A 56319-nucleotide genomic window follows, 5' to 3' on the forward strand; every position below is an offset into this window, starting at 1 on the left:
ACCATGGGGCCGACCATGGGGCCGACCATGGGGCCGACCATGGGGCCGACCATGGGGCCGACCATGGGGCCGACCATGGGGCCGACCATGGGGCCGACCATGGGGCCGGTTGCCGGAGGCGCACGGTGGTTGGGTGATGTATTTGCAGTGTGGGGGCCGGCACGATGATCCTCCCGAGTGGCTGCGGCCTGGGTCTGTGCCTGACATGCCCTTAGCAGGCCGTACACGGGCTCCCTTTGAGTTGGTGTTGTCCGCTGTCTATTCGGATGCGTCTCCGTAGGACTCCTGAGAGTCGGGGCTCGTATGCCCGTTTTTGGCCTCGACCGCCTTAGCTAAGTTGCCCAGGTGAGTGCCTCGAGTTCCAGACTGCGTCGCATTGACGGTTCCATGACGATCCCCACCGTCTGAGGAGCCGTGGACACGGCACCGAGGTCAATCACGACCGAGATCGCGAAAAGGCCAGACAGCGTGGGGTAAGGGATGCCGCCTATCAGCCGGGCGGGTGTGGTTCGGGGCATCACCACATCTCTTGCGTGATCTCTTGCGGCTACTCCTGCGACATCTCTTGCTGCATCTCTTGCGCGAGGGTGGAAGCCCGGCCTGGGGTGCGTGCAGGTCAGCCTCGTCTTTCGCTCGTGGTCGGGACGCCGACATCCCCTCTAGAGACACTTTTCGCTGGCAGGTGGGGGGGGGTGAGTGAAGGAGGTGGCGGGCGCGGGCGGGTAGTGGCTGTCGGCTTGGCGGCGGGGGCAGGTCTGCTGCTGATTGGTGTCCACCGGGGCGCGATCGGAAGACCAGCCCGTTCAGATCGCTGCTGACGTGGCCGAGGTCGAGTTTCGACAGGCCGTATTGGGCTCAGAGTCGGCTGCCGAGAACAGATCACCGGTTCGGTCAGACTCGGACACTCTGTCCGGGCTCGCTCTTGCTCAGTGCCTCACGCTCGCCGTGGGGCTGTTGGAGGCCGAGATCGCCTAATAGCTCCCCGCCGCGTCGGTACCGTGATAGACGCCCCTACTCAGCAGCGGGAGGCAACACCCCATGCGTGGTCTTGGAGATCACCTCAGCATCGGCGAACGCATTGCGTTCTACCGGAAGCGCCGCGGCTATACGCAGGAGGTGCTGGCCGGCCTCGTCGGTCGTAACACTGACTGGCTCGCGAAGATTGAGACCGGGCGACGGAATCCGCCGCGTATCGACATGCTTGGGGAGTTGGCCCGCATCCTGCGCGTCCAGCTCGGGGACCTGCATGGGCAGACCGTCCTCATGGAGGATGAGCTACAGCAGGATGACGTCCCCGCTGTTCGTGACGCACTCATGAGCCCACGGCGCCTCTCACATCTGCTGTTTGGCCCCGACGCTGAGGCTCAACTCCCAACTCCGGCTCCCGTGGCCGTACGCGTGGAACAGGCGTGGAGCGACTACCAGGGCGGACGGCTCGGCACTGTCGTTGCTGCGCTTCCCGCATTGCTTCAGACGGCGCAGGAGTTGGAAGAGCGAGCAACCCGGCACGGCGAAGAGCGCGGCGACTGCTGGGCAGTGTCGGCCCGTACGCACCATCTCGCGGCTACAACACTGGCGAAGATCGGGGAGTCGAACGACCCGCTCGTGCTGGCGTCCGCGGGGCGGTCTGGCACGCATGCCCTACTCGCTAACGGACGCTACGGCCACGCGGGTCCTTGCACCGCAATCGCGGCCGTCGGCTTGTCGCCTTCTTCGGCTGCCAGCTCTACGCCGCAATGAGGCCGGCGGAGGTGGTCGGGTCGCGAGAGAAGGACTGCTACTTGCCCGAGACTGGGGGAGCCTCACCCTTCGGGAAACCCGCCCGGTGTCCGGCAAAAGTTGGCCGATTCGGGGCAGCGCCACGACAAGCGGGGGCTCAAGTCGCGTTAAGCCAAGGCTGACCGGCCTGTGCCCATACCGCCGCTGTTGGTCGCGATGCTCCGTGAGCACGCCAAGGAATTTGGCACGGCCAAGGACGACAGGCTCTTCGCCAACGAGCGCGCTGGCGTGCTGGGGACTTCCAGCTACTGGAGGGTGTGGCAGGAAGCACGGCCCGTCGCGCTTCCGCCGGACAAGGTGGCTTCGCCGCTCGCTCGCAGGCCATACGACCTGCGGCACACCCGCATCACGAACTGGCTGAACGCCGGGGTCCCGGTGGCCGAAGTCGCCCGCCGCGCGGGCAACTCACCCGAGGTCATCCACCGCCGCTACGAGGGCTGCATTGACGGTCACGAGGAGCTGAACAACAGGAAGATCGAGAAGGCGATGGGATAGAGGGAAGAGACCTGAGGAGCTGATCATCCGTCAGCATTCACTCGGTATCGCTGCCTGGGCATACCATCTGACCAAATCAAAGCCGATCATGCGAGGGTGCCCGTGATGAGCAGCCAGGAAATGTTCGTAGGAAGGCAACCCATGTCGGGAGTTACATTGACTGATGAAGTTCTTGAGAGCCTTATCCGCATGCAAGTCGATGTGGACCCCGGTGACTTGTCTACGCTGCTGGATCTCGTGGCGCTCGGAATTACCGTCAACGCTTGGCGCAATAGCCCTGTTGAGGACTGGCATGCTGAGGGGCGACTGTCAGACGGTGACATGATGCGCCTCAACAGCCACACTACCCAAGCTGTACGACGGCGACTGGCAGGGTGGGCTATCGAATTCAACGTAAGTTCGGCCAGCAGTAGTTCTTTGGCGGCACCGGACGTGGAATCCGTACGTGCCCTCTCCGCCTTGCTGATTCGGTGGCTAGTAAGGCCTGATCGCAAACTCCCTACTGGCATGACGCTCGGCGATCTCGCGCGCAGCAAGGCAGAAATGGAAGCGTACAAGGAACACGTGAGCCTGCAGCTCGACCTGCTCGTTAGGTCGGCGGAGACCCAGAGCGTTCGATTCGGATTGCTCTCTGTGGCCGCTCAGAGCCTCATGTTCTGCTCCTCATGGTGGTTGCACCCCACGTGGGCCGATCGTGTCGAGCGCTTTGTATCCATGCTCGACTGTCCAACTGATCCGTTCTGGGGGGAGGGCGGCAACCGACTCAAGAAGTTCGGTGCTGAACCGGCTTCGGTGCAAGATCGCAGCGGACTGCGATCATCGTTGCTCACGGCGCCGTGGGAGCTGGATGCCACTACTGCCAAGTGGGTCACGAACGCCGGCATCGGCGCCGTATGAGGGACTGATGTTGCCGCATGAGGGACTGACGTTACGACCGTGTACACGTGGAGCTTGCTCGGCTGGCTGGGAAGTCGGCCGAGCGGCCAGGGGCGCTTTGATCTTCTTGATGGCTGACCTCTGCCACGCCGGGTTTCTCCCCCAGATACCCGTTCGCCATATGGCGGGCGGCGACCGGGCCGTTGTGGCCTCACTCGCCACTCACTCGCGATCAGTGACAGACAACGACAAATAGTCGGACTCAGTGAGATTGAGTCCGACTCTTTGTTCATGGCATCCGCCCTGGTCAGCGCATGATCTGTGCTGGTCGTAGGCGAGTGCCCCCGGCAGGATTCGAACCTGCGCACACGGCTCCGGAGGGGGCTTGCCGCTGCGTCGTTCGTGCAGGTGAGAGCCCAGTTCGTGTGGATACGAGACCAACCCGTCCACGAATAGTCCATAAGTTTCCGTTCAGGCACCGACCTCTACCCCTGCGCCGCTACTCTTGCTCCCGTTGAGTAGGTCTTCAAACTCGTGAAGAGAATCCACAACAGCTTCCCAGCGACTCCAGGTGTCCCTGAGTGACAGCTGTTGGCTCAAGGGCGTGGGCAGGGCACTGAATGGCCAGCTGCTTGAAAGAGCCGAACGATGCGCGGCTTCTCCGCGGGCAGCTGCCAAACTCTGGAGGGCGGCGCAAAGCGTTCCGCATGCATCTCGGACTAGGTTGCTACTGAATCCCAATGGGATCAACAACCCGACCAGATCGCTATCGCTTATTCCGTGACTCGTTGCCACAGTGTGTTCGCTGTACCAAGTGCACAGCCTGGCTGTAAGAGTCATCTTGTTCAATAGGCGGGGGTCTACGGTATCCACATCGCCGGCCGATTCTGATGCGACTTTCTTACGACTTGCTTTGATTTCTTTTGCGTAGCGTTTCGCCTGTTCTGTTGTGGCATAGAAGTCGACGTAACTACCACCATCGAGTAGTTTGCCGATGTTTGATCTGAAATGAATACTAAGTGCATGCAAGCAGTTGTGCTGCAGTCGTTCGTTCGCGCCGGTGACGCAGTCACTAAGGAAACTTAAGCATCTCGCCTCGACGTATTCTTCAAGCTCGGAACTGCAGAGCACAAGAAAAGCGCGAGTCGGAATGGAGATCGCGGCGATATATTCGTCGGTGATCTCTTCGGGATCTGCGACGACAGTCCCAGATTTGTCCTTTATGCCTAAGTGATTAGCGACGGTGGACATAGAGTCTGCGAGGGCTCCCCAAGGGTCATCCGACGTCATTTGACATCCCAGAGACCGACGGAGGGAACTCGTGTGACAAGCCGCTGACGTCGCTGAGTTTCGCACCCCAGGCCGTGAAGCGCTTCCTTACGGCCCGTGGAGTTTTCGTCGTGCTAGAGACCGAATCGATAAAAAGCGGGTCGGTGTTGCATAGATCCTTGAACGCCTCGACGGTTAGCTCTGCATTTTGCAGCTGCCACTCACGGAGGGCTGGATCTGTCAGGTAGTGGATTTGAACATCGAACAAGGCTCGGTTAACTGAACGCTCGAACCTGTCATCCGTATACTTCCGGCAAGCTCGTTCGCCGAAAACTTCTTTTGCGGCAAATACGGCTACTTCCATTAGGTCCACTGCGGCTCTCGTTCGCTCTTCACCGCCCTGGTGCCATTTATCAGAGAGTGTCTCGGCTGTTTCGTCAAGAAACGTCTTCAAGTTTCCTTCGTAAACATGTTCCCCCGCGTTGAAAGCGATGAAGCGGAGCAGGAGCTCTGCATCAACCATTCGCCGGTCTGGCTTAGGCTTTCGCAAGAGCCATCGCAGTGCAGGGCTGGTCCCGGAATAATTATCAATGAACTCCATGAAGGGGCCTGGATAGAGTGCTTGACGGAGTTCCTGAGCTGAGAGCTTCAGGCTCCCCGAATTCAAACGATAGAAGATTGTGTACAAAAAATCTTGACTATGCCACTTTCGAAGAAGTACCGCTCGAATGGTGGCGTTCTCAAACCTGACTGCCTCAGCCGGGTATTTTTCTTCCATCTTCTCGTAGGTGAGTCCGTTGAGAGTTGCACTCTCCTTAAGGCCTGTCAGGCGCAGCTTCTCTTCCCTCCACTCGACGTCCCGCGGATCGTCTAGGTCAGCACAGAACTGACGAATGGAGAGGAGACGTTGCTTGCCATCGATGACCAAGAACTTCCCGGGCCTCTTCGAATCCTCGGCCAGGACGATCTGAGGTACGGGGAAACGCTGCACCAGCGACTCAATGTATTGAGACTTGGCGACACGAGTCCAAGCATCCCGACGCTGAAAACTCGGGTTGAGGTCGATGCGGCCCTTGCGCATCTGACTCACGACGGTTTCCACCGTCCAGTCAACAGTGGTGGTGGCGGCCTCGTCGTCCTCCCATGACAACAGGTCCCCTTCGTCTTCCGCAGACTTATCGTCGTCCCAGTCAGTGGAGTCGCTCATGTCGCGATCCTAGGGCGTGCTCACCTGCCAAAGCATCAGTTTGTAGTGACCGAGACTGCGGTTGCCTCGTGCTTGGTGACACTCTGGCCCGTACCAGACTTGGATGGCCGCCGTGCCCTCACGAGCCTGTCGGGTGGCCTGAGACGTCAGCGCTGGCGCCACCGTTCACGGTGCTTGCGCACACATTCCAGGTCGAGAACGTGCCGCGGGAGGGTGCGAAGACTGCCTTCCTCGACGCCTCCGCGGAGGATGGTCAGATCGTCGCTGATCACGATGGCACCGGCGTCGAGCATGACGTGGCAGTTCGGGCACAGGCAGAGCACGTCGCCGGTTACATCGGGTTCGTCGTCGGGGCTGCCGAGTGCCTGCATATGAGCGCCAACCCGCTCCGTCCGGTCGCTCTCGCGGCCAGGCTGATCGCCTCCGCCGAGTTGCTCGCCCATGTGGACAGCTACAGCGAGCGCTAACCCTCTGCCGCTGCGTTCGCACTTGGGGGCTTCGAGAGGACGACGACAGATGCGGGATGACGCCGTCCAGCGACACGATGCTGCTACCTGGTCGCTCTTGGAGAGCGACGATTGGTACGCCGCGCGGGACGCCACGACTGCGCTTCGTGACGCACTGCTCCGTGCTGGTCTGGAGAAGGATTTCCCTTACCTGCGTGCCGACTTGAACGCCTTCGGGCACGGCCTCGTCGAGCTGGGCCGGGCGTCGCCGGCCACTGCGGAGCGCTTGGCGGAGCTGCTGCGGCTGGCTCTGGCCGCAGTGTCACAGCGCCCTGAAGATCGCGGCGAGGGTGCCGCCGAACATGATGCGGGAAAGGGCTGACGTCATGACCGACCGACGGGGAGTCGTCGCCAAGCGCGCCGAGAACGTGATGCCCGGCGTGCCCTACGTCCGCGGCTGGCACAGGCTCCGTCGGAGCGCTGACACCCTGGCTTCTGAACTGATTGCCCTGGGCCTGGAGTCGGACTTCCCCGGCCTCACGGCCGACGTGAACGTCTCGGGGGACGGCCTGGTACGCCTCGGAATCGTCCGGCGCGAAGCGGCTCTGATACTGGCCGAGCTGATCATGTCGGGCCTCGCCGCGGAGATGCCAATGGAGACCGAGACATTACCGCAAAAGGCGAGGCGCGCCTGCCCTAGCAGGTCGGCTGTTTGACGGTTGCCGCAGAGACCCCGGTCGCTCGCGGTTCGAGCAGGCTCCCGAGACGGGCCGGCACGGCCGCACGTAGCTGCTCCCCGATGGCTGATGTGCGGAGCTCTCTGCCGCACGCTGTACGTCCTCCTCCCCGCTTGTCTGTCGCTCGGCCGGGACCGGCGCCCCAGCCCTGCAGCCCGGATGAAGCGGCAGACCAACACTCGAGATGAGGGCTGGTAGTCGTGCGGCGCGCAGGACAAGCCGTCAGTTTGGGAAGCTTGGTTCGTCTAGGTTCAGCTAGTGAGCTGAGCCGAATCGGAGCAGCGCCGACGCATAGACGACTGCTGGCTTGGGGCCCGACATTCCCCGCGCTTCCCCGCAGGATCTGCTGCGGCTGTCTCTGCCCTCGCCCATGCTCAGGGAGCTTCACATCGCAAGCTCACCTTTCGCTGAGAAGGCTGTCAGGAGCGTCCAATGCTTGGCTCGCCAGCCTGCGAAAGAGCTCGAAGTGGCGGTCGCCGGAGAGACGCCTGTACAGGAACTCACCGCTTGGCAAAGGAACGGGTGGAGGCGGAGGTACGCGCGGCGGCGAGACGAGGAGCGTGCTTACCCCCAACAAGCTCCGAGCCCAACTCGCGTAAAACGCTGCAGTTTCAGAGGCTGCCGACGCGACGTCTGGAGGACCCTCCACTGATACGAGTGCGACCGTCCTTTTCATGGGAAGTCGAAGGGTCTCTGCGTGGTCGAGTAGTTCCAGCAGCTGAGGTGTGGGTGTCTCGTGCTCTCGAAAGCAGGCTTGTGCTGCCTCAACGGCGTCCACATACTCTGTGGTTGCCGAGATGAAGGCTGCGTACGCCTCCCGGCGCCCCTGCCTTTTCCATTGCTCATGCTGGGCTCGACGCTGCGATTTACCTGTCAATCGTGCCGAACCCGTTGCCCCCAGAGCACCCATGGCTGCGCCAAGGACAGCACTAGTTGCGCCTATGAGAGCTACGTTCCCTGCGTCCATGAGCTCATTCTGGCGCATGACGGTCCACGGATCCATGGTGATCGACAGAGGCTGGAGCCGCTTCGCTGGACTGAGCGTGGCAGTACCTGCGTGCGTGACATCGAGCAGGGCGAAGATGCACCCCGAAGGAAGGCTTATAGACTGGTTTGTCACTCTGTTCACCCGGCGGGATTGGAACCTGCGACACCCGCCTCAGGAGTTCGATCTACACCCGTTCCCGGTTCCACCGTCGGCAGGTCCGGCGGTCGTGTGGGGGCGCTGCCGTATGCCGCCGTCCGGGCTCGTTGATGTCAGCCGTGGACGTCAGGGGTCGCCATGTGAGCAGCGACTTGGGCAGGCTTGAAGTCCACCCGCGGTCCAGCGCCGGCGCTTGGCATAATGAGCCGATGAATATAGGGGGAGCGGCATCAATTGCCGCTGTAGCAGCCATAATTGGGGCAGGGCTCGGCGCGTTCGGAGCCATACGTGCGGCCAGGAACACGGGGAACTCCCAGCGCCGCTTGCAGCATGAGCACTGGCAGCGGCAGGCTCGTGCTGATGCCTACGCCCGGTTCGCAAACGCAGCAGACGAACTTGTTCCCGCGATCTCCGCCCTCACCTCGACAGAGGACTCAGTACCGGCAAATCTGCTGGAGCGGGCCGCCGAGGCGCGTCGACTCATGTCGGCGCTCTCGAAGGCTGAGAGTGCCGTGGCTCTAGCCGGGCCCGGCGTCGTGGCCGCGGAAGCCCTATCAGTAGCACGGGCTTACGGGACCCTTCTGAGAAGCACCCTCACAAGGCATGGGCTGGAGCCAGCTAGGCGGAGCGACCCGCCATCGTCCCTACGTGCCCACTGGCCGAGCCTGAGCCTCTTCCGCGAGCTGGCGCGATCCGCCCTAGACGATCCAAATGGCGCCCTGGGCGGTAGCCGTCGCTAAGCAGATGGCTTCGCTTGGTTCATTCAGGTGTTGATCGGGATCTCATAGACGATCTCGCAGTGCGCGGCGGGCACGACGATGTCCGCCGTCTCCACGGGGCGTCCCTCGGCGCTGTAGTAAGTCCGCCGGATGTGGGTGATGAGCGCGGCCTTCTGGATGCCGAGCAAGGATGCTTCCTCGGCTGTCGCCTGTCTCGGCTCCGGCTGCTCGACGGCATGGCTGACGGTGATGCCGATCGCGGCCATGCGGTTCACCACGCCCTCCCCGGCGTGCGGCCCTCCCTCAGGCAGGACGACGAGAGTGCCAGCGGTGAGGTCGTACGGCTCCCAACTCGTCGACAGCTGTACGGGCCGGCCGTTCGCCAGGAACTCGTACACGGTCCGGACGCACAGTTCGCCCTCGGCGACGCCGAGCCGGGTCGCGATCTCCACTGGAGCCGGAACCTTGGCGTCGGTCCGGCTCTCCCAGTCGCCCTGTCTGCCCAGCGCCTTCATGTCCGCGCGGAACGGGGACCTTTGGGGCTGCTCGCGCGCCGATGAGCGCACCACCCGCACCCGCTTCCGGGGCTCGGCGACGTACGTGCCCGATCCGGCGCGGCCCTCCAGCACGCCCTGGGAGATAAGCAGTTCCTGAGCCCTGCGCACCACGTTCTCGCCCACGCCGCACTCCTGGCCGATCTGGGCGCGCGAGGGTAGGCGATTGCCCGGCTCCCACACGTGCTCCGCGATCCGGCGCCGGAGTTCGTCGGCGATGCGGAGATAGGGCGGCTGCTCAGACATATGGAAAATCTAGTCCACTAGCTCTAATCTAGTTAACTAGCTTCACTGGAAGTGATCGCCTGTGCCGGAGGCTGCCCTGTGCCCGAATCGGAAGTCAGCGCGGCGTGCATCGCCGCACGGCTGTCCACCCTCGGGCTTCCCACGCGAGTGGAGCAACACCGCCGTCACACGTCGGTCGAAGCGGAGGTGCCGGACGAACTCTCCGCCGAGTTATGGCGGGAGGTCCTGGACGTGGTGGCCGAGGCCGACCGGTTCGGGCTCCTCGCCACCAGCCTGAACGGCCGCACCCTCTGGGCGGTCGTACGCAGAACGGTCCCCACGACGGGCGATGTCGGGGGACCGGGCCATCAGCGATAGGAGCTGACCAGCGTGCTCAACCGTATCCGCCGCGCGGTATCCCTCACCAGGGCGCGTCACTTCACAAAGGGCAGGCACCGTCGCCCCTTAACGGCTGTCCACTCGCCAACCGCCCCCGCTGTTCCCGCGTCCGCTGACGCGTGGACGGTCCTCCTGGGTCGGACCTCTACTCACGCGGACCGCCGGCATTTGCTCGCGGCTGAAGACGTCGCACTCGTCCGCCCGTACGTGCTGGCCTGGGAGAAGCGCGTCCGCACGCGCTCGGTGGTCGTCGCTCCCCATCTGCCGATCAATGCGTGGTCGGCCCTTGCGGGGGTCCTCTGATGCCCTCGATGTCCTCAAGGCCGTCTCACCGACAACTCCGCATCGCGGACGCCTCGGCTGTTCCCTACCGCTCGACGGCCTGCCGCATCGGCACACACCCCGTCTGCGCAGAGTCCTCCCCGGCTCCGGCCCCGGTCGACCTCCCGGTCATCTACGAGGTGTGCGACTGCCCGTGCCACCCGGCGGTCGGCCGATTCCCTGCTGCAGAGGTGGAGCGATGAGCGCATGGGCCCCCGGCGGCGTACTGGTCGGCAACGTCGAGGTCACCGCAGCCACCGTGCAGCGTGGCGACGTCATCCAACTCGGCGGTCGAGCCTGCCGGGTGAGAGACCTCTTCCAGCTTCCGCAGGGGGCCAAGCAACTCGTCTTCGAGTCGGGCGAGCTGCTGACCATCCACGCGCGCACCCGGCTCCTCGCCGTGCGATCGCTGAGAAGGCGGTGACCGGGTCCGTGCCCTCTCGCCATCACGACATCGCCGACGACCTCCGGCAACAGATCACGACCGGCCGTATCCAGTCCGGTGAACGCCTACCGTCCGAAGCCGACTTGGCCGACCGATACAAGGTCAGCGCGCTGACGCTGCGGAGCGCTCTCGCCGTGCTGCAAGGGGAAGGTCTACTAGAGAAGATCCACGGCAAGGGCAATTTCGTCCGTCGCCCCCATCGCAAGATCGTGTACGTCGGAGGCTGGGGAACCCTTGACCCGTGGACTGCCGCCGAAGCGGCCCTGCGCGTCAGCGTTCGCACCGCCGCGGTTCAGGCGCACGGACAACTCACGGCCTTGCTCAACGTCCCTGTGGGAAGCCCTCTCGTCGAGTTCTCGTGCCTCAGCCTCGACGGAGCGTCACCGAACGGACTGGCCCGCATATACCTCCCGCGCGACCTGGCACCGGCTGGAGTGCTCGACGACGAATCCGCATACGGAGTAGCGGCGACGAGATTCGCCGCTCTTGGTCCTGCGCCGGCCACTGTCCGGGAAACGGTCTGTGCCCGCCTACCGACGCCGGACGAAGTATCAGCCCTTCGGATCGGCTCCACTCTGCCTGTCCTCGCCGTTACGCGCACCGCGACCGACTCCGCCGGGCGTGTGGTCGAAGCCGCGTTGCTGGCCTTCCCGGGCCACCGCATCGAGGCGGTCTTCACCACTCACCACATGATCGACGAGAGGCAGACGCAAGGATGACGGAACAAGACGAACTCCGGCTCCTCCCGTGGTCGGGCCCTGGCGGAAACCCCTGCTACCTGAGCACCGACGACCGGGACGGCTTCATGTCCCGCATGGCGGACAACATCGAAGCGGTCCAACTCGGCACGGCGGCCGAACTGCTGGAACGAGCCTCCGAAGCGCTCGACGACCAAGACACGGACCCGGAGGAAAAGCAACGGCTGGCGAAGGAACTGACCGGGGCCCTACGAGACGTCCTCCGCGTCGCGATCAGCCGCGGTCACTTGCTGGCGGCGAGCGAACCGCACCCAATCTGAAAAAGAGTACGCGCAACGGCGCCTGCCGATGACGCCTTCTACACGGGGAGGGGAACCCGAAGACCAAACCGGGCTCCCCTCCCCGTCGAGCTGGGCCGAGCCGGTGGAGACGCATCGCCCACCGAGGCAGAGACGAATCCTCTTGCGGCCGCCTGAACCTCAGCCGACGAAAGTCAGCCACGATGACGGGTGCGCCGACCGACCAGGCGCGCGTATGCCTCGCTGCACCCCTACTGGGCCTTAGCCACGCTGCCCTGGCAACGTCTGCCAGGGCGGCCGGCGGCAACGGAAGTGCTGGGACGAGACCTTCACGCGTCTGCTCTCTGTCGTTCTCAGCATCAGGCTGCATAGATGCCCCTGGTTTCACTAAGTGGGCCCCATGCCGCGCCATCTAGATATATCCTGGCCTGTTATGCCGCAATGACGGCGTCACCAGCCAAGCGGCTTGACTCCGATTGGATGCGGATACTTTCTGGCCTCGATAAGCCTGGCCGCAACGGCGGTCCATTGATCGGGTGCGATGCAACCTTCGCTTGTGTTCGAGAATGTGTTCGTATCTGACTTGGGGATCTTCAGGATTCGAACAAGTGAACGGAGTTCCCAGAAGGTGGACCTTTTCCGTCCTGCTGGTCTCGGTTCCGCTTGATCAACTTTATGAGTGTCGCTGTGTTGGGTGACTGGATTGACACGTCTTAACGTGCAGCCTTACCTTGTTCGCACTTGATCGTGTAGGGGGTTTCGAATGAACGATGATGTCGAGATTCTGGCCATGGGTTCCGTCGTTGCGGCACTGAACGGCCTTGAGGATGATGCAACGCGGGCTCGCGTGTTGAGGTGGGCCGCGGAACGCTATGGGATCTCCGTGCCCACGCTCAATTCGTCGACAAGTGTTAGCAGCGAAGCGACGAATGACGACAGCAGGACTAGGACCAAGGCTCCTGCTGTTCCTACCGATCCAGTATTTGACGACTTCGTTGATCTATTCGATGCGGTAGATCCAAAGACTGAATTGGATAAGGTCCTCACCGGCGCCTACTGGCTTCAAGCTGTGAATGCCCAGCCATCCTGGCAGTCAATGAAGGTTAACAACCTTCTCAAAGATACTGGTCATGGTATTCAGAATATCACGCAATCGCTGACCAAGGCTCAGAGGAAGTCGCCGGCTTTGGTTCGGCAGATGGCAAAGGGTAAGGCTGCTCAGTCCTGGAAGACGTATAAACTCACTACGTCCGGTGTCGCCTATGTCAGGGATAGGCTAGGTATCGCTGGCGCGGTTCCCGTGGTTTTGACTGACGACGAGGTGGAGTCGTGAGCGCCTCCTCGTCTTTTCTGGGAGGGCTCCCCGTTACTCTGCGGGACGAGCTAGTAAAGGCGCTGGAGAGTATTACGCGGAACTTCAGTGAGGGCAGGTGGGAGCCCTCTGAACTAAACGGAGGGAAGCTGTGTGAGATTGTTTACTCGATCATTCGTGGACATGCGGATGGCCAATTCCCTCTGCAATCGTCCAAGCCCAACAATATGGTGAGGGAATGTCAAAAGCTCGAGCAGGAAACCCAACTACCTCGCTCGCTCAGGATTCAAATCCCTCGGATGTTGATTGCCCTATACGAGATTAGAAATAATCGAGGCGTTGGCCATGTGGGGAGTGATGTTGATCCTAGTCATATGGATTCCGTTGCCGTTCTCCATATGAGCAAGTGGCTTGTCGCCGAACTCATCCGTGTTTTTCATGATGTCGATACGGCGACAGCCACCGAAGCTGTTGACGCGCTGGTCGAGCGCCAGCTAGAGGTCATCTGGGCGGTTAATGGGAAGAAGCGAGTTCTTTCTGAGAAGCTCAACCTCCACGACAAAACACTTTTGCTGCTTTATTCCGAGTCCTCTCCGGTTGCCGAGAAAGAACTATTGGCGTGGACCGAAGCCGCTAACGCTAGCGCTTACCGGCGAGATATTCTCAAGAAGTGCCACAAGGCGAGATTCATTGAATATGATGATGTGACGAGGACGGTGCGCATCTCGCCCAAGGGTGCTCGCTATGTCGAGGAAAACATCTCCCTTTCGGTGTCCTGACGATCAAGCCGATAGACCTGCCCGGTAAAGAAGGGCGCTGGCGTCGCGACCCTCGGGGCTTGCGTCAATGGCTGTGTAAAGCCGCGCAGTCGATCGTCCAGGCCGCGATGCATCTACCCCTCCTCTGGCCTCAAGCGGCTGATTGCCAGGAGCGCGGCACGGGCACCGGCCGGGCTGGAGCGGGGCGGAGACAGGAGCGCAGGCCCGGCCGGGGCCGGGCCGCGCGCGGGGAGCGGAGCGAGCCGCCTTGAACCAGTAGAGAAAGTTGTTACTCAGGCTTCGGCTGGGATGCGCCACAGAGGGGCGGCGTACTGCTCCGGTCGGCTGTTGAGTAGTAGTGCTCTGAGGTCTTGGCGCTGCTTGCCGCTGAGGCCGAGGGCTTCGGTGATCCTGCGGAACGTCGTGTGCGTGATGCCGTGGTTGCGGGCCTGGGCTTCGAACTGGTCGAGTTGGTGGAGCGTGGCTTCCGGGTCGAGCTTCTGTTCCGGCTGACTGTCGAGCCAATTGGCCTTGTTGCGCTCGTAGTCGATCTCCGAGTATCCGCAGACTTCGCGGCTGTGCTGCTCCGCCTCGGCAAGGGTCTCCGTTGCGAGGATGGCGCGTGCCAGCTCGTTGCGGTTGAGAGCGTCGTCCAGATCCGCCTCGTGGACGGTGGGGCCGTGGTCTGTGAGGGGGACCGGCAGGCCAGCGTCCCTGACTTCGCAGAGACCCCGGACCCCACGGGCCGTGGCCGCCAGCATCGCTGTCGCCTCGGACGGGTGCCACTCCAGGACCGAGCTGATCGGTTCGACGTGCTCGGCCGTGAGCGTCAGGGCTGTCGTGCCCATACGGTCGGCCAGAAGCTCGGCCGGGAGTTCTCCGTCCAGGCCCGGTCCGGCGATCAAGAGCCGCACAGGCGCGTTGACTTGGCAGGCTGCGGCCAGCGTCAGAGCGTCGCCGAGCGGGCTGCGCAGGGTGGGTTCGTCGCCCTTGGCGAGGATGTCCCCGCCCACGTCCAGGAGGTCGATGGACTCGGGGGCCAGATGCTCGATGAGTTCTTCGAGCTGGCGTGTGATGCCCTCGGCGCCGTGCATGGGGTCGATCAGGGCGAAGGTGTGGGGGAGCTCGGCTGCCAGGCGAGGGAGTGTTGAGCCTGCCGGGGCGATGGGCTTCGCGTCGGCCGGGACGGCCCAGACGCTTCGCGTGAGGGGGCGAAGGCCTGTGAAGTTCGCCGACCCTCGTGGTCCTGGCACTGGATCGATCAGGAGGCGGTCCCACGCGTACGTGAGGATCACCGCCGGACTGTCGCCGCCTCCGTAGAGGGCTGCGTCGAGCATTGCGGCGGCGACTGCGTCGCCCCCTCCTCCTGCTGCCACGATCAAGCGGGTCACCCTCGCAGCGTACGGGTTCCTCTGCTGGCCACTCACCCTATAGTGGCTACTGGTCATAGCCACTTAGGGAGGGGCTCCGATGCCGCAGATCGAAGAGACCCAGCCCAAGTACCTCCAGATCGCACACCACATTCGCGATCAGATTCTGCGAGGCGACTTGAGGCCTGGCGACGAGGTTCCGTCGGAGCGCCAACTGGCCGCGGACTGGAGCGTTTCACGCCCGACGGCGGCTCGGTCGCTGGAGGCGCTGAGTCATCAGGGCCTGGTGGAGAAGCGCCAGGGTTCGGGCACCTACGTGCGAGGCCTCGCGGTGAATCGGCGTGCTCGGGAGCTCTACGGTCGCGCCAAGCAGACCGGCAAGATCTACACGCCGGGCGAGTACGCGGTGATCACCTCCGCCGGCTGGCTGGAAGCCCCCGGCTATGTGGCCGATGCGCTGAGTCTGGCAGCCGGGGCCCGAGCTGTTCATCGGCGCCGGGTGACCAAGAACGAGTCCGGCCCCATCACGATCTCGACGTCGTGGTTCGGTGTCGATGTCGGCGAGCGGGCGCCCAAGCTCCTTGATCCTGAACGGATTCAGGAGGGGACGCTCATGTACGTCGAGAGCATGACGGGTCGCCAGGGAAGCTATGCGGAGGACCGGATGTGCGCCCGACTGGCGACCGAGGACGAGGCCGCTGACCTCGAACTTGAGCCCCAGGCAGCCGTCCTGATCGTCCATCACGTGGTCTATGACATGCAGGATCGGCCTTTGGAGTTCGCCGAGGCCACGTACCCGCCTGGGCGTTGGGCGTTCGAGCAGGGCTACCCGATCAGCTAGAAAGTCGCGGCTCTCTTCGCGAACCGCTTGTGGCTTCGAGTGGCTAATGCCACTATCCAGTAAGTGGCTAAGGCCACTTGACCGGAAGGGGCACGGACGTGAGCCAGGAGTGCGGGGAATTACGGCACGTCTCGCGGGAAGCGGTCTGCCGTGGATGCCGGGGGCGAGGGTGGAAGTACGTCAGCTCCCGCTCGGCCTTGGCGCTCTCCGCCACTGACGCTCGCGTCCGTGCTACGTCCAAGCGGCGCTGTCTCGACTGTGACGGCACCGGTAGGGAGTAGTGGCGCTCATGGCGGATGCGCGTGAAGAGTCCGAAGCCGCGGTTGCCGGATCGTCGCCGATCGGGGGCATGACCCTCTATCCCGTGCCCGAGTCAGTAGCTCGGGCAAGGCGATGGTTCCGGAAGTTCACCGCCCCGTACAACCTGGCCTGCTCGATCGACGACTGCGTACTGATGCTCTCCGAGTTGGTGACGAACGCGATTCTCTACGGGGAGGCCGAAGAGCCCTGGCGGGTCCGCGTTGAGTGGTCGCGCCTGGGAGAGTCCCTGCGGGTAGACGTCCATAACCCCGGCTTTCCGGCGGACGTGCGGCTGCGCAGCCCCAGGGTCAATGACGCGCACGGCAGGGGGCTTTGCCTGGTAAACGCACTGGCGGATTCGTGGGCGGCTGGCCCCAGTCGCTTCGGTGGAACCGTCGTGTGGTTCCAGATCGACGAAGCCTGGAAGCCGTGAGGTCGATCCGAACCTGCGGCGCTGGCGAGTCCGCGGGTGTTCAGTACCCGCTCACGTGAGTAGGCTGGTTGACAGGTTGACTTGGCGGATTCTCACTAGGCGGGGCTATGGCGTACGAGGTGGCTGCACCCAAGTATGTGCGGCTAGCGCAGACGCTCCAAGGGCGTATCGAGGACGGTACGTACCCGCCCGGGAGCCGGGTCCCGAGTGAAAATCAGCTGGTCCAAGCCTTCGGCATGTCCCGGCCCACTGTCGTCCGCGCGCTGGAGCTGCTGAAGCGGGATGGCTGGCTGGAGTCTCGGCAGGGGTTCGGCACTATCGTTCGCGGACGGCCGGAAGCCATCGAGCAGAAGGGTCAGCGGGGACGTGACGCGCTGGAGCGCGACGAATCCTCGGTTCAGGTTCGCCTTGTCCAGGTCGAGCAGGTTCCCGTGCCGCCGAGGGTCGCCTCCATCCTCGGGGTGCCCAAGAGGGCAAGCGTTCTGGTTCGGCGGCTGTTGGTGGAGCAGGACGGCGAGCCGGTTGAGCTCTCTTCGTCCTACTTCCCGGCCGGCCTGGTCGAAGGGACCGATCTTTCTGTCTCGTCTCCGCTGCGAGAGGGCCAGCGTGCGCACCTGGAAGCACGCAAGAAGCTGCGCTTCGATCACGTAACCGAACGTGTCTCGGCCCGACTGCCAAGCCAGGAAGAGGCTGACCTCTTGGCGATGCCTCAAGGGGAGCCGGTGCTCAGCGTGCTGGTCGTCGCGTGCGATGTTGCTGGGCAAGCCTTGCAGGTCACGGATGTTCTTCTGCCTGCCGATCGGCAGGAGCTCGAAGACACCTACCGCCTCGGCTGACCCGAACTAGCCGCAGGAATTGGCCTGTTGGCGTCTCGAAGACCCGGCCGGCAAGCCGCTGAAGCCACTTGACAAAAGTCAACCTGGCCTCCCTAACTTCAAACTTGCTAAGTCAACCTGTCAGGTCGTCTGGCAGGTGTCTACGAAGGAGAAGTTCTGTGCGTGCTATCCGAGTCGAGACCTCGTCCGCGACGATCCTGCTGACCGAGGCTCCTGAGCCCAAGGTCAAGGACCGGCAGACGGGCGAGATCGCCAAGGACGCGGTCAGTGGCGAGGCGCTGATGAAGGTCGGCGTCGTCTACATCGACGAGGGGGAGTCGTCGCTCATCGCGGTGACCGTCCCGGAGAGCGGGATCACGGACGGCCTGGCCGTCGGCGCCCCGGTCTCCCTGCCCGGCCTCGTCGCCCGTCCCTGGGAGAGCGTCTTCAGCGGGCAGGCCCGCCACGGCATCGCCTACCGTGCGGCCGCTGTCGTCCCGGGGGCTTTCCCTGTCGGACAGGAGAACTGATCTCGTGTCCGAGCTGATGACCATGGCCGAGCTGGGCGGACCCCTCGCCTTATTAGGCGGGGCGATCTACGCCCGGAAGGCGCATCCGGCGATCTACTGGGCCACGGTCGGGCTGCCCTCATCGGTGGCCCGACTGGTCGGCTCGTACAGCTCGACCATGGACGCGTGCGGGCTGACGGTTCAGCCGTCTCGTCTGCGGGCCCTGGCGGTGCGGGCCACCACCCGCCGCGAGGTTCGGCCGGTTCCTCCGCGCCGAGGGCTGATTCGTTTCACCTCCACGGGGCTGCGGGTCCGGCTTCGGCTCGCTCCCGGCCAGGAGCCGGCGGACGTGGCTGCCTCGTGTGAGCGGCTGCGGCACGCCTGGGGCGTTCACGCGGTCCACGTTCGCGAGATCAAGCCGGGCGTGGTCGAGCTGCGGTTGATCGGCTTCGACGTGCTGCGCAAGGTGAAGATGCCTCGCAGCGCGGGGCACGACCTCCTCGCCGTGCCGGTGGCTCTGCGGGAGGACGCGACTGTGTTCGTCCGCGACTACCGGGCCGTTCCTCATGAACTCGTCCTCGGTGCCACCCTGTCGGGGAAGTCGATGTTCCTCCGCAATCTGCTGACGGGGCTGGCCGCTCAACCGGTTGCCCTGGTCGGCATCGACTGCAAGCGAGGGGTCGAGCTGGCGCCCTTCGCTCCGCGACTGTCGGCGTTGGCCACCGACTCCGATGAAGCTGCCGAGCTGCTGCCCGTCCTCGTCCAGGAAATGGAGGACCGCTACGACCTGATCAAGGCACGCCAAGGTATCGCGCCCGGCACGCCCGACGAGGAGATCACCTCTGAAGTGTGGGGCCTGCCGGACGACGAACGGCCGCCGCCCATCGTGCTGTTCGTCGACGAGGTGGCCGAACTCTTCCTCGTGGCAAGCCGCAAGGACGAGGAGCGGCGCGACGAGATGGTGACCCAGCTGATCCGACTCGCCCAACTCGGACGGGCCGCGGGCATCTACCTGGAGATCTGCGGCCAGCGTTTCGGTGCGGAGCTGGGCAAGGGCGCGACCATGCTCCGCGCTCAACTCACCGGACGCGTCTGCCACCGCGTCAACGACGAGGCCTCGGCCAAGATGGCCCTTGGCGACATCGCCCCCGAAGCGGGGGGCGTCGCTGCCACCATTCCCGCTGAACGTCCGGGCCTGGCCGTGTCCGGCGACACGTCCGGCGGCTGGGGACGCATGCGCACTCCGCACCTGTCCCTCGGCGACGCTGCGGCGATCTGCCGCGAGACTGCCGAGCTCGCCCCCGATGTACCGGCCCTGAAGCCGTTCCGGCCGCACGTCTCGGCTTCGCCCGCGGTCGCCCCGAGCGCCGTGACGAACCCGCACCCGGCTACCGGCTGACCCACCAACCCACCGGTCGGCGCGACCGTCTCGCGCCAAGTCCCTACCCCCGCCATCCCCGAAACCGAACGAGAGGACGTGATCAGCGTGGCCGAGCGCTCCACACCGCGTGCCCTTCCGGTCCGCGTGGACGCCGTACTCGTTCAAGCGGTCATTGCTGCCGCGTTGTCCTTCGCCCACCTTCACGATCTGGCCGTCGCAGCGGGACAGGACGGCTGGAAGGCGTGGGCCTACCCGATCAGCGTCGATCTGCTGTTGGTGGCGGCCTGGAGGCGGCTGCGGACGGGGGAGTCCAAGGCGGCCGGGTGGTGCTGGTTCCTGGTCGCGCTCACCGCCAGCCTCGGCGCCAACGTCGCGACGGCCGGGCTCCTCGACCTCGACCACGTTCCTGCCTCGCTCCGCATCGTCGTGGCCGGTTGGCCGGCGGTCGCCTTCCTCGGCGGCACGCTGCTCGCGCACGGACCCGCCGATCCGGCCCCGGACCCGCGTGAAGAGCACGACGAGACGACGAACGAAGCGGCGCAACAGGGATCACTCCCTGCGTCCGCGCCTGCGTCCCGGCCCGCTGTACCTGCTTCGCGTCCCGCGCTTGCCGTTCCACCGACAGATCGGCTCCCGACCGCGCTCGTCGACCACGCCCGAAAGGTGGCTGCCGAGCACCACACCCGGACGGGCGCGCCCATCGACACCGACACCCTGCGAGCCCGCCTCGGCGTCCCAGCCCAGCTCGCCGAAGCCATTGCCGCTCAACTCACCTGAACCCAGGAGAACTTCCGCCCATGCGTCCGTCCACGCTCCGTGCGCTCAACCGCGCCGCCGAGCTGACCCGCCAGAACCGACTCACCGAAGCAATGCTCATCGCCGAACCCGTGATCCTCATCGCCGACGACATCGAGGGCGAGGAGATCAGGCGGTGGCTGCTCGACCACGTCGCCGACTTCACCGGCGAGAACCACCAGAACTCGAAGGAGCTGCCCTGATGCCCGCCAACCCCCGCTTCCGCCGGGTCGTCCGTATCGGCCCCGTCCAGGTCGCCACCTACTACGACGGCCGCGGCCGGGAGAAGCACACCGCCGCCTGCACGGCTCCGCGCTGCGGCTTCTCGACCGACTACGACAGCCGCGCCGCCGCCGAGCTGGCGGCCCGCACCCACGGCTGCTCGGCCCGCTGAGGAGATCACCGTGACCGTCAGCCTGCCTCTCGTCTTCGTCCTCGGCGTCATCGCCTGGGCCGCGATCAAGTTCCTCGGCGTCCGCATGTGGGTGGCCGTCGTGATCGCCCTGTTCGGCTTCCTGCTCTCTCAGACCTTCCTCGCCCCGGCCATCGAGTCCGGCACCCGCTCCGGGGTCGACGTCGTCGACGGCACCCATCACTGAAAGGAGAAACACCATGCTGCTCTGCCCGAAGATGCCCGATGCGGCTCCGCTACCGATCGCCCACAGGCCGGCCGCCCCTGCCGAGCACCACCGCGCTCCGGTGACCTGCTCCTGCGCTCACGCCCCGATGGAGTCCACCAGCCGCCCGATCGCGCCGTTCGTCAGCCGTGGGGCGGGTGCCGTTGCGGCGGTCCTCGTCGTCGGCATCGTGCTGACCGCACTCCTGGCCACGGTCGCCATCACGGCAGTCTCCGTCTCCATCGCGGCCCTGGTGCTGCGCTCCCTGCTCAACAGCGCCCACAAGCGCTGACCAGCCTGCCGGGGCGGCCTCGATACCGCCAAGCATCCCGCCGCCCCGGCAGGCGCGGACCTCCCGACCGAAACCGAAAGGACAGCTCCCATTACTACCGGACGCGTTCCGCCCCCAGTCAAAGAACTGGGCGCGCTCGTCTCCCTGGGTGGCATACCCACCCTCGTCAAACAACTCCGCGACATCGGTGGTTGTACACAGCCTGTGCGTCTGGACGGCCACCGCGTCGAGCACGCGGTCGACACACGTACCGGCGAGATCGGCCGGGTTCTCCACCGCCTCGACTCGGCCTCACTCCCGGCAGGCAACCTCCTCGTACGCTGCAACAACCGCCGCGCGACCCGCTGCCCGGCCTGCGCGGAGACCTACCGCCGGGACACCTTCCACCTGATCACCGCCGGACTGCGAGGCGGCAAAGGCACTCCCGCCACCGTCACCCGCCACCCGAAGGTGTTCGCCACCTTCACCGCTCCCAGTTTCGGCCCCGTCCACAACCGACCCACAGACCGACGCGGCACCGTCCGAGCCTGCCGCTGTGGACTCCTCCATGAGACCGACGCCGAACTGCTCGGCACGCCCCTGGACCCAGCGACGTACGACTACGAAGCTGCCGTCCTCTGGAACGCGCACGCCGGGATGCTCTGGCGACGCTTTTCCATCTACCTCCGCCGAGAGATGGCCAAGCGGGCCGGCCTCACCCAGAGGGACTTCGCGGACTTCGCCCGGGTCTCCTTCGCCAAGGTCGCCGAGTACCAGAAGCGCGGTGCCGTCCACTTCCACGCAGTCATCCGCATCGACGGTCCCGAGGGTGGCGACACCCCGCCTCCGGTCTGGGCTACTGCCGAGCTGCTCACTGACGCGATCGGCGCCGCTGCTGCCCGATCTCGTGTCGATGGCCCCGTCATCGACGGGCGCTCGCACGCGTTCGCCTTCGGCAGGCAAATCGACGTACGCGCGATTCGCTCCGCCGATTTCGACGGTGGGCAGGAGCTGACCGAGCGGGCGGTGGCTTCGTACATCGCGAAATACGCCACCAAGGGCGCGGAGACAGCCACGGGAGCTCTCGACCGCCCACTCAAGTTCCTCGCCGAACTGGCCCAGCTCGACATCAGCGACCACGCCCGCCAGCTCATCCGGACGGCCTGGACTCTCGGCGCTCGCAAGGAGTTAGAGGATCTCCGGCTTCGGGCTTGGGCTCACATGCTGGGCTTCCGCGGCCACTTCTCCACCAAGTCCCGCCGCTACTCGACCACCCTCGGCGCCCTCCGTGACGCTCGCGCCGAGTGGCGCCGTGCCCAAGCCTCCGCGACCAGCGAGGACGAGCCGGATACGACTCTCGTTCTTTCGCATTGGGTCTTCGCCGGAACCGGTCTGTCCGCCGCAGAAGCCTGGCTTTCTGCCTCGCTCGAACCCGCTCTCGGTACGGAAGGAGAACCGACGTGAACTCGCGGCGCGACGAACTGATGACCGTGCGCCAGGTCTTGGACGAGTTGGGTGGGGTCTCTCGCCGGACGTTCTACCGCTGGCGTGAGCTGGGGCATGGGCCAGCCGCATTCAAGCTGCCCAACGGGGAGCTCCGGGTGTGGCGGAGTGACTTCTCCACGTGGCTGCGAGATCTGGAGGCCGCGGCGTGAAGTCTCTCGACGTGAAGGTCTGGGCCGTTCGGAAGCGTGATACGAAGACGCCCTCGTACGGCGTTCGGTGGTCCGTGGCGGGCAACGTCTTCTCCGACTCGTTCCGAACGAAGGCACTCGCCGATCACTACCGCTCGAAGCTGATGCGGGCGATGCGCGACGGCGAGGAATTCGACCAGGCGTCCGGGCTTCCGGACTCGATGGAACCGAAGAAGTCGGCTGTGTCCTGGTACGACTTCGCCCTCCGGTACCTCGCCATGAAATGGCCGCACGCCGCTCCCAATACGCGCGACGGCATCAACGAATCGCTTACCAGCGTGACTGTGGAGCTCCTCGACGAGCGGGCTGGACGGCCGTCCGACCAAGCCATCCGTAAGGCGCTGCGCAACTGGGCTTTCGTCCTGCCGGGGCCCGACGACCGAGACGTCCCGGACGATGTGCGCAACGTCCTCCACTGGGTGTCGAAGGCGTCGCGACCGCTCGCCGATCTCGCCGAACCGGCTACGGCGCGTGCGGTGCTGGACTCACTGAAGCTCAAGCTCGAGGGCACGGCCGCGGCGGCCGAAACCGTGCGGCGGAAGCGGCGGACCCTCGTCAACGCTGCCAACTATGCCGTCGACCTGGGGGAACTGCGCGAAAACCCGATCACGGCCGTCCGCTGGCAGAAACCGAAGGTCTCCAACCAGGTCGACCCTCGCGTTGTCGCGAACCCCGAGCAGGCTCGGAATCTCCTGGCGGCCGTCTCCTACGTGGGCGGCTACCGGCGGGCCCGCGGTCGGCGCCTCGTGGGTCTCTTTGCTGCGATGTACTTCGGCGGTATCCGGCCGGCTGAAGCGGTCGGCCTTGTCGAGACGGACCTGAAACTTCCCGAACAGGGCTGGGGATCGGCGCTGCTCCACCGGACCCGTCCGTCGGTCGGCAAGCAGTGGACCGACTCGGGGGAGACCCACGACGACCGCGGTCTGAAGAACCGACCCGTTGAGGACGTCAGGCGGGTGCCTATCCCGCCCCACCTCGTCGCCGCACTCCGGGAACACCTGGCGACCTTCGGCACCGCGGACGACGGGCGACTCTTCTTCAGCGAAAAGGGCTCGGTAGTCCCGTCCTCGACCTACTACCGCGTGTGGCAGGAGGCCCGTCTCCTCGCGCTCCCGTCGGCTGTGGCCTCCTCGCCGCTCGCGAGTCGGCCGTACGACCTGCGGCACTCGGCGCTGTCCACATGGCTCAACGCGGGCGTCGATCCCACCGAGGTGGCCGAGCGAGCCGGCAACAGCGTCGAGGTCCTGCTGACCCGCTACGCGAAGTGCCTCGACGGACGGCAAGACGTCGCCAACCGGCGTATCGAGGATCTGCTTCGCGAGTACGAGTGACGGCATCCGACCCCGTCCGAGGCCCCTGGCGTAATGCCCAGGGGTCTCGTCGTTTCCCTGGCCCGTCAAGCGGGCGGGGTGCCCCTGGCCTGTTCGGATGCGAGCAGGCGTTCAAGACTCCTCCGCTCGCCATCGAGCGCGGCGAGCATCTGCGTGCGAGTGCGTTCGAAGTCGGGCTGGACCTCGACGCCGAGGTCATGGCGCAGAATGACCCGCAGCAGATACACCCAGTCGGACATTGGGCCGCTGAACCAAGCTTTGGCGCGGTTGTACGACCCGTCTGGGTCAGGACTGCTCGGCAGCTGCTTGACGACGGAATATCCGACTCCGAGCGCCCTGTTGAGGGTCGAGGCAACCTCGTGAACATCCTTCGGCAGCGCCATCTGCGCCGAAGAGTATTGCTCCAACCAAGCGTCCTTGGCGGTGTCGAGGACTGCTGGATCGATGCTTTCACCGCGCTCGGCTGCACGGACGGAGTCTCGGGCAGCGACCCGATAAGCGCGAGCCGTGGTGTTCAGACGGGCATAGAGATCCCGTCTGGCTTCCTGCGCTCGGTCGTGGCGGTCCTCCTCCCGTTCACGATCGGCGCGCTGGTTCTGCTCCCGGGTGACGCGCTGGCTGAGTACTGCCCCACCCAGAGTTCCGCCCAGCGTTCCTCCGACGCCGATGAGCGCGACGGCAAGCGTGGTCACATCCACGAGATCCCCCAACTCGTCCATTCATCCGGCCGCGGGCAGCGGCTGAAGACGGCACGACGGTCCCCAGCAACGCTCAGGCTCCCCACCCGCGGCACAGTCCAAGACCGGGACGACGATAACGAGGAGTGGGCCCGCTTGGCTCCAATGAGTCTCATCACCTGCGGGAATGCCCCAAGATCCCGTCCACGCCTCGTCCACAGACCCCGACATACGGCGGCTCTGGCTGCACATACGCGAAGACCCCGGCCTCAGCGTTTCCGCTGGTGACGGGGTCTTTGGGCACCTCATAAGGGGTGCCCCCGGCAGGATTCGAACCTGCGCACACGGCTCCGGAGGCCGTTGCTCTATCCCCTGAGCTACGGGGGCGTGTCGGGCGCTTTGTGCGGCGACGGGTAGAACCCTACCAGCTCTTTCCGGGGTGATCGCCACCGGTTTTGGGGGTCGGCCGGGTCGCGTCGCCCGGCGTGGGGGGAGGGGCGTCGCTCGCGGAGGGTGGTCGGGACCGCACGGGGTGGAAGTGGGGAAAACCCGGACGCGGCGGCTCGCCCGGACCTACTCTCGAGGTGTGCCAGGCGCGTCCGGCCGGGTGCTTGTTGTGGACGACAACAAGGTCATCCGGCAGCTGATCAGGGTCAACCTCGAACTGGAGGGTCTCGAGGTCGTGACCGCCGCTGACGGTGCCGAATGTCTGGACGTCGTCCACCAGGTTCGGCCCGATGTCGTTACCCTCGACGTCGTGATGCCCCGCCTCGACGGACTGCGCACCGCCGCCCGCCTCCGCGCCGACCCCCGTACGCGGAACCTCCCGCTCGCCATCGTCAGCGCCTGTACCCGGTACGAGGTCGAGAGTGGCCTCGATGTCGGGGTCGACGCCTTCCTCGCCAAGCCGTTCGAGCCCTCCGAACTCGTGCGGCTCGTCAAGCAGTTGGTGGAGCGGGGGCAGGCGGCCGGCGGTGACGCCGACGGGCTCGGTGGCGTCACCGGCGAAGACGTCGAACGTGCCGAGCGCGCCGGCCGGACAGGGCACTGACGGCCCGGATACCGATAGCCCCGGCCTCGGTATCCGTATGCACCCGGCTCAGGGCAGCGCGGTGCGGTGCGGTGCGGTGCGGTGGAAGGTTCAGGTCGGGGAGTAGGCCCATCCCGATGACCTCCTGCGCGTTGCACTCGACGAGCGTCGACGAGTTCACGCCCGCAATCTCAAACTCGGGGCGTCCCCATGAGTCCCTCCATGACCCCCTCGGTAAGTCCCCTCCTCATCGCGCCCTCGCCCGTTTCCCTCCTTCTCCTTACTCCTTCTCCTTCTCGCTCCCCTTAGCCGTCGCCGCGCCAATGGAGAACCGGGCCCGTGCCTGCCCCCTCGCGTCCCGCTACAGCCCCCGTCCACATCCCGGACGATCCCCCAAACCGGGTCGCATCCTCACCCCCCTTCTCCCCTAGGCTTGTCCCGTGACCCCCGTCGAGCTCTCCCGTACCGTGCTGCGCGCGGTGCGTCGTGCTGTCGACGTGGGGGAGCTGAGCGTTTCCGTGCCGGTCAGTGTGCGGGTGGGTCCGCCCGGGCCCGGCGGATGCGGGGACTACGCGACGAACGTCGCTCTGCGGCTCGCGGGGCCCGCCGGTCTGTCGGCGCTCGAAGTCGCCGAGATCCTGCGGCCGCACATCGGTGCCGATCCCGGTGTCGCCGGCGTGACCGTCACCGGGCCCGGCTTCCTCAACATCACCCTCGGGGGTGGAGCCGCCGCCGCTCTGGTGGACGAGGTGCTGACGCAGGGCGCCCGGCACGGGTTCGGCGACGCCCTCGCCGGGCAGGTCGTCGAGCTGCGTGTCCCCTATGACACCCGTGCCGAGGTCGTCGCCGACACCCTCGTACGGATCGTCGCCACCCAGGGTGGACGGGCCGAGGTGGGGCACGCCGAGCCGGTGAACCTGCGGCCCGTGCCCGCACCGGAGGATCCCGCCCCGCTCGGTGCCGACGCCGCCCGTTGGGCGCTGCTGTACCCCGCGTCCCGCGACCGGCCTCGGATCAGCGCCGATCACCTTCTCCAGCGCGAGAGCAACCCCCTCTTCCGGGTGCGTTACGCCCACGCCCGCAGCCGTGCTCTCCGCCGCAACGCCGCCGCCCTCGGCTTCAGCGCCCGCGTGGGCGGTGACGTGCCGCCCGGGGACGAGGTTCGCGGGGGTGGTGGCCCGTTCGGCGTTCTCGGTGGCTCGGCGCGCGAAGGAGTCGACCTCCTCTCCGCCCTCGCCGAGTACCCCCACGCCCTCCGGCTCGCCGCGACGCACCGGGCGCCCGACCGGGTGGCCCGGCACCTTGTCGGGGTCGCCGACGGTCTTCTGCTGTTCCAGCACCTCGTGCTGCCGCTCGGGGACGAGAAACCCTCGGCCGCCCACCGCGCCCGGCTGGCGCTCGCCGAAGCCGCCGGGACGGTGCTGGCCGGTGGCCTGTCCCTGCTCGGCATCAGCGCACCCGAATATCTCTGAAGCAGAAAGCCCTACCGACATGAGCCGTTCCGCACACCCCGCCGGGCCCCGTCACGCCGACGTCTTCACCGAGGGGCACTACAGCGCCCCGCCGGCCGACCTCAACGTCCTCGACCCGAAGGTGTGGTCGCACACCGTCCGTCGTACGGACGACGGGGTCGTGACCGTCGGCGGGCTCGAAGTCACCGCGCTGGCGGAGGAGTTCGGCACGCCGGCGTACTTCGTCGACGAGGCGGACTTCCGGGAGCGGGCGCGGGCGTGGCGTACCGCGTTCGGGCAGGACGCCGACGTGTTCTACGCGGGCAAGGCCTTCCTGTCGCGTGCCGTCGTGCGGTGGCTGCACGAGGAGGGGCTCAACCTGGACGTGTGCTCCGGGGGCGAGCTGGCGACCGCGCTGTCCGCCGGGATGCCCGCCGACCGCATCGCCTTCCACGGCAACAACAAGTCGACCGCGGAGATCCACGCGGCCGTCGAGGCCGGTGTCGGGCGGATCGTGCTCGACTCCTTCCAGGAGATCGTCCGGGTCGCGCACATCGCGCAGTCGCTGGGCAGGCGGCAGCGGGTGCAGATCCGGGTCACCGTCGGCGTCGAGGCGCACACGCACGAGTTCATCGCCACCGCGCACGAGGACCAGAAGTTCGGCATCGCGCTCGCCGACGGTCAGGCGGCCGAGGCGGTGCGGCGGGCGCTGACGCTCGACGGTCTCGAACTCGTCGGGATCCACTCGCACATCGGGTCGCAGATCTTCGACATGGCCGGCTTCGAGGTCGCCGCGCGGCGGGTCGTCGGACTGCTGGCCGCCGTCCGCGACGAGCACGGGGTGGAGCTGCCCGAGATCGACCTCGGCGGCGGTCTCGGCATCGCGTACACCAGTGACGACGACCCCCGGGAGCCGCACGAGATCGCCAAGGCGCTCGGTGAGATCGTCACCCGGGAGTGTGAGGCGGCGCGGCTCAGCACTCCGCGTATTTCTGTCGAGCCCGGGCGGGCCATCGTGGGGCCGACCGCGTTCACGCTGTACGAGGTCGGGACGATCAAGCCGCTCGAAGGGCTGCGGACGTACGTCTCCGTCGACGGCGGCATGTCCGACAACATCCGGACCGCGCTCTACGACGCCGAGTACAGCGTCGCGCTCGTCTCGCGCACCTCGGACGCCGAGCCGATGCTCGCGCGGGTCGTCGGCAAGCACTGCGAGAGCGGCGACATCGTCGTGAAGGACGCGTTCCTGCCCGCCGACCTGGCGCCGGGCGACCTCATCGCGGTGCCCGCGACCGGTGCGTACTGCCGGTCGATGGCTAGCAACTACAACCACGCGCTGCGCCCGCCGGTCGTCGCCGTGAAGGACGGCGCGGCGCGGGTGATCGTGCGCCGCGAGACGGAGGACGACCTGCTGCGTCTCGACGTCGGCTGACCGGATGAACCGGGTGGAAGATCTCCTGTCACCACCTACCAGAAAAATGAAATAGACGTCTCACGATCCGGACGAAGGGTAGAAACTCCCGTCCGGTGAGTGAGACTGGTCCAACCGAAGACGGTATGAGGAAACGAGGTCGGATGATGCGTACGCGTCCGCTGAAGGTGGCGCTGCTGGGCTGCGGGGTTGTCGGCTCAGAGGTGGCGCGCATCATGACGACGCACGCCGACGATCTCGCCGCCCGGATCGGTGCCCCCGTCGAGCTGGCGGGTGTGGCCGTCCGCCGCCCGTCCAAGGTGCGCGAGGGCATCGACCCCGCGCTGGTCACCACGGACGCGACCGCCCTCGTCAAACGGGGTGACATCGACGTGGTCGTCGAGGTCATCGGCGGTATCGAGCCCGCCCGGGCGCTCATCACCACCGCGTTCGAGCACGGCGCCTCCGTCGTCTCCGCGAACAAGGCGCTGCTCGCCCAGGACGGCGCGGCGCTGCACGCGGCCGCGGAGGAGAACGGCCGGGACCTCTACTACGAGGCCGCCGTCGCCGGTGCCATCCCGCTGATCCGCCCGCTGCGCGAGTCCCTCGCCGGCGACAAGATCAACCGCGTGATGGGCATCGTCAACGGCACGACCAACTTCATCCTCGACAAGATGGACTCGACCGGGGCCGGCTACCAGGAGGCCCTCGACGAGGCCACCGCCCTCGGGTATGCCGAGGCCGACCCGACCGCCGACGTCGAGGGCTTCGACGCCGCCGCCAAGGCCGCCATCCTCGCCGGGATCGCCTTCCACACGCGCGTGCGCCTCGACGACGTCTACCGCGAGGGCATGACGGAGGTCACCGCCTCCGACTTCGCCTCGGCGCGGGGGATGGGCTGCACCATCAAGCTGCTCGCCATCTGCGAGCGGGCCGCCGACGGCGGGTCCGTCACGGCACGCGTGCATCCCGCGATGATCCCGCTGACCCACCCGCTCGCCTCCGTGCGCGGCGCGTACAACGCCGTGTTCGTCGAGGCCGAGGCCGCCGGCCAGCTGATGTTCTACGGGCCGGGCGCGGGCGGTGCCCCGACGGCCTCCGCGGTCCTCGGCGACCTGGTGGCCGTCTGCCGCAACCGGCTCGGCGGTGCGACCGGGCCCGGCGACTCGGCGTACACCCAGCTGCCCGTCTCGCCCATGGGCGAGGTCGTGACGCGCTACCACATCAGCCTGGACGTGGCCGACAAGCCGGGTGTCCTCGCCCAGGTGGCCACCGTCTTCGCCGAGCACGGGGTGTCCATCGACACCGTGCGCCAGTCCGGCAAGGACGGCGAGGCCTCCCTCGTCGTCGTCACCCATCGTGCGTCCGACGCGTCCCTCGACGGGACCGTCGAGGCGTTGCGCGGCCTCGACACCGTGCGGGGCGTCGCCAGCATCATGCGGGTTGAAGGAGAGTAACCAGCAATGACCCACCAGTGGCGCGGAATCATCGAGGAGTACCGGGACCGGCTGCCGGTATCCGACAGCACGGCGGTCGTGTCGCTCCGCGAGGGGGGTACGCCGCTCGTGCCCGCGCAGGTGCTCTCCGAGCGCACCGGCTGCGAGGTCCACCTGAAGGTGGAGGGTGCTAACCCGACCGGGTCCTTCAAGGACCGCGGGATGACCATGGCGATCACGCGGGCGAAGGAGGAGGGCGCGAAGGCGGTCATCTGCGCCTCCACCGGCAACACGTCGGCGAGCGCCGCCGCCTACGCCGTGCGCGCCGGGATGGTCTGTGCCGTCCTCGTGCCGCAGGGCAAGATCGCGCTCGGCAAGATGGGCCAGGCCCTCGTGCACGGCGCCAAGATCCTCCAGGTCGACGGCAACTTCGACGACTGTCTGACGCTGGCCCGCTCGCTGTCCGACAACTACCCGGTGGCGCTGGTCAATTCGGTGAACCCGGTGCGTATCGAGGGCCAGAAGACGGCTGCCTTCGAGATCGTGGACATGCTCGGCGACGCGCCCGACATCCACGTCCTTCCGGTGGGCAACGCGGGCAACATCACCGCGTACTGGAAGGGGTACACCGAGTACGCCACGGACGGCATCGCCCGGCGCACCCCGCGCATGTGGGGGTTCCAGGCGTCCGGCTCCGCGCCCATCGTGCGCGGCGAGGTCGTCAAGGACCCGTCGACGATCGCCACCGCGATCCGGATCGGCAACCCGGCCTCGTGGAAGTTCGCGCTCGCCGCGCGGGACGAGTCGGGTGGTCTCATCGACGAGGTGACGGACCGTGAGATCCTCCGCGCCTACCGGCTGTTGGCCGCTCAGGAGGGTGTCTTCGTCGAGCCGGCGTCGGCCGCGTCCGTCGCCGGCCTGCTGAAGGCGGCCGAGCAGGGCAAGGTCGACCCGGGCCAGCGCATCGTCTGCACCGTCACGGGCAACGGTCTGAAGGACCCCGACTGGGCGGTCGCGGGTGCTCCGCAGCCGGTCACCGTCCCCGTGGACGCGGCGACGGCGGCGGAGCGGCTCGGTCTGGCCTAACGCGGGCGATCTCGTCTGGCGTAAAGCCGCCAGGCGTAAACCCGCCAGGTGGGGCCTGACGGCCCCGCCCACCACGCCCGACGGGGTGTGGCCCTCGGGGGAAGCAGGCGGAAAAGCGTCAGAAGCCGATGAAATCCGGCCGCTTCGAGGGCCGTTCCCACGGTGACTCGACGGGGGGTGCACAGGGGGCTTACGACACGCATCGTGCGCCTCCCGTGCGCCCTATGTCGCCACAGAACCTTCCTTCGATAGGCTGTACCGAACCCGCCCGCCGCATATGCCGCGGCGCCGTGACGTCCCTGCGGCCTCCGGGTCCTCGTGCCCGTCTGCCGCAGTTCCTTTCGCAGTTCATCGAAAACCTCGTACATCACGCAGCTCAAGGAGAGTCATCGAGCGATGGCCGGTCCAGCGTTCCGCGCCGCCGCCGTCCGGGTGCGCGTCCCCGCCACCAGTGCCAACCTCGGCCCGGGCTTCGACGCCTTCGGCCTGTCACTGGGGCTCTACGACGACGTGGTCGTCCGGGTGGCCGACTCCGGGTTGCACATCGACATCGCAGGTGAGGGCAGTGAGACGCTGCCGCGCGACGAGAGTCATCTCCTCGTGCGTTCCCTGCGCACCGCCTTCGACCTGCTGGGCGGTCAGCCGCGCGGTCTGGAGATCGTCTGCGCCAACCGCATCCCGCACGGCCGCGGTCTGGGCTCCTCCTCCGCCGCCATCTGCGCCGGCATCGTCGCCGCCCGCGCGGTGACGATAGGCGGGGAGACCCGGCTCGACGACACCGCGCTCCTCGAGCTCGCGACCGAGATCGAGGGACACCCCGACAACGTCGCGGCGTGTCTGCTCGGCGGTTTCACGCTCTCCTGGATGGAGTCGGGCGCCGCCCGGGCGATCAGGATGGAGCCCGCCGATTCCATCGTTCCGGTGGTTTTCGTACCGGGAAAGCCCGTGCTCACGGAGACCGCGCGGGGTCTGCTGCCGCGCACCGTGCCGCATGTCGACGCCGCCGCGAACGCGGGCCGTGCCGCACTGCTCGTCGAGGCACTGACGCGACGTCCCGAATTGCTGCTGCCCGCGACCGAGGACCGGCTGCACCAGGATTACCGGGCCCCCGCGATGCCCGAGAGCGCGGCGCTCGTGGACCGTCTGCGCGCCGACGGCATTCCCGCGGTGATCTCCGGAGCAGGCCCCACGGTGCTCGCTCTCGCGGACCGCGCCTCGGCCGACAAGGTCGCTGATCTCGCAGGTCAGGCGTGGGCGGCGAACCGATTGGACCTCGACGCGCAGGGGGCGTGCGTACTGCCGCTCGCACCTGTCGGCGTCGGTTGACGACGCACGGTTGCCGGATTTCGAGAGGGGGAATGTTTGTTGGATCCGGTAGTGTTAACCTCAAGTCTGCACCCGACCCCACCATGGCGAGGTGCTTCGCGTCCCCGTCCGGGACACCCATTCTTCCGGGAGCCTCCCAAACTGCTTTGTGCCTTGCATTGGGTGCTATGCGCTGAGCAGTGCTGAGCACGCTCCGGAACCGGCGTGACCATGCCGATGACACCGCAATTCAGTGCCTCGGCCCGGAAATCGTCATCACCAGATATGTCTTCCGCCGCTTTGGCGGACCACCGCCCCGGCACGGTCCACACAGCAAGGACCAAAGCCGGACAGCACAACCGGTCGCCGAGCCAGACAGGCCGACGTCCGCTCCAGGGAAGGACCCTTCGTGAGCGACACCACCGATCTGATGGGCGCACGTGTCGAGGAGACCGCTGCCGCGCCCGCCACGGACGCCTCCGCGCCTGCCACCGGTGCCGGCTCCAGGCGACGCCGCGGTACCGGCCTCGACGGCATGGTGCTGGCCGAGCTGCAGCAGGTCGCATCCGGCCTCGGGATCAAGGGCACGGCGCGCATGCGCAAGAGCCAGTTGATCGAGGTCATCAAGGAGGCGCAGGCGGGAGGCGGTGCTCCGGCCAAGGCGGCATCCGCCGACGCGGCCACCGAGACCAAGCCGAAGCGTCGCGCCACCTCGAAGGCGCGTACGGGTGACGAGGCCGACGCTCCGGCCGAGAAGAAGGCAGAGAAGGTCGCCGCCGAGAAGGCCGTGGCCCAGCAGCAGATCGAGATTCCCGGCCAGCCGGCCGGCGGCCCCGCCCGTTCGGGCGACACCGAGCGTGCGGGCGACGACGCCCCCGCCGAGCGCCGCCGTCGCCGTGCCACCGCCGAGGCGGGCAGCCCCGAGACGGTCGTCGCCGAGGCGAAGGGCGACACGCAGACCCAGGTCGACGCCGACGGCGCCGAGGGTCGTCGCGAGCGCCGTGACCGCCGTGACCGCGACCGGGGCGGCCGTGACCGCGACCGCCGCGGTGGCAAGGGTGACGAGCAGCAGAGTGGCCAGGGCGGGCAGGACCGTCAGCAGCAGGGCGGCGGACAGCGCCAGGAGCGCCAGGACCGTGACCGTCAGCAGCAGGGCGGCGGCCGTCAGGACCGGCAGGACCGTCAGGACCGCCAGCAGCCGCGTGACAACGGCCCGCGTGACAACGGCCCGCAGGACGACGACGACTTCGAGGGCGGACGCCGCGGCCGGCGCGGACGCTACCGCGACCGCCGTGGGCGTCGTGGACGCGACGAGATCGCCGAGCCGCAGGTCGCCGACGACGACGTGCTGATCCCCGTCGCGGGCATCCTCGACATCCTCGACAACTACGCGTTCATCCGGACGTCGGGCTACCTGCCCGGCCCCAACGACGTGTACGTCTCCCTCGCCCAGGTCCGCAAGAACGGTCTGCGCAAGGGTGACCACGTCACCGGTGCCGTCCGTCAGCCGAAGGACGGCGAGCGCCGCGAGAAGTTCAACGCGCTGGTCCGCCTCGACTCCGCGAACGGCATGGCGGCCGAATCCGGCCGCGGGCGCCCGGAGTTCAACAAGCTGACCCCGCTGTACCCGCAGGACCGCCTCCGCCTGGAGACGGACCCGGGCGTGCTGACGACGCGGATCATCGACCTCGTCGCGCCGATCGGCAAGGGACAGCGCGGTCTGATCGTGGCCCCGCCGAAGACCGGCAAGACCATGATCCTGCAGGCGATCGCCAACGCGATCACCGTCAACAACCCCGAGTGCCACCTGATGGTCGTCTTGGTCGACGAGCGTCCGGAAGAGGTCACCGACATGCAGCGGTCGGTGAAGGGCGAGGTCATCTCCTCGACCTTCGACCGTCCCGCCGAGGACCACACCACGGTCGCCGAGCTCGCCATCGAGCGTGCCAAGCGTCTGGTGGAGCTGGGCCACGACGTCGTCGTACTGCTCGACTCGATCACCCGTCTGGGCCGTGCGTACAACCTCGCCGCCCCGGCCTCCGGCCGCATCCTGTCCGGTGGTGTCGACTCGACCGCGCTCTACCCGCCGAAGCGCTTCTTCGGTGCGGCGCGCAACATCGAGGACGGCGGTTCGCTGACGATCCTGGCCACCGCGCTCGTCGACACCGGCTCGCGCATGGACGAGGTCATCTTCGAGGAGTTCAAGGGCACCGGCAACGCCGAGCTCAAGCTCGACCGCAAGCTCGCCGACAAGCGCATCTTCCCCGCGGTGGACGTCGACGCGTCCGGTACCCGTAAGGAAGAGATCCTGCTCGGCAGCGACGAGCTCGCCATCACCTGGAAGCTGCGCCGCGTGCTCCACGCGCTCGACCAGCAGCAGGCGATCGAGCTGCTGCTCGACAAGATGAAGCAGACGAAGTCGAACGCCGAGTTCCTGCTCCAGATCCAGAAGACCACGCCGTCGCCGGGCAACGGCAACGACTGAGGTCCTCCGGGCCAGTAGCACCAGGGCCGCCCCCGTCACGCGAGTGACGGGGGCGGCCCTTTGTGCTGATGGGGACACCTGTACGATCGCGCCCTTGAACGTCTGCTGAAGCAGATCTGAACTCTTGACTCTGAGGGGGGACTTGAGTGGACACACCCATGTCTGGAGGCGGTCGTCACAGACGCCGCATACGGATAGCCGTCCCGGTCGCCTCAGCCGGCCTCGCCGCCGCCGTCGCGGGCGCGCTCCTGATGTCGTCCGCGAACGCCGCGCCCAGCTCGACGCCGCCCACACCGACCGTGCGCCCTGCCGCCGCGGCAGTCTCCGGGCCGTCCCAGGCCGTCCTGAAGCAGCGTGTCGCAGACGCCGTCGCTGCCGCCGACAGGACGGCCCCAAGGCCCGGCAAGACCTCCCTGAGCGCCGGCACCACCGCGATCGACCCGAAGATCATCGGCGGTACCACGACCACGATCGCCACGGCCCCGTGGATGGCACAACTCTGGTACATCGACGACAAGGGCACCAGCAGCAAGGACGACGACCTCGGCTTCTTCTGCGGCGGTTCCGTCGTGTCGCCGACGAAGATCCTCACCGCCGCGCACTGCGTCAAGGACGAGAACGGCAAGAGCTACAACTGGCAGGCTCACGGATTCGTCATCACGGGCACTGCCCAGCTTCTCAGCGAGACCGGCGAGACCAACGGCGTTGTGACGGGCGTCGCGCGCCAGTGGAACCACCCGTCGTACAGCCCGACGGCGATCAACAACGACATCGCGGTGCTGACGCTGGACACCCCCGTCACCGCCAAGCCGATCCGCATGACGACGTCCGGCGACACCGCCTCCTACGCCTCCGGCACCAAGGCGACGCTCTACGGCTGGGGCCGCACCACCTCCACCACGCAGGACATCTCCGAGACGCTGAAGACGGCCACGCTGCCGATCAACTCGGACACCACCTGCAAGAGCGCCTACGGCAGCGAGTTCGTCGCGGGCCACATGGTCTGCGCGGGCACCAAGGCGACGGGCAAGGACGCCGGCACCACCACGGCCTGCAACGGCGACTCCGGCGGTCCGCTGATCGTCAACAGCCGCATCGTGGGCGTCGTCTCCTGGGGCGTCAAGGACTGCGTCGCGAAGGGCGCGTACAGCGTCTTCTCGAAGGTCAGCACCTACGTCGGCGCCGCCTGGCCGCACGTCGAGGACACCAACCTCAGCGGCGACAGCAAGGCCGACCTGTGGCTGCGCAGCGCCTCCAGCAAAAAGGGCTACCAGAAGGACTCCAAGGGCACCTCGCTCGCCACGCGCGTGTCCTGGGGCGACTGGGACGGCGTCAACGTCGTGCTCCAGACCGACCTGAACCGGGACGGCTACCAGGATCTCGTGGTCCGCGACAGCGCCTCCGGCGACGTCTACTGGTCCCACTTCCTGCCGGCGACCGGCAAGTCGTCCACGGACAAGGTCTTCAGCAGCTGGGGGACCCGCCTGCGCGTCATCGCGCCCGGCGACCTCACCGGCGACGGCCTGCCCGACATCCTCTCCGTCGACTCCGCCGGAAAGCTGTGGGAGTACCCCGGCAAGGGCAACGGCACCTTCTCCTCGCGGGTCGAGGTCGGAACCGGCTGGAGCCAGTACAACTCCGTACGCGGACATGGGGACTTCACCGGCGACGGCAAGGCCGACCTGATCGCGCGCAGCAAGTCCGGCTCGTACGTCTACCTCTACAAGGGGACCGGCAAGACCGGCAGCGGCGCCTTCTCCAGCCGCATCAAGGTGCGCACCTGGAGCAGCTACAACGCCTTCGACGCCGTCGGTGACGTGACCGGCGACGGCAAGGCCGACTTCCTGGCCCGCACCTCCGGCGGCACGCTCTACCTGTACCCGGGGACCGGAAAGGCCACCAGCGAGATCTTTGCCACAAGGGTCTCGCTCGGTACCGGTTTCGATCAGTACGACATCTTCGGCTGAAATCGCAGGTGAGCGGGTTTCGGCCCGATCTCCCCGGTGACGCTCTGTGCCCATCGAGCCACATTATGGGCACAGAGCGTTGTGCAACCCTTTCCCGAGTTTCCCCGTCTGACCGTACGGAGTGACCATGGAGCGGTACGCCTCGTCACGACCAGATGGGCCTGGCCCTGAAAGCAGGGGGTAACCGACCGCAAAGGGACTGAGGAGCACATGCCTGCCGAGAGCACACCGGAGCCCGAGATACCGGGAGAACCGGGCAAGAGCGCCCCGCGCCGGGGCACGAAGGGCCGCCGCCGCAAGGCGCGCAGCACACGGAGCAAGGCGCTGCTCATCACGGCCTGGAGCGCCGCGGGCATCGTGGTGCTCGGCGGCACTGGAGCCGGCTACCTGTACTTCAAGCTCAACGGCAACATCAAGAGCGTCGACATCAACCAGGCGCTCGGCAGTGACCGGCCCACGAAGGTCGACAACGGCTCCGAGAACATCCTGGTCCTCGGCTCGGACACCCGCGCCGGCGGCAACAAGAAGCTGGGCGGCGGCACCGACGACGGCAGCGCCCGCTCCGACACCGCGATGATCATCCACGTGTACAAGGGCCACAAGAAGGCCAGCGTGGTCTCCATCCCGCGCGACACCCTGGTCGACCGGCCGTCCTGCACCGACGCCCAGGGCACCGCCCACGACGCGGCCTCCGGCGTGATGTTCAACTCCGCCTACTCCACCGGCGGCGCCACCTGCGCGGTGAAGACCGTCGAGTCCGTCACCGGCATCCGCATGGACCACTACGTCGAGGTCGACTTCACCGGCTTCCAGAAGCTCATCGACGACCTCGGCGGCGTCAAGGTCACCACGACCAAGAGCATCAAGGACCCCGACAGCCACCTCAGGCTGACGGCCGGCACGCACACCCTCGACGGCGAGCAGGCGCTCGGTCTGGTGCGCACCCGGCACGGCGTCGGCGACGGCTCCGACCTCGGCCGCATCCAGCTCCAGCAGGCGTTCATCAAGGCCCTGGTCAACCAGGTCAAGCACCTCGGCGTGCTGTCCAGCCCGAAGAAGCTCTACGAGCTGGCCGACACCGCCACCAAGACGGTCACCACCGACTCGGACATCGGTTCGGTCACCGACCTCGCGTCCTTCGCCAACGGCCTCAAGGGCATCAGCTCGTCGCACATGAACATGGTGACGATGCCGGTCCAGTACGACAGCGCCGACGCCAACCGCGTCCTGGTCGACAAGGACAAGGCGGCGCAGGTCTGGAAGGCGCTCAAGAACGACCAGCCGATCCCGAAGTCGGCCACCGAGGGCACCGCCACCGGCTCCGCGAAGGGCGTCGTCAGCTCCGGCTGACCCCGCACGGGACGCCGTCCGGCCCCGGCCCGCCCCTGGTCACGCGCGCACGGGGCCCGCTCGCGGGCGCCCGGGGAATAGATCATCGCGTCCCCCGGTTTTGGGGGATACGGCCAGTGCTGGCAGACTGGTACGTCGGCCCCGGTTCACGCACCCGCATCCCGCGGCGGCGACCCGGAGCCCTCCCGAAACTAGGAGACACCTTGAAGCGCGACACCCACCCCGAGTACGTCGAGACGCAGGTCAGCTGCACCTGTGGCGCGTCGTTCACCACCCGGAGCACCATCGACTCCGGCACCATCCGTGCCGAGGTCTGCTCCGAGTGCCACCCGTTCTACACGGGCAAGCAGAAGATCCTCGACACCGGTGGCCGCGTGGCCCGCTTCGAGGCCCGCTTCGGCAAGGCTGCCGCTGCCAACAAGTAGCGAGCCCACAGCGCCGGTCTTCGGCGTCCCCGGCACGGGGGCGCCGGGACCGGCGCTTTGCGGTGCAGCCCTTTCCCCGGGTTCCGGCCACGCCGGAAACAGGGGCCCCATGCCGTACCCCACGTCCCCGAGCCCATGACGGGGACAGTCCATTGGAGCCGGAGATGTTCGAGGCGGTCGAGGAACTGATCGGTGAGCACGCCGATCTGGAGAAGAAGCTCGCTGACCCGTCGGTCCACGCCGACCAGGCCAACGCGCGCAAGCTCAACAAGCGCTACGCCGAGCTGACCCCGATCGTCGCGACGTACCGCTCCTGGAAGCAGACCGGGGACGACATCGGCACGGCGAAGGAGTTCGCCGCCGCCGACCCCGACTTCGCCGCCGAGGTCAAGGACCTGGAGAAGCAGCGCGAGGAGCTCACCGAGAAGCTCCGCCTGCTGCTGGTCCCGCGCGACCCGAGCGACGACAAGGACGTCATCCTGGAGATCAAGGCGGGCGCCGGCGGCGACGAGTCCGCCCTGTTCGCCGGTGACCTCCTGCGCATGTACCTGCGCTACGCCGAGCGCATCGGCTGGAAGACCGAGATCATCGACTCCACCGAGTCCGAGCTCGGCGGCTACAAGGACGTCCAGGTCGCCGTGAAGACCAAGGGCGGCCAGGGTGCCACCGAGCCCGGCCAGGGCGTCTGGGCCCGCCTCAAGTACGAGGGCGGCGTGCACCGCGTGCAGCGCGTGCCCTCCACCGAGTCGCAGGGCCGCATCCACACCTCCGCCGCCGGCGTGCTCGTCACGCCCGAGGCCGAGGAGGTCGACGTCGAGATCCACGCGAACGACCTGCGGATCGACGTCTACCGCTCCTCCGGTCCCGGCGGCCAGTCCGTCAACACCACCGACTCCGCCGTGCGCATCACGCACATTCCCACCGGAGTCGTCGCTTCCTGCCAGAACGAGAAGAGCCAGCTGCAGAACAAGGAGCAGGCGATGCGTATCCTGCGCTCCAGGCTCCTCGCGGCGGCCCAGGAAGAAGCGGAACGGGAGGCCGCGGACGTCCGCCGCAGCCAGGTCCGCACCGTCGACCGCTCCGAGAAGATCCGTACGTACAACTTCCCGGAGAATCGCATCTCGGACCACCGCGTCGGCTTCAAGGCGTACAACTTGGACCAGGTCCTGGACGGCGACCTCGACGCGATGATCCAGGCCTGCGTCGACGCGGACTCGGCAGCCAAGCTCGCCGCCGCGTAAGCAGCCCACGACAACAGCTCAGCCCCGGAGGACCAGCGTGCAGCAACATTTTGGGGGTCGACCCCCGAACTCCCGCAGCGTGCTGCTCGCGGAAGTCGCCCAGGCCACCCAGCGGCTGGCCGACGCCGGCGTGCCCTCGCCGCGCAACGACGCGGAGGAGCTCGCCGCCTTCGTGCACGGTGTGAAGCGGGGCGAGCTGCACACCGTCAAGGACTCCGACTTCGACGCCCGCTACTGGGAGGTGATCGCGCGCCGCGAGGCGCGCGAACCGCTCCAGCACATCACCGGGCGCGCCTACTTCCGCTACCTCGAACTCCAGGTGGGCCCCGGTGTGTTCGTGCCCCGGCCGGAGACCGAGTCGGTCGTCGGCTGGGCCATAGACGCCGTCCGCGCGATGGACGTCGTCGAACCGCTGATCGTCGACCTGTGCACCGGATCGGGCGCCATCGCGCTCGCGCTCGCGCAGGAGGTCCCGCGCTCCCGTGTGCACGCCGTGGAGCTGTCCGAGGACGCCCTCAGGTGGACGCGCAAGAACGTCGAGGGGTCCAGGGTCGACCTGCGCCAGGGAGACGCCCTGGAGGCCTTCCCGGACCTCGACGGCCAGGTCGACCTGGTGATCTCCAACCCTCCGTACATCCCGCTCACCGAGTGGGAGTACGTGCAGCCGGAGGCCCGCGACCACGACCCCGAACTCGCCCTGTTCTCGGGGGAGGACGGACTCGACCTCATCCGCGGCATCGAGCGCACCGCGCACCGGCTGCTGCGTCCCGGCGGCGTCGTCGTCGTCGAGCACGCCGACACCCAGGGCGGACAGGTTCCGTGGATCTTCACCGAGGAGCGGGGCTGGGCCGACGCGGCCGACCACCCCGACCTCAACAACCGGCCCCGCTTCGCGACCGCCCGCAAGGCGATGCCGTGAGCCCGGCCCACCGCGTCCCGGCGCCCGGCGACAGGGCACGCGCACGCATCGTGTTCCCCCCGTTTCCCCAGCAGCAGTACGTGTACGAGGAGGCCCGCTAAATGGCACGGCGATACGACACCAACGACGCGACCGACCGCACCACCGGTCTGCGCGAGGCAGCGTCCGCCGTCCGCCGTGGCGAACTGGTGGTCCTCCCGACGGACACCGTCTACGGCGTCGGCGCCGACGCGTTCACCTCCGAGGCCGTGGCCGACCTGCTCGACGCCAAGGGCCGGGGCCGCAACATGCCCACCCCCGTCCTCATCGGCTCCCCGAACACCCTGCACGGCCTCGTCACGGACTTCTCCGAGCTGGCCTGGGAGCTCGTCGACGCGTTCTGGCCCGGAGCCCTCACGCTCGTCGCCAAGCACCAGCCGTCCCTCCAGTGGGACCTCGGCGACACCCGCGGCACGGTGGCGATCCGCATGCCGCTGCACCCCGTCGCCATCGAGCTCCTCACCGAGGTCGGCCCGATGGCCGTCTCCTCCGCCAACCTCACGGGCCACCCCTCCCCGGAGACCTGCGACGCCGCGCAGGACATGCTCGGGGACTCCATCTCGGTCTACCTGGACGGCGGCCCCACCCCGGGCAACGTGCCCTCCTCGATCGTCGACGTGACCGGCAAGGTCCCCGTGCTGCTGCGCGCGGGCGCCCTGTCGGCGGAGGAGCTCCGCAAGGTCGTACCCGACCTCGAGGTGGCGAATTGACAGCCCCTGCCTCCTCCCGGCCCCCCGCTCCGCTCGACCAGGGGGCACCCCCATGCGTGGCATAGGCACGGGGATCACGGGGACCGACGGGTCCCCCAGGGAGTCCTTCCGCATCCTCCACGTCAGCACCGGCAACGTGTGCCGCTCGCCGATCACCGAGCGGCTGACCCGGCACGCCCTCGCGGACCGGCTCGGCGACCCCCGGTGGGGCGGCCTCATCGTGGAGAGCGCCGGCACCTGGGGCCACGAGGGCGCCCCCATGGAGGCCAACGCCGCGACCGTCCTCGCCGACTTCGGCGCGGACCCCTCCGGTTTCGTCGGGCGTGAGCTGCTCGACGACCACGTCATCCGCGCCGACCTCGTCCTGACGGCCACCCGCGACCACCGCGCCCAGGTCATCTCCATGGGGCACTCGGCGGGCCTGCGCACCTTCACCCTGAAGGAGTTCACCCGCCTCGTCCGCGCCATAGACCCGGCGACCCTGCCGCCCCTGGAGCACGGCGTCGTCGAACGAGCCGTCGCCCTGGTGCGCGCCGCCGCCGCGCTGCGCGGCTGGCTGCTGGCCCCGACGGCGGAGGCGGACGAGGTGTTCGACCCCTACGGGGCGCCGCTGCCGTTCTTCCGGTCCATCGGCGACGAGATCAACGAGGCGCTCGACCCGGTCGTCACCGCGCTGACGGGGGTACGCGCCCGGACCTGACACCAGGCGCTCCGGGAGCCTGACACCAGGCGTCGCAGGGCCCGCGGTTCTACATTGGACGTAGCGCGCGTCCCCGCCGAGCCCGGAGTCCCCCATGCCGGTCACCCAGATGCCCGAAGCGGATGTCCTCCTGCGCCAGGATCCCGAGATGGCGGAGATCCTGCGCGGTGAGCTGGACCGGCAGTCGACGACCCTCCAGCTGATCGCCGCCGAGAACTTCACCTCCCCCGCCGTACTCGCCGCGCTCGGCTCCCCGATGGCGAACAAGTACGCCGAGGGATACCCCGGCGCCCGCCACCACGGCGGCTGCGAGGTCGTGGACGTCGCCGAGCGCGTCGCCGTCGACCGCGCCAAGTCCCTGTTCGGCGCCGACCACGCCAACGTGCAGTCCCACTCGGGTAGTTCGGCCGTCCTCGCCGCGTACGCCGCGCTGCTGCGCCCCGGTGACACCGTGCTGGCGATGGGCCTGTCCTCCGGCGGTCACCTCACCCACGGCTCGCCCGCGAACTTCTCCGGCCGCTGGTTCGACTTCGTCGGATACGGGGTCGAGGCGGAGACCGGACTCATCGACCACGAACAGGTGCGCGCGCTGGCCCGCGCCCACCGCCCCAAGGCCGTCGTCTGCGGATCGATCTCCTACCCCCGGCACATCGACTACGCCTTCTTCCGGGACGTCGCAGACGAGGCCGGCGCCTATCTGATCGCGGACGCCGCCCACCCCATCGGACTCGTCGCCGGGGGAGCGGCCCCCAACCCGGTGCCGTACGCCGACGTCGTGTGCGCGACGACCCACAAGGTGCTCAGGGGGCCGCGCGGCGGCATGATCCTGTGCGGGGGCGAGCTGGCCGAGCGCGTGGACCGAGCGGTCTTCCCGTTCACCCAGGGCGGCGCGCAGATGCACACCATCGCGGCGAAGGCCGTCGCGTTCGGCGAGGCGGCAACCCCGGCGTTCACGGCGTACGCCCATCAGGTGGTCGCGAACGCGCGGGTGCTGGCCGCCGGACTGGACGCGGAGGGGCTCGCCGTCACCACCGGCGGCACCGACACCCACCTCGTCACCGTGGATCCGGCGCCGCTCGGTGTCGACGGGCGCACCGCGCGTGGGCGGCTCGCCGCGGCCGGTATGGTCCTCGACACGTGTGCGCTGCCCCACGGCGACCCCCGTGGCCTGCGGCTGGGCACCGCGGCGCTGACCACCCAGGGGATGGGCCAGGCAGAGGCCGCGCGGGTCGCCGTACTGATCGCCGGAGTGCTGCGGGAAGAGATCGACGTCAAGCGGGCCCGTGAAGAAGTGCGGGAGCTGACCGGAATATTTCCCCCATATCCGGACTGACTGCGGGTACATGTGCACAGGTGCACAGCCACTCGTGCAACCATCGTCGCTACCCGGAAGTCCCCAACCATATGCGTGCATCGCTAGGGTGTGGGGCTGTGATGGCCAGCGAGACCTGTGGGGAAGCCCGTGCGTGAATACCTGCTGACGCTCTGCATCACGGCCGCGGTGACGTATCTGCTGACAGGGCCGGTACGGAAGTTCGCGATCGTGGCCGGAGCCATGCCGGAAATCCGTGCGCGCGACGTGCACCGTGAACCCACGCCGCGGCTCGGCGGCATCGCGATGTTCTTCGGCCTGTGCGCCGGTCTGCTGGTCGCGGACCACCTGACGAACCTCAACGAGGTCTTCGCCAACTCGAACGAACCGCGTGCCCTGCTCTCCGGAGCCGCGCTGATCTGGCTGATCGGCGTACTGGACGACAAGTTCGAGATCGACGCCCTGATCAAGCTGGGCGGCCAGATGATCGCCGCCGGTGTGATGGTGGTGCAGGGTCTGACGATCCTGTGGCTGCCGATCCCGGGCGTCGGACTGGTCGCGCTGACCCAGTGGCAGGGCACGCTGCTGACGGTGGCGCTCGTCGTCATCACGATCAACGCGGTCAACTTCGTGGACGGCCTCGACGGACTGGCCGCCGGTGTGGTGTGCATCGCGTCCGCCGCGTTCTTCCTGTACGCCTACCGGATCTGGTACTCGTACGGCATCGAGGCGGCCGCCCCGGCGACCCTGTTCGCGGCGATCCTGATGGGCATGTGCCTGGGCTTCCTGCCGCACAACATGCATCCCGCGCGGATCTTCATGGGCGACTCCGGCTCGATGCTCATCGGACTGGTGCTGGCCGCCGGCGCGATCTCCATCACGGGGCAGATCGACCCCGACGTGATGAACCTCTTCTCCGGTTCCGAGCGCAACACCGTGCACCAGACCGTGCCCGTGTTCATCCCGCTGCTGCTGCCGCTCACGATCATCGCGATCCCGGCCGCCGACCTGGTGCTCGCGATCGTGCGGCGCACCTGGCGCGGACAGTCGCCGTTCGCGGCGGACCGCGGGCACCTGCATCACCGTCTCCTGGAGGTCGGCCACTCGCACAGCCGCGCTGTGCTGATCATGTACTTCTGGTCGGCGCTGATCTCGTTCGGCGCCCTCGCCTACTCGGTCAACTCCGGGGCCATGTGGAGCGTGCTGGCCATCGCGGCACTCAGCGCGGTCGGTCTGGTGCTGCTCCTGCTGCCGCGCTTCACACCCCGTGCCCCGCGTTGGGCGGAGCACCTCCTGCCGCCGCGCTACCGCCGTCGCAGGGCCGCCGCCGCGGCCGCTGTGGCGGGGGCGCCGGTCACGCACGAGACGGCGGTCACGGACGGGCCGGACGAGGCGCGCGAACACCGTGCCGCGGCGGTCGCCGGAGTCTCAGGAGTCAACGGGGCAACGGCAATTGGTGCCCGTTCGCGACTCCTGGACCGGCGTGAGGCCGAGTCGTCGCGCTGACGTGAAGGTAAGAATCTGACTAACGCGTGACCAAGTCGTGGGGGAGCAAAGGCTCCCAATACCAGACAAGTTGGCCGCTTGGGTGCGCAGACGCGCACTGTCACTCTCATGTGTGACAGTGAGCACACCAACCAGGTAAAGACCTCATCAAATAGTTTGTGATACGGTTCACGAGAACCCGGGACAGAGCCGAAGGACCCTAGTGCGACGGTCCCTTGGCGTGAGGTTCTCTCTCCACCCGGGACTACGCTCGTCCATGACGACACCCTGCCCCCCCGAGCAAGCGGAGTTGCCGCCATGCCGTCCAATGACGCCCGGATTCTCCTTCAAGCCGCTGTACCCACAGCTGCCGTCGGCGCGATTGCCGCCGCGGTCGGTGGTGTGGTCGCCGGCGGCAAGGGAGCGATCGGGGCGGTCGTCGCGACGCTGGTCGTGATCCTCTTCATGGGGCTCGGTCTCTACGTTCTGCAGCGCACCGCCAAATCGCTTCCGCACCTGTTCCAGGCGATGGGTCTCTTGCTCTACACGGCGCAGATTCTTCTGCTGTTCATCTTCGTCGCCGCGTTCAAGAACACGTCGCTGTTCAACCCCAAGTCCTTCGCGCTCACCCTGGTCGCCACCACGCTCGCGTGGATCGGCGCACAGGCGCGTGCCCACATGAAGGCCAAGATCCTCTACGTCGAACCCGAGTCCTCGAAGGGCGACAAGCCCGAGAAGACAGGGCACTCGTCGTGAACGGTAGGGCCGGGATAAGTGCGCGTAAGAGATCCTGCTATCGTCCGGTGCCAACTGCGGCATCGCGGGCGCGGGCATCTGAGCTGACGCCTGCTCAATCGCGAGGCTTGATGCCCCACAGCCGCCCCCACATCCGTAACACCAGTCCAGTGCCGAACCGCGGCTGTGCGCCGCGCCGACACAACGAGGTTGCCGTACCTATGCGCCACGCTGAAGGAGCCCGCGGTGAGTGCTGACCCGACGCAGGTGCTCGCCTTCGAGACCGACTGCCACATCTTCGACGGCTGTGGCTTCCCGGCTCCCGGCCTGCACTCGTTCCTGTTCGAGCCCCTCTGGGGCGACGGTGACAGCAACGTCTACTTCAACAAGACGATGCTCCTGGCGCTGCTCGGTTCGATCGTCATCGTCGGCTTCTTCTGGGCCGCCTTCCGTAAGCCGAAGGTCGTCCCGGGCAAGCTGCAGATGATCGCCGAGGCGGGCTACGACTTCGTCCGTCGTGGCGTCGTCTACGAGACGATCGGCAAGAAGGAAGGCGAGAAGTACGTTCCACTGATCGTCTCGCTGTTCTTCTTCGTCTGGATGATGAACCTCTGGTCGATCATCCCGCTCGCCCAGTTCCCGGTCACCGCGATCATCTCGTACCCGCTGGTGCTGGCCCTGATCGTCTATGTCCTGTGGGTCTCGCTGACCTTCAAGCGGCACGGCTTCGTGGGCTTCTTCAAGAACGTCACCGGATACGACAAGTCGCTCGGCCCGGTTCTGCCGCTCGCCATGGTCATCGAGTTCTTCTCGAACCTGCTCGTCCGCCCGTTCACGCACGCGGTGCGACTGTTCGCGAACATGTTCGCGGGCCATACGCTCCTGCTGCTGTTCACGATCGCCAGCTGGTACCTGCTCAACGGCATCGGCATCGCGTACGCGGGCGTCTCGTTCATCATGACCCTCGTCATGACCGCGTTCGAGCTGTTCATCCAGGCCCTGCAGGCCTACGTCTTCGTCCTGCTGACCTGCACCTACATCCAGGGCGCACTGGCCGAGAACCACTGAGCGCCTCCCCTCTCGACCCCGCAGTCGTCCGGTGGCCAACCCCCACCGGTCCGTAAAGAAAAGGAAGAACTGGCATGTCCCAGACCCTTGCCGCTGTCTCCGGCTCGCTCGGCTCGATCGGTTACGGCCTCGCGGCCATCGGCCCCGGCGTCGGCGTCGGCATCATCTTCGGTAACGGCACCCAGGCCCTCGCCCGTCAGCCTGAGGCCGCCGGTCTGATCCGCGCCAACCAGATCCTCGGCTTCGCCTTCTGTGAGGCGCTCGCCCTCATCGGTCTGGTCATGCCGTTCGTCTACGGCAAGTGATCTTCGGATCCACGACAGCCCACTAGACGAAAGGCACTGACATGAGCCAGCTGCTCATTCTGGCGGCCGAGGAGACGGAAAACCCCCTCGTCCCGCCGATTCCCGAGCTTGTCATCGGCCTGCTCGCCTTCGTCATCGTCTTCGGCTTCCTGGCCTGGAAGCTTCTCCCGAACATCAACAAGGTTCTGGAGCAGCGTCGCGAGGCCATCGAGGGCGGTATCGAAAAGGCCGAGGCCGCTCAGACCGAGGCCCAGAGCGTTCTTGAGCAGTACAAGGCTCAGCTCGCCGAGGCCCGTCACGAGGCCGCGCGCCTGCGCCAGGAGGCACAGGAGCAGGGCGCCACGCTCATCACCGAGATGCGCGCGGAAGGCCAGCGGCAGCGCGAAGAGATCATCGCCGCCGGTCACACGCAGATCGAGGCGGACCGCAAGGCCGCGTCCCAGGCGCTGCGTCAGGACGTCGGCCACCTGGCCACCGACCTGGCCGGCAAGCTGGTCGGCGAGTCCCTCGAGGACCACGCCCGCCAGAGCCGTGTCATCGACCGTTTCCTCTCCGAGCTTGAGGAGAAGGCCGAGGCGGCTCGATGACTGCGCACGGAGCGAGCCGCGAGGCAACCGCAGCCGCACGTGAGCGTCTCGACGCGCTGACGGACTCCACGTCCGTGGACGCGGCGCAGCTCGCCGACGAGCTGGCCGCGGTCACCGCGCTGCTCCACCGCGAGGTGTCGCTGCGTCGGGTCCTCACCGACCCGGCGCAGCCCGCCGAGGCCAAGGCCGAGCTGGTCCAGCGCCTGCTCGGCGCCCAGGTCAGCGGTACCACCGCCGACCTGGTCACCGGCATGGTGCGTTCCCGCTGGTCGCAGCCCCGCGACCTGGTGGACGCGCTCGAGGAGATCGCCGCGACCGCCGACCTCACGGCGGCCCAGCGTGCGGGTGCGCTCGACGATGTCGAGGACGAGGTGTTCCGCTTCGGCCGGATCGTCTCCTCGAACACCGAGCTGCGCGCCGCGCTGACCGACCGCGCCGCCACCACGGCGGCCAAGAGCGAGCTGCTGCGCAGCCTGCTCGGCGGCCGGGCCAACGTGACGACCGAGCGTCTGGTGACGCGCCTTGTGACCGCGCCGCGCGGACGTAGCCTGGAAGCGGGACTCGAGTCCCTGTCCAAGCTCGCCGCCGAGCGCCGCAACCGCATGGTCGCCGTGGTCACCTCGGCGGTGCCGCTGAGCGACGGCCAGAAGCAGCGCCTCGGCGCCGCGCTGGCGAAGCTCTACGGCCGCCCGATGCACCTGAACCTCGACGTGGACCCCGATGTCCTCGGCGGGATCCGGGTGCAGGTCGGTGACGAGGTCATCAACGGTTCGATCGCGGACCGTCTCGAGGACGCCACTCGCCGTATGGCGAGCTAGCAAGCCCACAAGCAGTACGCAATTACGGCCCATGTTGGGCCGTGCAGAGGATTCACCTCTTTCAGGGGGGAGTCCCCATCCCCCCAAGTGAAACTTCGGGCCCAACAAGGAGAGCAGGGAACCCAGATGGCGGAGCTCACGATCCGGCCGGAGGAGATCCGGGATGCGCTGGAGAACTTTGTCCAGTCGTACAAGCCGGACGCGGCCTCGCGCGAGGAGGTCGGTACGGTCACCGTCGCCGGCGACGGTATCGCCAAGATCGAGGGTCTCCCCTCGGCCATGGCGAACGAACTGCTGAAGTTCGAGGACGGCACTCTCGGCCTCGCGCTGAACCTGGAAGAGCGCGAGATCGGTGCGGTCGTCCTCGGCGAGTTCAGCGGTGTCGAGGAGGGCCAGCCGGTGCAGCGCACCGGTGAGGTGCTGTCCGTCGCCGTGGGCGAGGGTTACCTCGGCCGCGTCGTCGACCCGCTCGGCAACCCGATCGACGGCCTCGGCGAGATCGAGACGTCCGGACGACGCGCCCTCGAGCTGCAGGCCCCGGGCGTCATGGTCCGCAAGTCGGTGCACGAGCCGATGGAGACGGGCTACAAGGCCGTCGACGCGATGACCCCGATCGGCCGTGGCCAGCGTCAGCTGATCATCGGTGACCGCCAGACCGGCAAGACCGCCCTGGCTGTCGACACGATCATCAACCAGCGCGACAACTGGCGCTCGGGCGACACGAAGAAGCAGGTCCGCTGCATCTACGTCGCCATCGGTCAGAAGGGTTCCACCATCGCCTCCGTGCGTGGTGCGCTCGAAGAGGCCGGCGCGCTGGAGTACACGACCATCGTCGCCGCCCCGGCGTCCGACCCGGCCGGCTTCAAGTACCTGGCGCCGTACACCGGTTCGGCCATCGGTCAGCAGTGGATGTACGAGGGCAAGCACGTCCTCATCATCTTCGACGACCTCTCGAAGCAGGCCGACGCCTACCGCGCCGTGTCCCTGCTGCTCCGCCGCCCGCCGGGGCGCGAGGCCTACCCCGGTGACGTCTTCTACCTGCACTCCCGTCTGCTGGAGCGCTGCGCGAAGCTCTCCGACGACCTGGGCGCCGGTTCGATGACCGGTCTGCCGATCGTCGAGACCAAGGCGAACGACGTGTCGGCGTTCATCCCGACCAACGTCATCTCCATCACCGACGGCCAGTGCTTCCTGGAGTCCGACCTGTTCAACGCCGGCCAGCGTCCGGCCCTGAACGTCGGTATCTCGGTCTCCCGCGTCGGTGGCTCCGCCCAGCACAAGGCGATGAAGCAGGTCTCCGGCCGGCTTCGCCTCGACCTCGCCCAGTACCGTGAGCTGGAGGCGTTCGCCGCCTTCGGTTCCGACCTGGACGCCGCGTCGAAGTCGCAGCTGGAGCGCGGTCAGCGTCTGGTCGAGCTGCTCAAGCAGGCTCAGTACCAGCCGATGCCGACCGAGGACCAGGTCGTCTCCGTCTGGGCCGGTACGACCGGCAAGATGGACGACGTTCCGGTCGAGGACGTCCGCCGCTTCGAGAAGGAGCTCCTGGAGTACCTGCACCGCAAGGAGCAGGGCCTCATGACCTCCATCAAGGAGGGCGGCAAGATGTCGGACGACACGCTCACCGCCGTCGCGGACTCGATCGCGGACTTCAAGAAGCAGTTCGAGACCTCGGACGGGAAGCTTCTCGGCGAGGACGCTCCGGCCGCGGCCAAGTGACGTAAGGAAGGGACCTGACTCATGGGAGCCCAGCTCCGGGTCTACAAGCGTCGCATCCGATCCGTCACCGCGACCAAGAAGATCACCAAGGCGATGGAGATGATCGCCGCCTCGCGTGTCGTCAAGGCGCAGCGCAAGGTGGCGGCCTCCGCGCCGTACGCGACCGAGCTCACGCGCGCGGTCACGGCGGTCGGTACCGGTTCGAACACCAAGCACCCGCTGACCACGGAGGCGGAGACGGCGACCCGTTCCGCGGTGCTGCTCCTCACGAGCGACCGCGGTCTGGCCGGCGCCTTCAACTCCAACGCCATCAAGGCCGCCGAGCAGTTGACGGCGCGCCTCGAGGCCGAGGGCAAGGAGGTCGACACGTTCATCGTCGGCCGCCGCGGTCTGGCCCACTACAACTTCCGCGAGCGCAAGGTCGTGGAGTCGTGGTCGGGTTTCACCGACGAGCCCACCTACGCGGACGCGAAGAAGGTTGCGGGTCCGCTCATCGAGGCCATCGAGAAGGAGACGGCGGACGGCGGCGTGGACGAACTCCACATCGTCTACACCGAGTTCGTCTCGATGATGACGCAGTCGGCTGTCGACAGCCGGTTGCTGCCGCTCCGCCTCGAAGAGGTCGCGGAGGAAGCGCCCAAGGGCGAGATCCTTCCGCTGTTCGAGTTCGAGCCGTCGGCGGAGGACGTCCTTGACGCCCTGCTGCCGCGCTACGTCGAGAGCCGTATCTACAACGCGCTGCTCCAGTCGGCTGCCTCCAAGCACGCCGCCACGCGCCGCGCGATGAAGTCGGCGACCGACAACGCGGGAGACCTGATCACCACGCTCTCCCGACTTGCCAATGCGGCCCGCCAGGCCGAAATCACCCAGGAAATCAGCGAGATCGTCGGTGGCTCCGCAGCCCTTGCCGACGCGACCGCGGGGAGTGACAAGTAATGACGACGACTTCTGAGACGGCCGTTGCCACGGGCCGCGTCGCCCGGGTCATCGGCCCGGTCGTCGACGTGGAGTTCCCCGTCGACGCGATGCCGGACATCTACAACGCCCTTCACGTCGAGGTGGCCGACCCGGCCAACGCCGGCGAGAAGAAGACGCTGACCCTGGAAGTCGCCCAGCACCTGGGTGACGGCCTGGTCCGCACGATCTCCATGCAGCCCACCGACGGTCTGGTCCGCCAGGCCGCGGTCACCGACACCGGTTCCGGCATCACGGTCCCCGTCGGTGACTTCACCAAGGGCAAGGTGTTCAACACCCTCGGTGAGGTTCTGAACAGCGACGAGAAGTACTCGGGCGAGCGCTGGTCCATCCACCGCAAGGCCCCGCGCTTCGACGAGCTCGAGTCGAAGACCGAGATGTTCGAGACCGGCGTCAAGGTCATCGACCTCCTCACCCCGTACGTCAAGGGTGGAAAGATCGGTCTGTTCGGTGGTGCCGGTGTCGGCAAGACGGTGCTCATCCAGGAGATGATCTACCGCGTCGCCAACAACCACGACGGTGTCTCCGTGTTCGCCGGTGTCGGCGAGCGCACCCGTGAGGGCAACGACCTCATCGAGGAGATGTCCGAGTCGGGCGTCATCGACAAGACCGCGCTTGTCTTCGGTCAGATGGACGAGCCCCCGGGCACCCGTCTGCGCGTGGCCCTCGCGGGTCTGACCATGGCGGAGTACTTCCGCGATGTGCAGAAGCAGGACGTGCTGTTCTTCATCGACAACATCTTCCGCTTCACGCAGGCCGGTTCCGAGGTCTCGACCCTGCTCGGCCGTATGCCCTCCGCGGTGGGTTACCAGCCGAACCTGGCCGACGAGATGGGTCTCCTCCAGGAGCGCATCACCTCGACCCGTGGTCACTCGATCACCTCGATGCAGGCGATCTACGTCCCCGCGGACGACCTGACCGACCCGGCCCCGGCCACCACGTTCGCCCACCTCGACGCGACGACGGTTCTCTCCCGTCCGATCTCCGAGAAGGGCATCTACCCGGCCGTGGACCCGCTGGACTCCACGTCCCGCATCCTGGACCCGCGCTACATCGCGGCGGACCACTACGCCGCCGCCATGCGGGTGAAGTCGGTCCTCCAGAAGTACAAGGACCTCCAGGACATCATCGCGATCCTCGGTATCGACGAGCTGGGCGAAGAGGACAAGCTCACCGTCCACCGTGCCCGTCGCGTGGAGCGCTTCCTGTCCCAGAACACCCACGTCGCCAAGCAGTTCACCGGCGTCGACGGGTCGGACGTCCCGCTGGACGAGTCGATCGTGGCCTTCAACGCGATCATCGACGGCGAGTACGACCACTTCCCGGAGCAGGCGTTCTTCCTCTGCGGTGGTATCGAGGACCTCAAGGCCAACGCCAAGGAACTCGGCGTCTCCTGAACCTCGTGTTCTGAATGAGGGGGGAGGGGCCGCGCCTCGCGGGGTGCGGTCCGTCCCCCTCCGTTCGCCTACTAGACTTTGACCCAACACCCGGCAGCAACGCCGGGTGGTGACCCGAGGAGCCCACCTTGGCTGCTGAGCTGCACGTCGAGCTCGTCGCCGCGGACCGCAGTGTCTGGTCCGGCGAGGCCACCCTGGTCGTCGCGCGTACCGCGTCCGGCGACATCGGCGTCATGCCCGGTCACCAGCCGCTTCTCGGTGTGCTGGAGTCGGGCCCGGTGACCATTCGTACGAGCGATGGCGGAACGGTCATCGCCGCGGTGCACGGGGGATTCATCTCGTTCGCCGACAACAAGCTGTCGCTGCTGGCCGAGATCGCCGAGCTGTCGGAAGAGATCGATGTCCAGCGTGCGGAGCGGGCGCTCGAGCGCGCGAAGTCGGACGCCGACGCGTCCGCCGAGCGTCGCGCGGACGTTCGCCTGCGTGCGGTGTCGACGCGCTGACGACCGTGCGACCCCAGGCCCTTAGGCGCTGGGGCCGCACTGTGTGAAGCTTTGCCTCAGCCGCGGCTGGGACCGGATCACTCCGGCCCTGGCCGCGGCTGAGGCAAATCCGGAAGTTTTTTCTTTTCCGTTACCTAGGAGACGAGGAGGTCGGTGTCGATGGTCCTCGCTCTGACTGTGTGCGGAATCGTAGTGGCGCTCGTGGTGGTGGGGCTGTTCGTCTTCGGGCTCCGCCGCCGGCTGATCCAGCGTTCCGGCGGAACGTTCGACTGCAGCCTGCGCTGGGACGTCCCCGAGAAGGGCGACGCCGGCGGCAAGGGCTGGAGTTATGGAGTCGCCCGCTACAACAGCGACCGCGTCGAGTGGTACCGCGTCTTCTCCTACGCCCCCCGGCCGCGCCGCGTTCTCGAACGCTCGGCGATCGAGGTGGCCGGCCGCCGTGCCGCCGAGGGCGAGGAGGAACTCGCGCTGCTCTCCGACGCGATCATCCTGACCTGTGTCCACCGCGGTACGCGTCTCGAACTGGCGATGAGCGAGGACGCGCTCACCGGCTTCCTCGCGTGGCTGGAGGCGGCACCGCCCGGCCAGCGCGTGAACGTCGCCTGACCCGTACGCCCGCCCGGTCGTTGCCGCTCGGGCCGCCGGAAAAGAGAGCCGCGGACAGACCCGGAGGTCTGCCCGCGGCTTTCGTGCGAGGTGGTGCGGGGGGTCAGCTCAGGCCGCTGTTGATGGCGCTGACGAGTTCACCGTTGCTGGTGTCGCCGCTGAACTCCCAGAAGAACGCGCCGCCCAGACCCTGGGTCTTGGCCCACGCCATCTTCGTGCCGATGGTGGTCGGGGTGTCGTACGACCACCAGTTGCTGCCGCAGTGCGCGTACGCCGTGCCGGCGATGGTGCCGGTGACGGGGCAGGACGTCTTGAGGACCTTGTAGTCCTCGTTGCCCGGCTCGTACGTGCCCGGCGCGGGGCCGGTGGCGGTGCCGCCCGGGGCGTCCTGGGTGACGCCGGTCCAGCCGCGCCCGTAGAAGCCGATGCCGATCAGCAGCTTGCTGGCCGGCACGCCCTTGGACTTGAACTTGGCGATCGCGTCGGCGGTGGTGAAGCCGGCCTGCGGGATGCCGCTGTACGAGGTGAGCGGGGAGTGCGGGGCGGTCGGGCCGTCCGCGTCGAACGCTCCGAAGAAGTCGTACGTCATCACGTTGTACCAGTCGACGTACTGCGCGGCGCCCGCGTAGTCGGCGGCGTCGATCTTTCCGCCCGAGGTGCCGTCGGCCGTGGTGGCGGCGGTGACCAGGTTGTTCGTGCCGAACTTGGCGCGCAGCGCCTGCATGAGGTTCTTGTAGGCCGCGGCACCGCTGGTGTCGCAGGTCAGACCACAGGCGTTCGGGTACTCCCAGTCGATGTCGATGCCGTCGAAGACGTCGGCCCAGCGCGGGTCCTCGACCAGGTCGTAGCAGGACTGCGCGAAGGCCGCCGGGTTCTTGGCCGCGTCGCCGAAGCCGCCGGACCAGGTCCAGCCGCCGAAGGACCACAGCACCTTGATGTTCGGGTACTTGGCCTTCAGCTCACGCAGCTGGTTGAAGTTGCCGCGCAGCGGCTGGTCCCAGGTGTCGGCGACGCCGCTGACCGACTGGTCGGCGGTGAAGGCCTTGTCGTAGTCGGCGTAGGAGTCGCCGATCGCGCACTTGCCGCCGGTGACGTTGCCGAAGGCGTAGTTGATGTGCGTGATCTTGGCGGCCGAGCCGGACGTCACCAGGTTCTTGACGTTGTAGTTGCGGCCGTAGATGCCCCACTCGGTGAAGTAGCCGAGCTTGACGGCGTTGCCGGTGGGCGGGGGGGTGGTGCCGCCGCCGGTGGTGTGCACGGAGACCGCGCCGCTGACCGGACCGGTCTGGTCTGCGGTGTCACGGGCCTGGACCGTGTACGAGTAGTCGGTGCCGGCGGTCAGGCCGGTGTCCGTGTACGAGGTGGTCGTCACGGTCGCGACCTTGGTGCCGCCGCGCAGGACGTCGTAGTTCTTGACGCCCTTGTCGTCGGTGGCCGCGCTCCAGGAGAGCTTCACCGAGGTGTCGGTGACGGCCGAGGAGGTGGGCGTACCGGGCGCGGAGGGTGCGCTGTCGCCGGGGACGGTGGGGCCGCCGTCACAACTGCCGCCGTTGAGCGTGCAGTTGGTGGGCGAACCGGAGCCGGCGCCGTTGAAGCCGAAGGAGAGGGAGGCGCCCGCGGCGAGGGTGCCGTTGTAGGACTTGTTCTTGGCGGTCCAGTGGTTGCCGGAGTGGGTGACGTCCGAGTCCCACGCCGAGGTGACGGACGTGCCGGTGGGGAAGTCCCACTCGATGGTCCACGAACTGATGGCGGCGGTGCCGGTGTTCTTGACGGTCCACTGGCCGCCGAACCCCGTGCCCCAGTCCTGGGTCTTGGTGTACGTCGCGGTGGCGCTGGTGGCCGCCTGTGCGGGGCCCGCGAGGCCGACGAGTGCGGCGAGGGGGAGGAGCAGGGTGGTGAGCCCCGCCACGGTTCTGTGTCTGGCTCTCTGCCGGAAGCGCATGATGCCTCTCCTCTTTCGTCTGGTGCCTCCGGGGCGCCGTGACGAGCGGAGGGACCGCGACCGTGCTCAGCCCGGTGGGCGTGCGCGCGCTCGCGCTCCCGCCGCCCGGCGCCCCCTAGGCCGGGGGTGTCGTGGGCATGGCTAAGCGCAGTGCGGCGAGAATAGAAAGGTCTGGACCACGGGTCAATAGGTCTGGACCAGTGCAATGTGCCGGGAGCGATCACTCAACTCCGTTGGGAGGAGGGTCGCTTGGGACCGGCCCCCGGTGTCCGGCGGTGCCGGCAGGCGGGCTGACGTGCACGCTCGGTCGTTCGGTGTCGCCGGCGGTGCCGCGACGCACGGGTGCCGCAGGTCTGTCCCCGCCCGGCAAAAAACTCCGGGCCGTTCTTCGCCAGGGGGCAGCCGTGACCCCTCGCCCGTCCTTCTCGGCGAGGGGTGCTCTTCGGTTCGGCTCGGGTTCTACCGCTCCCCGCCCGGGACCCACAGCACGTCACCGGTGTCCTTGTTGGCCGTGCGCGCCAGGATGAACAGGAGGTCCGAGAGACGGTTGAGGTAGGTGGCGGTGAGCGGGTTCATCGCCTCGCCGTGGACCTCCAGC

58 protein-coding genes and 1 tRNA gene (1 of these 59 running past the window's edge) are annotated in these 56319 nt (G+C 67.3%); 50 read left to right on the top strand and 9 right to left on the bottom strand.

From position 1 onward, the window contains the following. Positions 1-1038: 1038 nt before the first annotated feature. The 3 genes from AB0C62_RS04705 (at position 1039) to AB0C62_RS04715 (ending at position 3171) form a co-directional block, all read left to right on the top strand. Entirely contained in the window at positions 1039-1740 is a 702-nt protein-coding gene (locus tag AB0C62_RS04705; protein ID WP_362969609.1) for a helix-turn-helix domain-containing protein, read from the top strand. Positions 1741-1908: 168 nt separating this feature from the next. Next, on the top strand, positions 1909-2274 hold the full coding sequence (locus tag AB0C62_RS04710; RefSeq protein ID WP_362969610.1) for a hypothetical protein: 366 nt from the start codon (positions 1909-1911) through the stop codon (positions 2272-2274). A 105-nt stretch (positions 2275-2379) separates the two neighbouring features. Next, a complete protein-coding gene (locus AB0C62_RS04715; RefSeq protein WP_362969611.1) occupies positions 2380-3171 on the top strand; it encodes a hypothetical protein in 792 nt (263 codons plus the stop codon). A 450-nt stretch (positions 3172-3621) separates the two neighbouring features. On the opposite strand, the gene AB0C62_RS04720 is transcribed toward AB0C62_RS04715, so the two are convergent. From AB0C62_RS04720 to AB0C62_RS04730, 3 genes are all read right to left on the bottom strand, one after another. Then, positions 3622-4401: a hypothetical protein gene (locus tag AB0C62_RS04720; RefSeq protein ID WP_362969612.1), complete on the bottom strand. Its 780-nt coding sequence runs from the start codon at positions 4399-4401 to the stop codon at positions 3622-3624. A 25-nt stretch (positions 4402-4426) separates the two neighbouring features. Continuing rightward, positions 4427-5626: a DUF262 domain-containing protein gene (locus AB0C62_RS04725; RefSeq protein ID WP_362969613.1), complete on the bottom strand. Its 1200-nt coding sequence runs from the start codon at positions 5624-5626 to the stop codon at positions 4427-4429. Positions 5627-5772: 146 nt separating this feature from the next. Then, positions 5773-5997, bottom strand: coding sequence for an HNH endonuclease (locus tag AB0C62_RS04730; protein WP_362969614.1), 225 nt, complete (start codon positions 5995-5997; stop codon positions 5773-5775). A 145-nt stretch (positions 5998-6142) separates the two neighbouring features. Here AB0C62_RS04730 and AB0C62_RS04735 point away from each other — a divergent pair, with 145 nt between their 5' ends. Next, entirely contained in the window at positions 6143-6454 is a 312-nt protein-coding gene (locus tag AB0C62_RS04735) for a hypothetical protein (protein ID WP_362969615.1), read from the top strand. A 4-nt stretch (positions 6455-6458) separates the two neighbouring features. Further along, the gene (locus AB0C62_RS04740; protein ID WP_362969616.1) at positions 6459-6788 is read left to right on the top strand and encodes a hypothetical protein; all 330 of its coding nucleotides are present in this window, start codon (positions 6459-6461) and stop codon (positions 6786-6788) included. A 1928-nt stretch (positions 6789-8716) separates the two neighbouring features. Here the strand turns inward: AB0C62_RS04740 and AB0C62_RS04745 are convergent. Beyond that, complete coding sequence (locus tag AB0C62_RS04745) at positions 8717-9472, bottom strand: GntR family transcriptional regulator (RefSeq protein WP_362969617.1); 756 nt, start codon at positions 9470-9472, stop codon at positions 8717-8719. A 78-nt stretch (positions 9473-9550) separates the two neighbouring features. Between AB0C62_RS04745 and AB0C62_RS04750 the strand changes: the two genes are divergently transcribed. The 6 genes from AB0C62_RS04750 (at position 9551) to AB0C62_RS04775 (ending at position 13704) form a co-directional block, all read left to right on the top strand. Beyond that, entirely contained in the window at positions 9551-9829 is a 279-nt protein-coding gene (locus AB0C62_RS04750) for a hypothetical protein (protein ID WP_362969618.1), read from the top strand. 541 nt (positions 9830-10370) lie between these two features. Continuing rightward, on the top strand, positions 10371-10595 hold the full coding sequence (locus AB0C62_RS04755; RefSeq protein ID WP_362969619.1) for a hypothetical protein: 225 nt from the start codon (positions 10371-10373) through the stop codon (positions 10593-10595). Beyond that, positions 10592-11335 carry a GntR family transcriptional regulator gene (locus AB0C62_RS04760; RefSeq protein ID WP_362969620.1) on the top strand — a complete coding sequence of 248 codons (744 nt, stop codon included), beginning with the start codon at positions 10592-10594 and terminating at the stop codon, positions 11333-11335. Before AB0C62_RS04755 ends, AB0C62_RS04760 begins: the two co-directional genes overlap by 4 nt. After that, positions 11332-11634: a hypothetical protein gene (locus AB0C62_RS04765; RefSeq protein ID WP_362969621.1), complete on the top strand. Its 303-nt coding sequence runs from the start codon at positions 11332-11334 to the stop codon at positions 11632-11634. The genes AB0C62_RS04760 and AB0C62_RS04765 overlap by 4 nt, the downstream gene beginning before the upstream one ends. A 742-nt stretch (positions 11635-12376) precedes the next feature. Then, on the top strand, positions 12377-12946 hold the full coding sequence (locus AB0C62_RS04770; protein ID WP_362969622.1) for a hypothetical protein: 570 nt from the start codon (positions 12377-12379) through the stop codon (positions 12944-12946). 377 nt (positions 12947-13323) lie between these two features. Then, the gene (locus AB0C62_RS04775) at positions 13324-13704 is read left to right on the top strand and encodes a hypothetical protein (RefSeq protein WP_362969623.1); all 381 of its coding nucleotides are present in this window, start codon (positions 13324-13326) and stop codon (positions 13702-13704) included. A gap of 272 nt (positions 13705-13976) precedes the next feature. On the opposite strand, the gene AB0C62_RS04780 is transcribed toward AB0C62_RS04775, so the two are convergent. Then, positions 13977-15074, bottom strand: a complete 1098-nt coding sequence (locus tag AB0C62_RS04780; protein WP_362969624.1) for a DUF1152 domain-containing protein — start codon at positions 15072-15074, stop codon at positions 13977-13979. A gap of 79 nt (positions 15075-15153) precedes the next feature. Here AB0C62_RS04780 and AB0C62_RS04785 point away from each other — a divergent pair, with 79 nt between their 5' ends. From AB0C62_RS04785 to AB0C62_RS04845, 13 genes are all read left to right on the top strand, one after another. After that, the gene (locus AB0C62_RS04785; RefSeq protein ID WP_362969625.1) at positions 15154-15894 is read left to right on the top strand and encodes a GntR family transcriptional regulator; all 741 of its coding nucleotides are present in this window, start codon (positions 15154-15156) and stop codon (positions 15892-15894) included. Between the two features lie 289 nt (positions 15895-16183). After that, the gene (locus AB0C62_RS04790) at positions 16184-16627 is read left to right on the top strand and encodes an ATP-binding protein (RefSeq protein WP_362969626.1); all 444 of its coding nucleotides are present in this window, start codon (positions 16184-16186) and stop codon (positions 16625-16627) included. A gap of 107 nt (positions 16628-16734) precedes the next feature. After that, positions 16735-17463 (top strand): GntR family transcriptional regulator, encoded by a 729-nt coding sequence (locus AB0C62_RS04795; protein WP_362969627.1) that lies wholly within the window; start codon positions 16735-16737, stop codon positions 17461-17463. A gap of 158 nt (positions 17464-17621) precedes the next feature. Then, positions 17622-17972, top strand: a complete 351-nt coding sequence (locus tag AB0C62_RS04800; protein WP_266616567.1) for a hypothetical protein — start codon at positions 17622-17624, stop codon at positions 17970-17972. A gap of 4 nt (positions 17973-17976) precedes the next feature. Beyond that, positions 17977-19350 (top strand): FtsK/SpoIIIE domain-containing protein, encoded by a 1374-nt coding sequence (locus AB0C62_RS04805; RefSeq protein WP_362969628.1) that lies wholly within the window; start codon positions 17977-17979, stop codon positions 19348-19350. Between the two features lie 78 nt (positions 19351-19428). Beyond that, positions 19429-20109 carry a DUF2637 domain-containing protein gene (locus AB0C62_RS04810; protein ID WP_362969629.1) on the top strand — a complete coding sequence of 227 codons (681 nt, stop codon included), beginning with the start codon at positions 19429-19431 and terminating at the stop codon, positions 20107-20109. 20 nt (positions 20110-20129) lie between these two features. Beyond that, on the top strand, positions 20130-20330 hold the full coding sequence (locus AB0C62_RS04815) for a hypothetical protein (RefSeq protein ID WP_362969630.1): 201 nt from the start codon (positions 20130-20132) through the stop codon (positions 20328-20330). Then, entirely contained in the window at positions 20330-20521 is a 192-nt protein-coding gene (locus AB0C62_RS04820; RefSeq protein ID WP_362969631.1) for a mobile element transfer protein, read from the top strand. The genes AB0C62_RS04815 and AB0C62_RS04820 overlap by 1 nt, the downstream gene beginning before the upstream one ends. Before the next feature lie 10 nt (positions 20522-20531). Beyond that, positions 20532-20726 (top strand): hypothetical protein, encoded by a 195-nt coding sequence (locus tag AB0C62_RS04825; protein ID WP_328448207.1) that lies wholly within the window; start codon positions 20532-20534, stop codon positions 20724-20726. Between the two features lie 100 nt (positions 20727-20826). Next, complete coding sequence (locus tag AB0C62_RS04830; protein WP_362969721.1) at positions 20827-21036, top strand: SpdD protein; 210 nt, start codon at positions 20827-20829, stop codon at positions 21034-21036. Between the two features lie 153 nt (positions 21037-21189). Beyond that, positions 21190-22479 carry a replication initiator gene (locus AB0C62_RS04835; RefSeq protein ID WP_362969722.1) on the top strand — a complete coding sequence of 430 codons (1290 nt, stop codon included), beginning with the start codon at positions 21190-21192 and terminating at the stop codon, positions 22477-22479. Positions 22480-22499: 20 nt separating this feature from the next. Then, positions 22500-22670 carry a helix-turn-helix domain-containing protein gene (locus tag AB0C62_RS04840; RefSeq protein ID WP_328458111.1) on the top strand — a complete coding sequence of 57 codons (171 nt, stop codon included), beginning with the start codon at positions 22500-22502 and terminating at the stop codon, positions 22668-22670. Next, positions 22667-24040 (top strand): site-specific integrase, encoded by a 1374-nt coding sequence (locus AB0C62_RS04845; protein ID WP_362969632.1) that lies wholly within the window; start codon positions 22667-22669, stop codon positions 24038-24040. Before AB0C62_RS04840 ends, AB0C62_RS04845 begins: the two co-directional genes overlap by 4 nt. Positions 24041-24105: 65 nt before the next feature. Here AB0C62_RS04845 and AB0C62_RS04850 read toward each other — a convergent pair whose 3' ends face one another. Both AB0C62_RS04850 and AB0C62_RS04855 read right to left on the bottom strand, forming a co-directional pair. After that, positions 24106-24759, bottom strand: a complete 654-nt coding sequence (locus AB0C62_RS04850) for a hypothetical protein (RefSeq protein ID WP_362969633.1) — start codon at positions 24757-24759, stop codon at positions 24106-24108. Between the two features lie 273 nt (positions 24760-25032). Then, positions 25033-25104: transfer RNA gene (locus AB0C62_RS04855), tRNA-Arg, on the bottom strand. 151 nt (positions 25105-25255) lie between these two features. Here AB0C62_RS04855 and AB0C62_RS04860 point away from each other — a divergent pair. The 26 genes from AB0C62_RS04860 to AB0C62_RS04985 all read left to right on the top strand — a co-directional run bounded on the left by AB0C62_RS04860 (position 25256) and on the right by AB0C62_RS04985 (position 53779). After that, on the top strand, positions 25256-25768 hold the full coding sequence (locus AB0C62_RS04860; RefSeq protein WP_362969634.1) for a response regulator: 513 nt from the start codon (positions 25256-25258) through the stop codon (positions 25766-25768). Between the two features lie 419 nt (positions 25769-26187). Next, a complete protein-coding gene (gene nrtL, locus AB0C62_RS04865) occupies positions 26188-27219 on the top strand; it encodes an ArgS-related anticodon-binding protein NrtL (RefSeq protein ID WP_362969635.1) in 1032 nt (343 codons plus the stop codon). Positions 27220-27238: 19 nt separating this feature from the next. Next, entirely contained in the window at positions 27239-28630 is a 1392-nt protein-coding gene (lysA, locus tag AB0C62_RS04870) for a diaminopimelate decarboxylase (protein ID WP_362969636.1), read from the top strand. Positions 28631-28773: 143 nt separating this feature from the next. Beyond that, complete coding sequence (locus AB0C62_RS04875) at positions 28774-30066, top strand: homoserine dehydrogenase (protein WP_081219435.1); 1293 nt, start codon at positions 28774-28776, stop codon at positions 30064-30066. Between the two features lie 6 nt (positions 30067-30072). Continuing rightward, positions 30073-31131, top strand: a complete 1059-nt coding sequence (thrC, locus tag AB0C62_RS04880; protein WP_362969637.1) for a threonine synthase — start codon at positions 30073-30075, stop codon at positions 31129-31131. Positions 31132-31527: 396 nt separating this feature from the next. Next, positions 31528-32457, top strand: coding sequence for a homoserine kinase (thrB, locus tag AB0C62_RS04885; protein WP_362969638.1), 930 nt, complete (start codon positions 31528-31530; stop codon positions 32455-32457). Positions 32458-32845: 388 nt separating this feature from the next. Then, on the top strand, positions 32846-34921 hold the full coding sequence (gene rho / locus AB0C62_RS04890; protein WP_362969639.1) for a transcription termination factor Rho: 2076 nt from the start codon (positions 32846-32848) through the stop codon (positions 34919-34921). Between the two features lie 158 nt (positions 34922-35079). Next, positions 35080-36888 (top strand): trypsin-like serine protease, encoded by a 1809-nt coding sequence (locus AB0C62_RS04895; protein WP_362969640.1) that lies wholly within the window; start codon positions 35080-35082, stop codon positions 36886-36888. Positions 36889-37098: 210 nt separating this feature from the next. Beyond that, complete coding sequence (locus AB0C62_RS04900) at positions 37099-38238, top strand: LCP family protein (protein ID WP_362969641.1); 1140 nt, start codon at positions 37099-37101, stop codon at positions 38236-38238. A 203-nt stretch (positions 38239-38441) separates the two neighbouring features. Then, positions 38442-38663 carry a 50S ribosomal protein L31 gene (gene rpmE / locus AB0C62_RS04905; RefSeq protein ID WP_362969642.1) on the top strand — a complete coding sequence of 74 codons (222 nt, stop codon included), beginning with the start codon at positions 38442-38444 and terminating at the stop codon, positions 38661-38663. 164 nt (positions 38664-38827) lie between these two features. Beyond that, the gene (gene prfA / locus AB0C62_RS04910) at positions 38828-39904 is read left to right on the top strand and encodes a peptide chain release factor 1 (RefSeq protein WP_362969643.1); all 1077 of its coding nucleotides are present in this window, start codon (positions 38828-38830) and stop codon (positions 39902-39904) included. 79 nt (positions 39905-39983) lie between these two features. Next, complete coding sequence (gene prmC, locus AB0C62_RS04915; RefSeq protein WP_362969644.1) at positions 39984-40823, top strand: peptide chain release factor N(5)-glutamine methyltransferase; 840 nt, start codon at positions 39984-39986, stop codon at positions 40821-40823. Between the two features lie 101 nt (positions 40824-40924). After that, complete coding sequence (locus AB0C62_RS04920) at positions 40925-41572, top strand: L-threonylcarbamoyladenylate synthase (RefSeq protein ID WP_362969645.1); 648 nt, start codon at positions 40925-40927, stop codon at positions 41570-41572. 52 nt (positions 41573-41624) lie between these two features. Next, complete coding sequence (locus AB0C62_RS04925; protein WP_081219445.1) at positions 41625-42272, top strand: protein-tyrosine-phosphatase; 648 nt, start codon at positions 41625-41627, stop codon at positions 42270-42272. 94 nt (positions 42273-42366) lie between these two features. Next, positions 42367-43605 (top strand): serine hydroxymethyltransferase, encoded by a 1239-nt coding sequence (gene glyA, locus AB0C62_RS04930; RefSeq protein WP_362969646.1) that lies wholly within the window; start codon positions 42367-42369, stop codon positions 43603-43605. A 129-nt stretch (positions 43606-43734) separates the two neighbouring features. Next, on the top strand, positions 43735-45090 hold the full coding sequence (locus AB0C62_RS04935) for an MraY family glycosyltransferase (protein ID WP_362969647.1): 1356 nt from the start codon (positions 43735-43737) through the stop codon (positions 45088-45090). 297 nt (positions 45091-45387) lie between these two features. Beyond that, the gene (locus tag AB0C62_RS04940) at positions 45388-45825 is read left to right on the top strand and encodes a hypothetical protein (protein ID WP_362969648.1); all 438 of its coding nucleotides are present in this window, start codon (positions 45388-45390) and stop codon (positions 45823-45825) included. Positions 45826-46050: 225 nt separating this feature from the next. Beyond that, a complete protein-coding gene (gene atpB, locus AB0C62_RS04945) occupies positions 46051-46872 on the top strand; it encodes a F0F1 ATP synthase subunit A (RefSeq protein ID WP_081219449.1) in 822 nt (273 codons plus the stop codon). A gap of 74 nt (positions 46873-46946) precedes the next feature. Further along, positions 46947-47177 (top strand): ATP synthase F0 subunit C, encoded by a 231-nt coding sequence (gene atpE, locus AB0C62_RS04950; RefSeq protein ID WP_024884520.1) that lies wholly within the window; start codon positions 46947-46949, stop codon positions 47175-47177. Positions 47178-47218: 41 nt separating this feature from the next. Beyond that, complete coding sequence (locus AB0C62_RS04955) at positions 47219-47764, top strand: F0F1 ATP synthase subunit B (protein ID WP_164371801.1); 546 nt, start codon at positions 47219-47221, stop codon at positions 47762-47764. Further along, positions 47761-48582: a F0F1 ATP synthase subunit delta gene (locus AB0C62_RS04960; RefSeq protein WP_362969649.1), complete on the top strand. Its 822-nt coding sequence runs from the start codon at positions 47761-47763 to the stop codon at positions 48580-48582. The genes AB0C62_RS04955 and AB0C62_RS04960 overlap by 4 nt, the downstream gene beginning before the upstream one ends. Positions 48583-48708: 126 nt before the next feature. Next, a complete protein-coding gene (gene atpA / locus AB0C62_RS04965) occupies positions 48709-50298 on the top strand; it encodes a F0F1 ATP synthase subunit alpha (protein WP_081219452.1) in 1590 nt (529 codons plus the stop codon). A 21-nt stretch (positions 50299-50319) separates the two neighbouring features. Next, on the top strand, positions 50320-51234 hold the full coding sequence (locus tag AB0C62_RS04970) for a F0F1 ATP synthase subunit gamma (RefSeq protein ID WP_362969650.1): 915 nt from the start codon (positions 50320-50322) through the stop codon (positions 51232-51234). Then, the gene (atpD, locus tag AB0C62_RS04975; protein WP_362969651.1) at positions 51234-52670 is read left to right on the top strand and encodes a F0F1 ATP synthase subunit beta; all 1437 of its coding nucleotides are present in this window, start codon (positions 51234-51236) and stop codon (positions 52668-52670) included. The genes AB0C62_RS04970 and atpD overlap by 1 nt, the downstream gene beginning before the upstream one ends. A 128-nt stretch (positions 52671-52798) precedes the next feature. Continuing rightward, on the top strand, positions 52799-53173 hold the full coding sequence (locus AB0C62_RS04980) for a F0F1 ATP synthase subunit epsilon (RefSeq protein ID WP_362969652.1): 375 nt from the start codon (positions 52799-52801) through the stop codon (positions 53171-53173). Between the two features lie 159 nt (positions 53174-53332). Further along, positions 53333-53779 carry a DUF2550 domain-containing protein gene (locus tag AB0C62_RS04985; RefSeq protein WP_362969653.1) on the top strand — a complete coding sequence of 149 codons (447 nt, stop codon included), beginning with the start codon at positions 53333-53335 and terminating at the stop codon, positions 53777-53779. Positions 53780-53882: 103 nt separating this feature from the next. On the opposite strand, the gene AB0C62_RS04990 is transcribed toward AB0C62_RS04985, so the two are convergent. Then, a complete protein-coding gene (locus AB0C62_RS04990) occupies positions 53883-55721 on the bottom strand; it encodes a glycoside hydrolase family 18 chitinase (RefSeq protein ID WP_362969654.1) in 1839 nt (612 codons plus the stop codon). Positions 55722-56180: 459 nt separating this feature from the next. Then, positions 56181-56319, bottom strand: the 3' portion of a protein-coding gene (locus AB0C62_RS04995) for a cob(I)yrinic acid a,c-diamide adenosyltransferase (RefSeq protein ID WP_362969655.1). The gene runs 434 nt beyond the window's last position; only the last 139 of its 573 coding nucleotides appear in the window; the start codon falls outside the window, past its right edge; it ends in the stop codon at positions 56181-56183.

Origin of the sequence: Streptomyces sp. NPDC048643 (genome assembly GCF_040650615.1) — a bacterium.
Lineage (GTDB): Bacteria > Actinomycetota > Actinomycetes > Streptomycetales > Streptomycetaceae > Streptomyces.

Excerpts from the sequence above, each read along its gene's own strand:
- AB0C62_RS04705 (WP_362969609.1), top strand. The coding sequence starts at position 1,039 with ATGCGTGGTCTTGGAGATCACCTCAGCATCGGCGAACGCATTGCGTTC.
- AB0C62_RS04715 (WP_362969611.1), top strand. The coding sequence starts at position 2,380 with ATGAGCAGCCAGGAAATGTTCGTAGGAAGGCAACCCATGTCGGGAGTT.
- AB0C62_RS04720 (WP_362969612.1), bottom strand. The coding sequence starts at position 4,401 with ATGTCCACCGTCGCTAATCACTTAGGCATAAAGGACAAATCTGGGACT.
- AB0C62_RS04725 (WP_362969613.1), bottom strand. The coding sequence starts at position 5,626 with ATGAGCGACTCCACTGACTGGGACGACGATAAGTCTGCGGAAGACGAA.
- AB0C62_RS04730 (WP_362969614.1), bottom strand. The coding sequence starts at position 5,997 with ATGCAGGCACTCGGCAGCCCCGACGACGAACCCGATGTAACCGGCGAC.
- AB0C62_RS04735 (WP_362969615.1), top strand. The coding sequence starts at position 6,143 with ATGCGGGATGACGCCGTCCAGCGACACGATGCTGCTACCTGGTCGCTC.
- AB0C62_RS04740 (WP_362969616.1), top strand. The coding sequence starts at position 6,459 with ATGACCGACCGACGGGGAGTCGTCGCCAAGCGCGCCGAGAACGTGATG.
- AB0C62_RS04745 (WP_362969617.1), bottom strand. The coding sequence starts at position 9,472 with ATGTCTGAGCAGCCGCCCTATCTCCGCATCGCCGACGAACTCCGGCGC.
- AB0C62_RS04755 (WP_362969619.1), top strand. The coding sequence starts at position 10,371 with ATGAGCGCATGGGCCCCCGGCGGCGTACTGGTCGGCAACGTCGAGGTC.
- AB0C62_RS04765 (WP_362969621.1), top strand. The coding sequence starts at position 11,332 with ATGACGGAACAAGACGAACTCCGGCTCCTCCCGTGGTCGGGCCCTGGC.
- AB0C62_RS04770 (WP_362969622.1), top strand. The coding sequence starts at position 12,377 with ATGAACGATGATGTCGAGATTCTGGCCATGGGTTCCGTCGTTGCGGCA.
- AB0C62_RS04775 (WP_362969623.1), top strand. The coding sequence starts at position 13,324 with ATGAGCAAGTGGCTTGTCGCCGAACTCATCCGTGTTTTTCATGATGTC.
- AB0C62_RS04785 (WP_362969625.1), top strand. The coding sequence starts at position 15,154 with ATGCCGCAGATCGAAGAGACCCAGCCCAAGTACCTCCAGATCGCACAC.
- AB0C62_RS04790 (WP_362969626.1), top strand. The coding sequence starts at position 16,184 with ATGGCGGATGCGCGTGAAGAGTCCGAAGCCGCGGTTGCCGGATCGTCG.
- AB0C62_RS04795 (WP_362969627.1), top strand. The coding sequence starts at position 16,735 with ATGGCGTACGAGGTGGCTGCACCCAAGTATGTGCGGCTAGCGCAGACG.
- AB0C62_RS04815 (WP_362969630.1), top strand. The coding sequence starts at position 20,130 with ATGCGTCCGTCCACGCTCCGTGCGCTCAACCGCGCCGCCGAGCTGACC.
- AB0C62_RS04820 (WP_362969631.1), top strand. The coding sequence starts at position 20,330 with ATGCCCGCCAACCCCCGCTTCCGCCGGGTCGTCCGTATCGGCCCCGTC.
- AB0C62_RS04840 (WP_328458111.1), top strand. The coding sequence starts at position 22,500 with ATGACCGTGCGCCAGGTCTTGGACGAGTTGGGTGGGGTCTCTCGCCGG.
- AB0C62_RS04850 (WP_362969633.1), bottom strand. The coding sequence starts at position 24,759 with ATGGACGAGTTGGGGGATCTCGTGGATGTGACCACGCTTGCCGTCGCG.
- lysA (WP_362969636.1), top strand. The coding sequence starts at position 27,239 with ATGAGCCGTTCCGCACACCCCGCCGGGCCCCGTCACGCCGACGTCTTC.
- AB0C62_RS04875 (WP_081219435.1), top strand. The coding sequence starts at position 28,774 with ATGATGCGTACGCGTCCGCTGAAGGTGGCGCTGCTGGGCTGCGGGGTT.
- thrC (WP_362969637.1), top strand. The coding sequence starts at position 30,073 with ATGACCCACCAGTGGCGCGGAATCATCGAGGAGTACCGGGACCGGCTG.
- thrB (WP_362969638.1), top strand. The coding sequence starts at position 31,528 with ATGGCCGGTCCAGCGTTCCGCGCCGCCGCCGTCCGGGTGCGCGTCCCC.
- AB0C62_RS04895 (WP_362969640.1), top strand. The coding sequence starts at position 35,080 with ATGTCTGGAGGCGGTCGTCACAGACGCCGCATACGGATAGCCGTCCCG.
- AB0C62_RS04900 (WP_362969641.1), top strand. The coding sequence starts at position 37,099 with ATGCCTGCCGAGAGCACACCGGAGCCCGAGATACCGGGAGAACCGGGC.
- prfA (WP_362969643.1), top strand. The coding sequence starts at position 38,828 with ATGTTCGAGGCGGTCGAGGAACTGATCGGTGAGCACGCCGATCTGGAG.
- AB0C62_RS04920 (WP_362969645.1), top strand. The coding sequence starts at position 40,925 with ATGGCACGGCGATACGACACCAACGACGCGACCGACCGCACCACCGGT.
- AB0C62_RS04925 (WP_081219445.1), top strand. The coding sequence starts at position 41,625 with ATGCGTGGCATAGGCACGGGGATCACGGGGACCGACGGGTCCCCCAGG.
- glyA (WP_362969646.1), top strand. The coding sequence starts at position 42,367 with ATGCCGGTCACCCAGATGCCCGAAGCGGATGTCCTCCTGCGCCAGGAT.
- AB0C62_RS04940 (WP_362969648.1), top strand. The coding sequence starts at position 45,388 with ATGCCGTCCAATGACGCCCGGATTCTCCTTCAAGCCGCTGTACCCACA.
- atpE (WP_024884520.1), top strand. The coding sequence starts at position 46,947 with ATGTCCCAGACCCTTGCCGCTGTCTCCGGCTCGCTCGGCTCGATCGGT.
- AB0C62_RS04955 (WP_164371801.1), top strand. The coding sequence starts at position 47,219 with ATGAGCCAGCTGCTCATTCTGGCGGCCGAGGAGACGGAAAACCCCCTC.
- AB0C62_RS04960 (WP_362969649.1), top strand. The coding sequence starts at position 47,761 with ATGACTGCGCACGGAGCGAGCCGCGAGGCAACCGCAGCCGCACGTGAG.
- atpA (WP_081219452.1), top strand. The coding sequence starts at position 48,709 with ATGGCGGAGCTCACGATCCGGCCGGAGGAGATCCGGGATGCGCTGGAG.
- AB0C62_RS04970 (WP_362969650.1), top strand. The coding sequence starts at position 50,320 with ATGGGAGCCCAGCTCCGGGTCTACAAGCGTCGCATCCGATCCGTCACC.
- atpD (WP_362969651.1), top strand. The coding sequence starts at position 51,234 with ATGACGACGACTTCTGAGACGGCCGTTGCCACGGGCCGCGTCGCCCGG.
- AB0C62_RS04985 (WP_362969653.1), top strand. The coding sequence starts at position 53,333 with ATGGTCCTCGCTCTGACTGTGTGCGGAATCGTAGTGGCGCTCGTGGTG.
- AB0C62_RS04990 (WP_362969654.1), bottom strand. The coding sequence starts at position 55,721 with ATGCGCTTCCGGCAGAGAGCCAGACACAGAACCGTGGCGGGGCTCACC.